The organism is Halomonas sp. MMSF_3323, from assembly GCF_030733595.1.
GTDB lineage: Bacteria > Pseudomonadota > Gammaproteobacteria > Pseudomonadales > Halomonadaceae > Halomonas > Halomonas litopenaei.
Window position 1 is genome coordinate 1 of the sequence record NZ_JASHIT010000042.1, and the last position, 50,243, is coordinate 50,243.

The 50,243-nt window shown below is 63.2% G+C and carries 60 protein-coding genes and 1 pseudogene; 15 read left to right on the forward strand and 46 right to left on the reverse strand.

The window, feature by feature from the left end; translation table 11 throughout:
• Nucleotides 1-48: 48 nt before the first annotated feature.
• Nucleotides 49-945, reverse strand: coding sequence for a DMT family transporter (locus RBB39_RS18610; RefSeq protein ID WP_287165259.1), 897 nt, complete (start codon nucleotides 943-945; stop codon nucleotides 49-51).
• A 189-nt stretch (nucleotides 946-1,134) separates the two neighbouring features.
• Between RBB39_RS18610 and RBB39_RS18615 the strand changes: the two genes are divergently transcribed.
• Complete coding sequence (locus RBB39_RS18615; RefSeq protein WP_306169262.1) at nucleotides 1,135-1,824, forward strand: aspartate/glutamate racemase family protein; 690 nt, start codon at nucleotides 1,135-1,137, stop codon at nucleotides 1,822-1,824.
• A gap of 74 nt (nucleotides 1,825-1,898) precedes the next feature.
• The gene (locus RBB39_RS18620) at nucleotides 1,899-2,786 is read left to right on the forward strand and encodes an MOSC domain-containing protein (protein WP_045992899.1); all 888 of its coding nucleotides are present in this window, start codon (nucleotides 1,899-1,901) and stop codon (nucleotides 2,784-2,786) included.
• Between the two features lie 79 nt (nucleotides 2,787-2,865).
• On the opposite strand, the gene RBB39_RS18625 is transcribed toward RBB39_RS18620, so the two are convergent.
• Complete coding sequence (locus RBB39_RS18625; protein ID WP_045992898.1) at nucleotides 2,866-3,339, reverse strand: nucleoside deaminase; 474 nt, start codon at nucleotides 3,337-3,339, stop codon at nucleotides 2,866-2,868.
• A gap of 269 nt (nucleotides 3,340-3,608) precedes the next feature.
• Here RBB39_RS18625 and RBB39_RS18630 point away from each other — a divergent pair, with 269 nt between their 5' ends.
• The gene (locus RBB39_RS18630; RefSeq protein WP_124804119.1) at nucleotides 3,609-4,166 is read left to right on the forward strand and encodes a DUF6624 domain-containing protein; all 558 of its coding nucleotides are present in this window, start codon (nucleotides 3,609-3,611) and stop codon (nucleotides 4,164-4,166) included.
• 83 nt (nucleotides 4,167-4,249) lie between these two features.
• Here RBB39_RS18630 and RBB39_RS18635 read toward each other — a convergent pair whose 3' ends face one another.
• The 4 genes from RBB39_RS18635 to RBB39_RS18650 all read right to left on the reverse strand — a co-directional run bounded on the left by RBB39_RS18635 (nucleotide 4,250) and on the right by RBB39_RS18650 (nucleotide 8,094).
• On the reverse strand, nucleotides 4,250-4,921 hold the full coding sequence (locus RBB39_RS18635) for a response regulator transcription factor (RefSeq protein ID WP_045992896.1): 672 nt from the start codon (nucleotides 4,919-4,921) through the stop codon (nucleotides 4,250-4,252).
• 193 nt (nucleotides 4,922-5,114) lie between these two features.
• On the reverse strand, nucleotides 5,115-6,749 hold the full coding sequence (locus RBB39_RS18640; protein WP_157033053.1) for a PAS domain S-box protein: 1,635 nt from the start codon (nucleotides 6,747-6,749) through the stop codon (nucleotides 5,115-5,117).
• Nucleotides 6,750-6,761: 12 nt separating this feature from the next.
• A complete protein-coding gene (locus RBB39_RS18645) occupies nucleotides 6,762-7,421 on the reverse strand; it encodes a 2OG-Fe(II) oxygenase (RefSeq protein ID WP_045992895.1) in 660 nt (219 codons plus the stop codon).
• Nucleotides 7,422-7,461: 40 nt separating this feature from the next.
• Nucleotides 7,462-8,094 (reverse strand): CoA pyrophosphatase, encoded by a 633-nt coding sequence (locus RBB39_RS18650; protein ID WP_052704359.1) that lies wholly within the window; start codon nucleotides 8,092-8,094, stop codon nucleotides 7,462-7,464.
• Nucleotides 8,095-8,195: 101 nt separating this feature from the next.
• Between RBB39_RS18650 and RBB39_RS18655 the strand changes: the two genes are divergently transcribed.
• A complete protein-coding gene (locus RBB39_RS18655; RefSeq protein WP_045992893.1) occupies nucleotides 8,196-8,753 on the forward strand; it encodes an NUDIX hydrolase in 558 nt (185 codons plus the stop codon).
• 102 nt (nucleotides 8,754-8,855) lie between these two features.
• Here RBB39_RS18655 and RBB39_RS18660 read toward each other — a convergent pair whose 3' ends face one another.
• Nucleotides 8,856-9,167 (reverse strand): YqfO family protein, encoded by a 312-nt coding sequence (locus RBB39_RS18660; protein ID WP_045992892.1) that lies wholly within the window; start codon nucleotides 9,165-9,167, stop codon nucleotides 8,856-8,858.
• Nucleotides 9,168-9,289: 122 nt separating this feature from the next.
• On the opposite strand from RBB39_RS18660, the gene RBB39_RS18665 reads away from it, so the two are divergent.
• Complete coding sequence (locus tag RBB39_RS18665) at nucleotides 9,290-10,135, forward strand: fructosamine kinase family protein (RefSeq protein ID WP_045992891.1); 846 nt, start codon at nucleotides 9,290-9,292, stop codon at nucleotides 10,133-10,135.
• 12 nt (nucleotides 10,136-10,147) lie between these two features.
• On the opposite strand, the gene RBB39_RS18670 is transcribed toward RBB39_RS18665, so the two are convergent.
• Nucleotides 10,148-11,062 (reverse strand): alpha/beta fold hydrolase, encoded by a 915-nt coding sequence (locus RBB39_RS18670; protein WP_222568540.1) that lies wholly within the window; start codon nucleotides 11,060-11,062, stop codon nucleotides 10,148-10,150.
• 348 nt (nucleotides 11,063-11,410) lie between these two features.
• Between RBB39_RS18670 and RBB39_RS18675 the strand changes: the two genes are divergently transcribed.
• The 4 genes from RBB39_RS18675 (at nucleotide 11,411) to RBB39_RS18690 (ending at nucleotide 18,601) form a co-directional block, all read left to right on the forward strand.
• Nucleotides 11,411-12,874 (forward strand): TolC family outer membrane protein, encoded by a 1,464-nt coding sequence (locus tag RBB39_RS18675; protein ID WP_045992889.1) that lies wholly within the window; start codon nucleotides 11,411-11,413, stop codon nucleotides 12,872-12,874.
• Nucleotides 12,875-12,966: 92 nt separating this feature from the next.
• The gene (locus RBB39_RS18680; RefSeq protein ID WP_071211120.1) at nucleotides 12,967-14,364 is read left to right on the forward strand and encodes an efflux RND transporter periplasmic adaptor subunit; all 1,398 of its coding nucleotides are present in this window, start codon (nucleotides 12,967-12,969) and stop codon (nucleotides 14,362-14,364) included.
• Complete coding sequence (locus tag RBB39_RS18685) at nucleotides 14,361-17,555, forward strand: efflux RND transporter permease subunit (protein WP_045992888.1); 3,195 nt, start codon at nucleotides 14,361-14,363, stop codon at nucleotides 17,553-17,555. The genes RBB39_RS18680 and RBB39_RS18685 overlap by 4 nt, the downstream gene beginning before the upstream one ends.
• A 305-nt stretch (nucleotides 17,556-17,860) precedes the next feature.
• Nucleotides 17,861-18,601, forward strand: coding sequence for a hypothetical protein (locus tag RBB39_RS18690; protein WP_052704358.1), 741 nt, complete (start codon nucleotides 17,861-17,863; stop codon nucleotides 18,599-18,601).
• A gap of 51 nt (nucleotides 18,602-18,652) precedes the next feature.
• Here RBB39_RS18690 and RBB39_RS18695 read toward each other — a convergent pair whose 3' ends face one another.
• Entirely contained in the window at nucleotides 18,653-19,267 is a 615-nt protein-coding gene (locus tag RBB39_RS18695) for a TetR family transcriptional regulator (protein ID WP_045992887.1), read from the reverse strand.
• 182 nt (nucleotides 19,268-19,449) lie between these two features.
• On the opposite strand from RBB39_RS18695, the gene RBB39_RS18700 reads away from it, so the two are divergent.
• Nucleotides 19,450-20,484 (forward strand): succinylglutamate desuccinylase/aspartoacylase family protein, encoded by a 1,035-nt coding sequence (locus tag RBB39_RS18700; RefSeq protein WP_045992886.1) that lies wholly within the window; start codon nucleotides 19,450-19,452, stop codon nucleotides 20,482-20,484.
• 270 nt (nucleotides 20,485-20,754) lie between these two features.
• Here the strand turns inward: RBB39_RS18700 and dusA are convergent, their stop codons facing one another.
• Nucleotides 20,755-21,759: a tRNA dihydrouridine(20/20a) synthase DusA gene (dusA, locus tag RBB39_RS18705; protein ID WP_045992885.1), complete on the reverse strand. Its 1,005-nt coding sequence runs from the start codon at nucleotides 21,757-21,759 to the stop codon at nucleotides 20,755-20,757.
• A gap of 137 nt (nucleotides 21,760-21,896) precedes the next feature.
• On the opposite strand from dusA, the gene RBB39_RS18710 reads away from it, so the two are divergent.
• On the forward strand, nucleotides 21,897-22,952 hold the full coding sequence (locus RBB39_RS18710; protein ID WP_306169263.1) for a site-specific integrase: 1,056 nt from the start codon (nucleotides 21,897-21,899) through the stop codon (nucleotides 22,950-22,952).
• Here RBB39_RS18710 and RBB39_RS18715 read toward each other — a convergent pair.
• From RBB39_RS18715 to RBB39_RS18775, 13 genes are all read right to left on the reverse strand, one after another.
• A complete protein-coding gene (locus RBB39_RS18715) occupies nucleotides 22,942-23,631 on the reverse strand; it encodes a hypothetical protein (protein ID WP_306169264.1) in 690 nt (229 codons plus the stop codon). The two genes, RBB39_RS18710 and RBB39_RS18715, sit on opposite strands and share 11 nt — an antisense overlap.
• 200 nt (nucleotides 23,632-23,831) lie before the next feature.
• Nucleotides 23,832-24,089, reverse strand: coding sequence for a pyocin activator PrtN family protein (locus tag RBB39_RS18720; protein ID WP_306169265.1), 258 nt, complete (start codon nucleotides 24,087-24,089; stop codon nucleotides 23,832-23,834).
• Nucleotides 24,086-24,367 (reverse strand): hypothetical protein, encoded by a 282-nt coding sequence (locus tag RBB39_RS18725; protein ID WP_306169266.1) that lies wholly within the window; start codon nucleotides 24,365-24,367, stop codon nucleotides 24,086-24,088. Before RBB39_RS18725 ends, RBB39_RS18720 begins: the two co-directional genes overlap by 4 nt.
• Complete coding sequence (locus RBB39_RS18730) at nucleotides 24,364-24,513, reverse strand: hypothetical protein (protein WP_157033052.1); 150 nt, start codon at nucleotides 24,511-24,513, stop codon at nucleotides 24,364-24,366. Before RBB39_RS18730 ends, RBB39_RS18725 begins: the two co-directional genes overlap by 4 nt.
• Nucleotides 24,503-24,718, reverse strand: a complete 216-nt coding sequence (locus RBB39_RS18735) for a TraR/DksA C4-type zinc finger protein (protein WP_108449089.1) — start codon at nucleotides 24,716-24,718, stop codon at nucleotides 24,503-24,505. Before RBB39_RS18735 ends, RBB39_RS18730 begins: the two co-directional genes overlap by 11 nt.
• 2 nt (nucleotides 24,719-24,720) lie before the next feature.
• Nucleotides 24,721-25,110 carry a hypothetical protein gene (locus RBB39_RS18740; protein WP_306169267.1) on the reverse strand — a complete coding sequence of 130 codons (390 nt, stop codon included), beginning with the start codon at nucleotides 25,108-25,110 and terminating at the stop codon, nucleotides 24,721-24,723.
• On the reverse strand, nucleotides 25,107-25,445 hold the full coding sequence (locus RBB39_RS18745) for a hypothetical protein (protein ID WP_306169268.1): 339 nt from the start codon (nucleotides 25,443-25,445) through the stop codon (nucleotides 25,107-25,109). The genes RBB39_RS18740 and RBB39_RS18745 overlap by 4 nt, the downstream gene beginning before the upstream one ends.
• Nucleotides 25,446-25,466: 21 nt before the next feature.
• A complete protein-coding gene (locus RBB39_RS18750) occupies nucleotides 25,467-28,133 on the reverse strand; it encodes a toprim domain-containing protein (protein ID WP_306169269.1) in 2,667 nt (888 codons plus the stop codon).
• A gap of 68 nt (nucleotides 28,134-28,201) precedes the next feature.
• Nucleotides 28,202-28,585: a hypothetical protein gene (locus tag RBB39_RS18755; RefSeq protein ID WP_306169270.1), complete on the reverse strand. Its 384-nt coding sequence runs from the start codon at nucleotides 28,583-28,585 to the stop codon at nucleotides 28,202-28,204.
• A gap of 13 nt (nucleotides 28,586-28,598) precedes the next feature.
• Nucleotides 28,599-28,835 (reverse strand): ogr/Delta-like zinc finger family protein, encoded by a 237-nt coding sequence (locus RBB39_RS18760; protein WP_306169271.1) that lies wholly within the window; start codon nucleotides 28,833-28,835, stop codon nucleotides 28,599-28,601.
• Nucleotides 28,832-29,005 (reverse strand): hypothetical protein, encoded by a 174-nt coding sequence (locus RBB39_RS18765; RefSeq protein ID WP_306169272.1) that lies wholly within the window; start codon nucleotides 29,003-29,005, stop codon nucleotides 28,832-28,834. The genes RBB39_RS18760 and RBB39_RS18765 overlap by 4 nt, the downstream gene beginning before the upstream one ends.
• Before the next feature lie 52 nt (nucleotides 29,006-29,057).
• On the reverse strand, nucleotides 29,058-29,264 hold the full coding sequence (locus RBB39_RS18770; RefSeq protein ID WP_045992874.1) for a hypothetical protein: 207 nt from the start codon (nucleotides 29,262-29,264) through the stop codon (nucleotides 29,058-29,060).
• A 41-nt stretch (nucleotides 29,265-29,305) separates the two neighbouring features.
• A complete protein-coding gene (locus RBB39_RS18775; RefSeq protein WP_162816471.1) occupies nucleotides 29,306-29,524 on the reverse strand; it encodes a hypothetical protein in 219 nt (72 codons plus the stop codon).
• Between the two features lie 86 nt (nucleotides 29,525-29,610).
• Between RBB39_RS18775 and RBB39_RS18780 the strand changes: the two genes are divergently transcribed.
• From RBB39_RS18780 to RBB39_RS18790, 3 genes are all read left to right on the forward strand, one after another.
• Nucleotides 29,611-30,300 carry a S24 family peptidase gene (locus RBB39_RS18780; protein WP_306169273.1) on the forward strand — a complete coding sequence of 230 codons (690 nt, stop codon included), beginning with the start codon at nucleotides 29,611-29,613 and terminating at the stop codon, nucleotides 30,298-30,300.
• A 102-nt stretch (nucleotides 30,301-30,402) separates the two neighbouring features.
• A complete protein-coding gene (locus tag RBB39_RS18785; protein WP_306169274.1) occupies nucleotides 30,403-30,966 on the forward strand; it encodes a hypothetical protein in 564 nt (187 codons plus the stop codon).
• A gap of 35 nt (nucleotides 30,967-31,001) precedes the next feature.
• Nucleotides 31,002-32,960 carry an ATP-binding protein gene (locus RBB39_RS18790; RefSeq protein ID WP_306169275.1) on the forward strand — a complete coding sequence of 653 codons (1,959 nt, stop codon included), beginning with the start codon at nucleotides 31,002-31,004 and terminating at the stop codon, nucleotides 32,958-32,960.
• Between the two features lie 112 nt (nucleotides 32,961-33,072).
• Here RBB39_RS18790 and RBB39_RS18795 read toward each other — a convergent pair whose 3' ends face one another.
• Nucleotides 33,073-34,128: a DNA cytosine methyltransferase gene (locus RBB39_RS18795; RefSeq protein WP_306169276.1), complete on the reverse strand. Its 1,056-nt coding sequence runs from the start codon at nucleotides 34,126-34,128 to the stop codon at nucleotides 33,073-33,075.
• Nucleotides 34,129-34,311: 183 nt separating this feature from the next.
• On the opposite strand from RBB39_RS18795, the gene RBB39_RS18800 reads away from it, so the two are divergent.
• Nucleotides 34,312-34,659 (forward strand): hypothetical protein, encoded by a 348-nt coding sequence (locus tag RBB39_RS18800; RefSeq protein WP_306169277.1) that lies wholly within the window; start codon nucleotides 34,312-34,314, stop codon nucleotides 34,657-34,659.
• A gap of 1 nt (nucleotide 34,660) precedes the next feature.
• Here the strand turns inward: RBB39_RS18800 and RBB39_RS18805 are convergent, their stop codons facing one another.
• The 22 genes and pseudogenes from RBB39_RS18805 to gpM all read right to left on the reverse strand — a co-directional run.
• Nucleotides 34,661-35,689 (reverse strand): phage late control D family protein, encoded by a 1,029-nt coding sequence (locus tag RBB39_RS18805; RefSeq protein WP_306169278.1) that lies wholly within the window; start codon nucleotides 35,687-35,689, stop codon nucleotides 34,661-34,663.
• A complete protein-coding gene (locus RBB39_RS18810; RefSeq protein ID WP_306169279.1) occupies nucleotides 35,686-36,135 on the reverse strand; it encodes a phage tail protein in 450 nt (149 codons plus the stop codon). The genes RBB39_RS18805 and RBB39_RS18810 overlap by 4 nt, the downstream gene beginning before the upstream one ends.
• A gap of 33 nt (nucleotides 36,136-36,168) precedes the next feature.
• On the reverse strand, nucleotides 36,169-38,910 hold the full coding sequence (locus tag RBB39_RS18815) for a phage tail tape measure protein (protein WP_306169280.1): 2,742 nt from the start codon (nucleotides 38,908-38,910) through the stop codon (nucleotides 36,169-36,171).
• A gap of 51 nt (nucleotides 38,911-38,961) precedes the next feature.
• The gene (locus RBB39_RS18820) at nucleotides 38,962-39,081 is read right to left on the reverse strand and encodes a GpE family phage tail protein (RefSeq protein ID WP_306169281.1); all 120 of its coding nucleotides are present in this window, start codon (nucleotides 39,079-39,081) and stop codon (nucleotides 38,962-38,964) included.
• A gap of 26 nt (nucleotides 39,082-39,107) precedes the next feature.
• Nucleotides 39,108-39,428 (reverse strand): phage tail assembly protein, encoded by a 321-nt coding sequence (locus RBB39_RS18825; protein ID WP_045992863.1) that lies wholly within the window; start codon nucleotides 39,426-39,428, stop codon nucleotides 39,108-39,110.
• 59 nt (nucleotides 39,429-39,487) lie between these two features.
• The gene (locus RBB39_RS18830) at nucleotides 39,488-39,997 is read right to left on the reverse strand and encodes a phage major tail tube protein (protein ID WP_108449103.1); all 510 of its coding nucleotides are present in this window, start codon (nucleotides 39,995-39,997) and stop codon (nucleotides 39,488-39,490) included.
• 38 nt (nucleotides 39,998-40,035) lie between these two features.
• A pseudogene (locus RBB39_RS18835) lies at nucleotides 40,036-41,091 on the reverse strand (phage tail sheath protein); the annotation flags it as partial.
• Nucleotides 41,092-41,726: 635 nt separating this feature from the next.
• Nucleotides 41,727-42,260, reverse strand: a complete 534-nt coding sequence (locus tag RBB39_RS18840) for a hypothetical protein (RefSeq protein ID WP_306169282.1) — start codon at nucleotides 42,258-42,260, stop codon at nucleotides 41,727-41,729.
• 119 nt (nucleotides 42,261-42,379) lie between these two features.
• On the reverse strand, nucleotides 42,380-43,630 hold the full coding sequence (locus RBB39_RS18845) for a phage tail protein (protein ID WP_306169283.1): 1,251 nt from the start codon (nucleotides 43,628-43,630) through the stop codon (nucleotides 42,380-42,382).
• A 24-nt stretch (nucleotides 43,631-43,654) separates the two neighbouring features.
• On the reverse strand, nucleotides 43,655-44,287 hold the full coding sequence (locus RBB39_RS18850) for a phage tail protein I (protein ID WP_306169284.1): 633 nt from the start codon (nucleotides 44,285-44,287) through the stop codon (nucleotides 43,655-43,657).
• Entirely contained in the window at nucleotides 44,280-45,188 is a 909-nt protein-coding gene (locus RBB39_RS18855; protein ID WP_306169285.1) for a baseplate assembly protein, read from the reverse strand. The genes RBB39_RS18850 and RBB39_RS18855 overlap by 8 nt, the downstream gene beginning before the upstream one ends.
• Nucleotides 45,185-45,517, reverse strand: a complete 333-nt coding sequence (locus RBB39_RS18860; protein WP_306169286.1) for a GPW/gp25 family protein — start codon at nucleotides 45,515-45,517, stop codon at nucleotides 45,185-45,187. The genes RBB39_RS18855 and RBB39_RS18860 overlap by 4 nt, the downstream gene beginning before the upstream one ends.
• Nucleotides 45,514-46,068, reverse strand: a complete 555-nt coding sequence (locus tag RBB39_RS18865) for a phage baseplate assembly protein V (protein ID WP_306169287.1) — start codon at nucleotides 46,066-46,068, stop codon at nucleotides 45,514-45,516. Before RBB39_RS18865 ends, RBB39_RS18860 begins: the two co-directional genes overlap by 4 nt.
• Nucleotides 46,069-46,154: 86 nt before the next feature.
• Nucleotides 46,155-46,613, reverse strand: coding sequence for a phage virion morphogenesis protein (locus tag RBB39_RS18870; protein WP_306169288.1), 459 nt, complete (start codon nucleotides 46,611-46,613; stop codon nucleotides 46,155-46,157).
• Between the two features lie 11 nt (nucleotides 46,614-46,624).
• A complete protein-coding gene (locus tag RBB39_RS18875) occupies nucleotides 46,625-47,107 on the reverse strand; it encodes a phage tail protein (RefSeq protein WP_306169289.1) in 483 nt (160 codons plus the stop codon).
• A 117-nt stretch (nucleotides 47,108-47,224) separates the two neighbouring features.
• On the reverse strand, nucleotides 47,225-47,596 hold the full coding sequence (locus RBB39_RS18880; RefSeq protein ID WP_306169290.1) for a hypothetical protein: 372 nt from the start codon (nucleotides 47,594-47,596) through the stop codon (nucleotides 47,225-47,227).
• Nucleotides 47,593-48,159 (reverse strand): N-acetylmuramoyl-L-alanine amidase, encoded by a 567-nt coding sequence (locus tag RBB39_RS18885; protein ID WP_306169291.1) that lies wholly within the window; start codon nucleotides 48,157-48,159, stop codon nucleotides 47,593-47,595. The genes RBB39_RS18880 and RBB39_RS18885 overlap by 4 nt, the downstream gene beginning before the upstream one ends.
• Nucleotides 48,159-48,431, reverse strand: a complete 273-nt coding sequence (locus RBB39_RS18890) for a phage holin family protein (protein ID WP_045992855.1) — start codon at nucleotides 48,429-48,431, stop codon at nucleotides 48,159-48,161. Before RBB39_RS18890 ends, RBB39_RS18885 begins: the two co-directional genes overlap by 1 nt.
• Nucleotides 48,428-48,772, reverse strand: a complete 345-nt coding sequence (locus RBB39_RS18895; RefSeq protein WP_306169292.1) for a putative holin — start codon at nucleotides 48,770-48,772, stop codon at nucleotides 48,428-48,430. Before RBB39_RS18895 ends, RBB39_RS18890 begins: the two co-directional genes overlap by 4 nt.
• Nucleotides 48,773-48,788: 16 nt before the next feature.
• Nucleotides 48,789-49,001 (reverse strand): tail protein X, encoded by a 213-nt coding sequence (locus tag RBB39_RS18900; protein WP_306169293.1) that lies wholly within the window; start codon nucleotides 48,999-49,001, stop codon nucleotides 48,789-48,791.
• Complete coding sequence (locus tag RBB39_RS18905) at nucleotides 49,001-49,471, reverse strand: head completion/stabilization protein (RefSeq protein WP_306169294.1); 471 nt, start codon at nucleotides 49,469-49,471, stop codon at nucleotides 49,001-49,003. Before RBB39_RS18905 ends, RBB39_RS18900 begins: the two co-directional genes overlap by 1 nt.
• A gap of 116 nt (nucleotides 49,472-49,587) precedes the next feature.
• On the reverse strand, nucleotides 49,588-50,243 hold a 656-nt coding region (gpM, locus tag RBB39_RS18910), incomplete at its 5' end, for a phage terminase small subunit (RefSeq protein WP_306169295.1).

Genomic DNA, 50,243 nt, shown 5'->3' on the forward strand with positions numbered 1-50,243 from the left:
GAATGCCATGCCCGCTTCGTCATTCAGGCGCGAGGATTCTGGGGGCGCCTAGCGGGGCAATGGTCGCGTGGCCTTGTCCCGGCCCGGCGACAGCATGCCGGTGGCCACAGCGGTGCCTGCCAGGGTGATGGCCATGCCCACCAGGGTGCGCAGCCCCAGGGTCTCGTCGAGCAGCACATAGCCCCACAGCAGGGCGCTGACCGGTACCAGAAAGGTCACGGTAGAGGCGGCGGTAGCCCCGGCGCTGGCCAGCAGGCTGAAGAACAGCAGAAAGGCGACAGTGGTGGACAGCACCGCCATGGCCAGGGCGCTGCCCCAGGCCTCGATGCTGACGGCTTGCTGCGGCCACATCAGGAGCCCAGGTACCAGCAGCATCAGCCCGGACATCGAGCAGCTGCCGGCGGCCAGCACGCGTACCGGCAGATGGCCGAGGTGGGTCTTCGAATAGTTGCCGGCGATGCCATAGCAGAAGGTGGCCCCAAGAATCGCCAGGATGTACCAGCCATCGCCGCCCAGCTGGAAGTCCAGCCGATCGGCGGACAGCACGTAGACACCGACGAAGGCCAGCGCCAGACCCAGGTACTGACGTCGGCGAATCGGCGTGGCGAACCAGACGGCGCCGATAAGCGCGGTGAAGATCGGAGTGGTGGCGTTGATCAGCGAGGTGAAGCCTGCCTCGAGCTGGGTGGTCGCCAGGGCCAGCAGCGAAAACGGCACCACGTGGTTGATAAAGCCGAGTAGCGCCAGGCGTCCGATATTGTCGCGCACCTGGCGCAGGTAGTGCAGTGATGCCAGCAGGGGCAGCAGCAACAGGGCGCCGACCCCCATGCGGATCATCACCACCGGGACGGCGCCGAACTCCGGCGAGGCCACCCGCATGAAGATGAAGGACAGTCCCCACAGGCTCGACAGCAGGACCAGCTTGAGGGTGTCTGAGGCCGTCATCGAGATTCCTTGTCGTGGGACGGTGGAGGTGGTGGTAGCACTTTTGCTAGCCCGCTAAGAGTATGCGAGATGCGCGAAACAGGAAAGCCGTTGAGGGTGAGGGTGCTGTGAGCCACCGATGACTCTTGTATGCTGAAGTAGACGGTACCGCAACACTGACTGGGCCAGGGAAGTCCTCGGGAGGGCGCTATGAAGACCATCGGGCTGTTGGGCGGCATGAGTTGGGAGTCCACGGTGAGCTACTACCAGGTCATCAATCGGGATGTGAACCGCGCACTTGGTGGACATCATTCGGCCAGGATTGCCTTGATCAGTCTGGACTTCGCCGAGGTCGAGGCCTTTCAGCATCAGGGCCGCTGGGAGGATGCCGCCGGGCTGCTCGCCGACGCCGCCTGGCGCGTTCAGGAGGCGAGCGCGGACCTTATCGTGCTGTGTACCAATACCATGCACAAGGTGGCCCGAGACATCGAAAAGGCGGTGGATATCCCCCTGTTGCACATTGCCGACGCCACCGCCGATGCCCTGATCGCCGACGGGGTCAAGCGGGTGGGGCTGCTCGGCACCTGTTTTACCATGGAGCAGGGCTTCTACAAGGACCGGCTCGAGGCCTACGGTATCGAGGTACAGGTACCCGAGAAGGCTCAGCGCGATCAGGTTCACCGGATCATCTACGATGAACTTTGCCATGGTGAAATCGAGCAGGCGTCACGCCAAGTGATGCTGTCGATCATGGAAGAGCTCAAGGCCGGTGGTGCGGAAGCGGTGATACTGGGCTGCACCGAGATCGCCTTGCTGGTCGCTCAGGCCGACACCGAGATTCCGCTGTATGATACGACGGCCATTCACGCCCGCAGGGCCGTCGAACTGGCGTTAGGCTGACGCTGGCCCGGTACTGGCACCGTGCAGTGCCCGTGCCACCAACTTGAGACGATGCCCCTCTGGCAAGGATGCCCATGAAGCTTTCCACTCTCGCCTGTTACCCCGTCAAGTCGCTGCGCGGCATCGCGCTGTCCCGGGCTGAACTCACCGAGCGCGGGCTCGCCTTCGATCGGCGCTGGATGCTGGTCGACGACGACGGGCGTTTCGTCACCCAGCGTGAGATCCTCGCCCTGGCGACCATCGGTGTCGAACTGTCGTCCGACACGCTGCGCCTGGTCCACGACAGGATGGCGCCGCTCGTGCTGTCACTGGACGAACCCCAGGCGGCCATGCGCCAGGTGCGGGTCTGGCAGAGCGAATGCCAGGCGTTGGACGAAGGCGACGGTGCGGCGAATTGGCTGGCAGAAGCGCTGGCAAAGTCCTTGCCAAAGCCCTTGCCAAAGTCCTTGCCAGAACCCCAGCGCGAAGCGGGGCGGTTGCGGCTGGTGCGCCTGCCCCACGAGCAGCGCCGTTGGGTAGAGACCGAGTTTCTGCCGGCGGCGGAGCGCGGTGTGGTGCATACCGCCTTTGCCGATGGCTACCCCCTGCTGATCGCCTCCGAGGCCTCGCTGGCAGCGCTCAACCAGCGGCTGGAAGCCAAGGGGGAGGCGCCGGTGCCGATGGAGCGCTTCCGCCCCAACCTGGTGGTGTCGGGCGGTGATCCCTTCGCCGAACGGGATTGGGCCTCGTTGGCCGGGCCCGGCTATCGCCTCGGCCTGCGCAAGCCATGCAAGCGCTGCAAGATCATCACCCTGGATCAGCGCAGCGGTGAGGCGCCCTCGGCCAAGGAGCCGTTGAAGACCCTGGTGGAAATGGATACCCAGCCCGGTTGGAAGGGCGCCTTCTTTGGCCAGAATGCCGTCGTCGAGCAGGGCGTGGGGGCCATCCTGCGTGTGGGTGACGTGCTCGATAGCCTGAGCTGACGGTTGATCACCGGCGTCGCCGGCCAACGACTCGACGCCGCTGTCCGCCTTCTCGATACCCCAGCTCCCCCTTCCTCCGTCACTTCCGATAGAGCCGCCGGTGCAGCTCGCGAATCTCGTCGGCAAACTCCTCAACCGGCCCCTCCACCTCGGCACTCGGCACGATGGTCTGGATCGGCAGCGGGGCGATCGGGGCAGGTGCCACCTGCCACTCGCCGAGCCAGCCGCCGAGCTGTTCTGAGGAGCTGGCGTAGACGATGCGTCCGAGTCCGACCCAGCCATGCGCCGCGGCGCACATGGGGCAGTGTTCGCCGGAGGTATAGACGGTCGAGTGCGCGCGCTCTTCGACGCTGAGGTGCTCGGCCGCCCAGCGGGCGATGGCGAATTCGGGGTGGCGGGTCGCGTCACCGCCGGCGACGCGGTTGCGATCCTCGAAGCGAACCTGCCCTTGCGGGTCCACCAGCAGCGAGCCGAACGGCTCGTCACCAGCCTCGAGGGCCTCCCTGGCCAGGTCAACGCAGCGGCGCAGGTGCTGACGATCGGTCGAATTCATTCAGTATTCCTCATAAAGATGATCCGCGGGCGGCCTCCTGCCTGGGGAAGGATGCCTCCGGGGAGGGATATCTGTGGCCTTGGCTTGACTCTAGCATGGACCAAAGTTGTCCGATGACGGACAGCCAGATGCGTGATTCTTCACTGAAATATGCTTCTGGCGTCGGCATTTTCCTACGCAGCGCCCGGCGGATCGACTATTGATGCCGAAGGGTAACCCTAGGACGCTGTAGGTTGTCGGCAAGCTGGCCTGCAAATGAGGTGCGTTGCATGAACACGAGGAATACCATGTTGGCCCAGCAGATGGTGGCGCTGGCCGAGCAAGATAGAGCGTTGCTGGATGAACTCGCGGCCTCGGGGGAGATCCCCTCCGCCGACTATCATCCGCGAGTGCGTGCGCTGCATCAGGCCAATGCCGAGCGTCTGTCTGCGGTCATCGATCGTCACGGCTGGCCGGGCAAGGACACCGTCGGGGAAGACGGCAGCGAAGCAGCCTGGTACATCGCGATGCACGCGGTTTTCGACGTGGATTTCATGCAACGTTGCTGTTCTGCACTGATTCAGGCGGTTGCCGCCGGCCAGGCGCCCGGGTGGCAGCTGGCCTTTCTCGAAGATCGCATAAGGGTCCTGACCGGTCGGCCCCAGCGCTATGGCACCCAATTCGAGATCGGCGACGACGGCTGGCCCGTACCCAGCGTCATCGAACGGCCGGATGACGTCGATCGGCGTCGTCAGGCGCTTGGGCTGGAGCCGCTGTCCAGTCGTCTGGCACGGCTGAGGGGACCGGGGTTAGCGGGTCCGGATGACTGGCTACGGCGTTCGGCCTGAACCGCTTTGCTTCACTTCCTGCTGCATGTCGAACTGAGCCGGCTGCCAGTTGGTGGCCTCTCACTCTGCCCTTATCACCAGACTCATGACGGCGCGCCGGCATCTCGGCCGACGTCGCTATCCTGCCCGGGCAGTGCTGCCACCAATCCCAGCGCCACGGCCAGCCTGACCAGATGCGCCAGGCTATCGGCGCCGAGTGTCTTCATGATGCGCTGACGGTAGACCTCCACGGTCTTGGCGCTCAGCGTCAGCTTCTCGGCGATCTCGCGACTGGTAAGCCCGCGGGCCACCTCGACCAGGATGGCCTGTTCGTTGGCCCTCAGCCCTTCATATCGCTGCCGCAGCTCTTCGAGATCGGCCTGGGCCCGCTGCCGGTGCTGGTGGTGGGCCAGCGCCTGCTGGATGACATCGATCAATTGCTGCTGATTGAAGGGCTTTTCGATGAAGTCGAAGGCTCCCGCCTTCAACGCGGCGACCGCCATGGGCACGTCACCGTGACCGGTCATCATGATCAGGGGAGGACAACGGTCTCGCTCGGCCAGCCGCTGCTGGACCTGCAGACCGCTGAGGCCGGGCATGCGCACGTCCAGCAACAGCACCTCATGGTGCCGCGACGAGGCGAGAAAGGCGTCGCCGCTGGCGTAGCCCTGACTGCCAAGTCCCACCGACTGCAATAGCCAGGCGAGCGACTCGCGCAGGTCATCGTCGTCGTCGATGATGGCGATGGTTGGCTGGTCAGCAGTGTCGACGGGCATGATGGTCACTTCGCTGGTTGGGCGAGTCTCGCGGGCAGGCCCCTATGCTAGCCGATCCCCCGGCCAAAGGGGACCGTGCCAGGCGATGCCTGGTCGCCGGGTTTTCGTACGAAGCCTGGTGCCTGATCTCCGCCTGGCTGGCGCTTGGCGCCTCAAGGCAGGGGGCGCGCCGAGGTATCAGCTGTTCAAGCGCTCAGGCGGAGGGCAGGGTAATGCGAAAGCGCGCACCCTGTGGCGCGTCAGGATCTTCTGGCCGCCTCGCACCGGGACCGGGGGCAAGAGCGTCTGCGCTCGGTGGGTCGCCGTCATCGATCAGCACCAGGTTGCCGCCCATGGCCTCGATCAACGACAGGCTGATCGATAGCCCCATGCCGAGACCGTCCTTGCGGCCGCTGACGAAGGGCGTAAACAGGCCCTGGCGTTGCTCTGGTGCCACGCCGGGGCCGTCGTCGACGATGTCCACGCAGCATTCACGGGAGCCAAGAGGGTAGGCTTCCAGGCGAATGCACGGAGGCCTGGGCGGAGTGGCGATGTCGCGACAGGCGTCGAGAGCGTTGCGGATCAGGTTGACCAGTACCTGTTCCAGGCCGATGGCGTCGGCCATGACGAGGTCGAGGCCAGGGGCCAGGCGTGACGCCAGATGCACGCCTTCGTGCCGACACTGGGGCTCGCACAGGTCGCAGGCCTGGCCAATGATCTCGGCGAGATCCTGGGGCGCGAGGTGAAGACTGCCGCGGCGAACGAAGCGACGGATATGCTTGAAGCGTTCGGATAGGCGCTGAATCTGATCGTTGATGCGGTTGAGGGGCAGCGCCAGTTGGTGGGCGGGTTGGTCGGGGTCGCGTTCGAGCTGCATCAGCGCGCCGCTGGCGTAGTTGCCCATGGCCGCCAGCGGCTGATTGCATTCGTGGGCGATATTGGTGGCCAGTTCACCCAGGCTCGCCAGGCGATTGGCGTGGGTGATCTGCTCCTGATGGCGGCGTGCCTGGGCCTCCGCCTCCAGGCGCAGACTGAGATCTCGATTGAGGATCGACAGTCGCGTCTGCCCTCCCTGTTCACGGTGCAGCTGGACCACGCTGAGCACCGGGATCTCGCCTGAGGGTGAGGCCAGGGCCAGCTCGCCACTCCAGCGCCCCTCCAGGGTGACGGCAGGCAGCACCTGTTCACGCCATCTTTGTGCCGACGTGGGCACCAACAGTTCGGCAATGGTCGTGCTTGCGCCTTCTTCGTCGAGCCTGAACAGGCTACGTGCGGCCTGATTGCAGTAGACCACGTGTTCGTCCTGGTCGCAGAACAGCACAAAATCGGTGGTCGATTCCACCACCCTTGCCAGACGCTCGCGGCGTGCCTCGGACTCGACCCGCCGACTGACGTCGCGGGAGACGCACAGCACGTCGGTGAGTTCGCCGGTAGCGGGGTCGCGACGGGTACGGCTGGTGGTCTCGAACCAGATGTAGTGGCCGCTGCGGGTGCGAAAACGGTAGGTCTGCTCGTAGAAGCCCTCGTGGTAGTAGATACGAGGGGACTTGGACAGCAGCGCCGCCAGATCGTCCGGGTGGAAGAGGTCGTAGGCCGATACACCGATCAAGTCGTCAGGATCATAGCCCAGCAGGGTCCTGGCGGCCTGGGAGGCGTAAAGGAAGACGCCGTTGTGGTCGTGGCGCGAGATCAGATCCGTGGTGCTCTCGGCCAGCCACTGATAGTGGCGCTTCTCCTGTTCGAGCTGCTGTACCCGTTCGCTGAGCGCCTCTACCTGCTGGCGCAAGCGTTCCTCTTCGGTTCGCGGTTCGGCGCTGGAGGCTTTAGCGTCGTTGCTGTCGTGGCGCATGGTCATCAGGCCCTAGCGAGCCGGGTCTACCACGCCACCCAGCGAGGCATTGCGTCTGAACCAGCCGGCGATGCTGGCGCGGGGCTGGCGGGTCGGCAGTACTTCATGCGGCACCTGCTCGGACAAGAAGCACACCAGGGTGCCGGCCCTGGGGGCGACCCTGGTGAGCTCCCTCTGCGGGTCCTGTTCAGCGTAGATGACCATCTCGCCACCGCCATCTTCCGGCCAGTCGGGATTGAGATAGCCTACCGTGGAGACCACGCGGTTGGCGCGGCCTCGGAAACTGTCGAGATGTCGACGGTAGAAGGCTCCGGCAGGATAGCGGGCCAGATGCGCCTCGTACTCGAACAGGCCGAGAAACAGGCTCTCGTTGAGTCTCTGCTGAAGTTCGCCCATGGCGTCGAGATAGCGGCGCTGGGCCAGGGTTTCCCGATCGAGCCAGTGGATGGCGTCGCCACGAATGTCTTCGCGGGTATCGAAGTCGGATCCGCGGCCGATGCCGGCCCGGGCCAGGGCCTGCTGGTGCGCTCGGCCCTCGACCTCGGCGTGCAACGCCTGGCACAGCTCGGCGTCGATCATCGCTTCACCAACATAGAAGCCGCGTTCCACCAGGGCGTCCACCAGCTCCTCCATCCGTTGCGGCGGCAGGGGGCAGGGATCGGGGTAGCTCATGAAATCGGTGCTCGTCTTGTCATCGCGGGGCCGTGCCTGGTCATCTTGGCGCTCTTCTCGGAGGCAGATGGCGTAGTCTACCCTCCGGGCGGCGAGAAAGGCTCATGTCCAGGTCGCATCCCTTGGCCAGCAGCTCCACCAGCATCATGGCGGACAGCCCCCAGATCACGTAGTCGTCGCCCTGATCGGCGGGGATCAGGTAGCTCGGCACATAGATGTCGTTGCCGTCCACAGGGATCACGTCGGTGTGGGTACGCTGGTCATCGATAAAGTGCGACAGCGGCACCTCGAAGATCGCGTCCAGCTCACCCTGGTCCGGGACCAGCGGCAGATCCGGCGGAATCAGCCCGACGAAAGGGGTGACCTTGAGACCATGCAGCGACAGCACATCCGAGAGCTGGCCGAGCACCTCTACCTGGCCGGGGGGCAGGCCTATCTCTTCTTCGGACTCGCGCAGGGCGGTGGCCAGCAGGTCGGCGTCATGAGGCTCCCGCTTGCCGCCCGGAAAGGCGACCTGGCCGCTGTGGGTCGACAGGTGGCTTGCGCGGCGGGTGAACAGCAGACCGGGCTCGGGCCGATCGACCAACGGGATGAGTACCGCTGCCTCGGGTAGCTTCAGCGTCAGGCGGCGGGGGGAATGCGCTTGCAGGCGTTTGCGAAGTTTCTCTAACATGGGGGATCCGCAGGGTTTCACTCCTTGTACCCAGCCCCGTGCAGTGGCGTCAAGCCCGTCCTCCATTCCCGAGCCGGGAGCGACATGAACGATTGCAGCCCATGAATTTTTGCAGCCATTGCGGGCAGACCGTCCGTTTCGTCATCCCCGAGGGGGACGACCGTCCGCGTTACCTGTGTGACGACTGCGGCACCATCCACTACCAGAACCCGCGCATCGTGGCCGGCACGCTGCCGGTTTGCGGGTCACGGGTGCTGCTGTGTCGTCGCGCCATCGCGCCGCGTGAAGGCTACTGGACGCTGCCGGCGGGATTCATGGAAAACGGCGAGACCACCCCGGACGCAGCACGGCGCGAGACCCGCGAGGAGGCCTGCGCCGAGGTAGCGCTGTCGGGGCTCTACACCATGATCGATCTGCCCCATATCAATCAGGTGTTCATGATCTTTCTCGCCGAGCTCGATGGAGGTTACGCCGCCGGTCCCGAGAGTCTCGAAGTCGCGCTGTTCGAGGAGCACGAGGTGCCCTGGGACGAACTGGCCTTTCCCACCATCGAGCGTACCCTGCGTCACTTCTTCGAGGACCGCGCAAGCGCGACCTTCCCGCTGCACATCAGCGATATCACACCGGATCAGCGCAGGCGCTTCTTCGGCAGCGCCTGACAGCACACGTCCAAGGCTTGCCGGGGGCGGGGCCAGGGTTGCCCCCGGTGGCCCACCGCAGATTCGAAAGGCCACCGGCCGGCTCGTTCGCTTTCGTTCGCGTCACAGATCTGCCAGCCGCCAGACGTCGTAGGCCACTTCCTCGTAGGGGTGGGCCAGCTTGAGCGCGGAGATGGCGGCGCCGATCAGCTCGTCCTCGCACACCAGCTCCACCTTGTATTCCTCTACCCGCTCAAGCTCACCCACCTGCCCGATGTGCGGGTCGGCGCCGTCCAGTGGGCGAAACTGGCCCTGACCGGCGGTCTGGAAGCAGCAGGCCTCGTACTCACCGATGCGTCCGGCACCGGTGGCAAACACGGCTTCCTTGACCGCCTCGGCGTCGTCTTTAGGCACGAAGAAGGCAAGCTTGTACATGGGGTCTCCTTGCGTAAGCTGGGGGATGGTCGAGCCGGGTGTACCACCCGAGGGTGGCGACGCGCAACCTGCGCCCGGTGAATCTGCCAGCAGCCAGCAGCCAGCAGCCAGCAGGAGCCAGCATGAAACTGAATGACGCCCTCGAGACGCTGGGGCTAGCCGCCACGGCACCGCCACGTGCCCTGTCGGGCGGTGATATGGCCGAGGTGTGGCGGATCGAGACAGCGCAGGGCGCGGTGGTGGCCAAGCGCGACGATCCTGAACGCCTGGCAGGAGAGGCCGAGGGCCTTGCTGCACTCGGCGATGCCGGTAGCTCGCTGGTGATACCCGCAGTGATGGGCCAGGTCGGCTCCTGGCTGGTGATGGAAGCACTGGAGCCGGGGCCCGCCGACTGGACGGCGCTGGGTCGAGGGCTGGCGGAGCTGCACGCGCCTTGCGAGGCCGCCCACGGCTGGGCGCACGACAACGCCTGCGGGGCAACGCCCCAGCCCAATGCGCCGCTTCACGACGGACGCGCCTTCCAGCGTGAGCGCCGATTGATGCCCCTGGGCGAGGCCTGCCACGGCCGCGGCTTGCTGTCGCGCAGCGAACTTGCCCGCCTCAGGCAGGTGGCCGACCAGCTCGAGGCGTGGCTGCCTGACCAGGCGCCGAGTCTGGTGCACGGGGACCTGTGGTCCGGCAACGTCATCCACAGTTCGCGCGGCCCGGCATTGATCGACCCGGCGGTCTATCGCCACTACCCGGAGGTGGATCTGGCCATGCTGACGCTGTTCGGCGCGCCGGGTGAGGCATTTTTCGAGGCCTACTGGCAGGCGCAGGGGCGGGAGCGCGCCCCCGCCGACTGGCCCCGGCGCGAAGCCGCCTTCCAGCTCTATCCGTTGCTCAATCACCTGCTGCTGTTCGGCCGTGGCTATCACGCGGCAGTGCTGCGAACGATCACGCGGCTGGAGCAGGACTCCAACGACTAGACAGAGCGGGCTTCAGGAGGCGCCGAGCCCCAGCAGGCGTCGCCACCAGGGACGCGCAACCGCCCTGGACGGCTCGTGAGGCTGCTCGGCGAGGCTTTTCTCGAGAAAGGCCTTGATCGGTGCAACCTGGCTCGGGCGATCGAGCATCGGGGCGTGGCCGCAGCCCGGGACCGCCAGCGTCTCGAGCTGTGGCTGGGCCTCGCCCATGCGGGTGACGATATCCTCGGACAGCAAAGGTGAGTCTTCGCCACGCACGACCATCAAGGGGCAGCGGATGGCCTTCCAGTCGGCCCAGGTGTCCCTGGGCGTGTCGTGGACGAATTGCTCGCCGATGCGCGGGTCGTAGTGGTAGGTCCAGCTACCGTCCGGCAGGCGGCGGGCGCTCTCCAGGGTGAGCTGGCGCCAGGCGTCCTCGTCATCGATGCCGAAGCCGGCGTAGTGGCGGCGAAGCTCCGCCTCCAGTTGGCTCAAGCGGGAAAAACGGTGGGGGACGGTGAAGTAGGTGGCCAGTTCGGCCAGGCCTTGTGGCACCAGTTCCGGACCGACATCGTTGAGCACCAGTCGTTCGATGCGGCCTGCACTGGATGGATCGGCGGCCAGCAGCATGCCGAGCAGCCCTCCCATGGAGGTACCCACCCAGGCTGCCCGGTCGAGTTCGAAGTGGTCCATGACCGCCAACGCGACTGTCATGTAGTGGGAGTACAAGTAGTCATTGGCAGGATACAGCGACCAGCTCGACAGTCCTCGCCCCGGTGTGTCGGGTGCCAGGACTCGCCATTCGGGGCCAAGTTCCCGGGCCAGGGCAGCGAAGTCACCGCCGTGGCGTGCCAGTCCGTGCCAGGCGATGACGGTTCTGGGGGCCTCGGGATGAAACACGCGTACCGCGATCTCGAGCTCTCGGAAGGTGACCAGTCTCAGAGTGTCCATGGTGGCTCCTGGTGATGGTCCTGCAGGGGAGGGCGATCTTGGCTATGTTGCAGCGCAGCATTGTGGTTTAGCCAGCAATATAGTGCGGAATTGCGAATTTTTCACCATCCTTGCATGAAGGGCGGTAGAATACGACGCCAAACATGCGACAATGTATGTATATCGAATACCCCTAGATTCGAACGCCACCCGGTGCTTTCCAGGAAGTCGAGGCGCCCAGGAAATGGCAAGGACAGTGTGTCAGGGAGGTCGTGCTCGCGTCGCGCGGCGTCCCTGGCGTGATGTCTCTGTGGCCTGGTCAAAGGGACTTGTGGACAACGCCGAGCAACAGATCCGAGGATGCTATCAATGACGCCTTCCCGACCAGTCCCCGTCACTCTGACCTCGCGGGTTCCTTCTCGCCGCCGCCTTCTGTGTGCCGCTGTCGCCGCCCTGATGATAGGCCAGGTCCAGGCCGCCGATCTGTTGACCATTACCCGCGACGCGCTGGACAACAACTCCGAGTTGGCCTCCGAGCGGTCCACCACCAGTAGTGCGGAAGAAGGCATCAACGTCGAACAGGCGGATCTCAATCCTCAGGTGACCGCCTCCGGCGAGGCGGCCTACAACCATATCTTCGAGACCCAGTCGCAGTCAGGCTTCAGCGGCACCGGCAGCGATGACGACTACCTCAGCTACGGTCTCAACCTGCAGGCGACCCAGAAGCTCTACGACGCCCTGAACAGCCGCGAAGTGAACGTGGCCGAGGCCCAGCTGGAGCAGCAGACCTACACCCTGGCAGCCACTGAACAGCAGGTGTTGATCGACACCTCGTCGGCCTACTTCGATATTCTGCGTGCCTACGAGATCCTCGAAGCACGTAGGGCCCAGGAGCGCGCCATCGGGCGTCAGCTCGAGCAGGCCCAGGAGCAGTTCGACGTCGGTTTGATCGCGATCACCGAGGTCGAGGAAGCGCGGGCGACCTTCGACCAGTCACGGGCCGACAGGATCGTCGCCGAGAGTGACCTCCAGGTGGCCTTCGAGGCGCTGGAGCGCTTGACCGGCAAGCGCTACGACAGCATCGAGATGCTCCAGGACGATCTGCCTATTGCGCTGCCCGAGCCGTCCAGTCGTGATGCCTGGATCGAGCTTGCCATCGAGCGCAATCCGGAACTGCTGGCGCAGCAGGCTGGCGTCGATGTGGCGCGTGAGCGGATCGATGTGGCCAGGGCCGCCGATCTGCCGGTGGTGGAGGCCTTTGCCAACTACGCCTACAGCGACGACGAGCGTGACAACTTCGAGGACTACAACTCCAACAGCCAGGTGGGCGTGAGCGCCAGCATGCCGCTGTACACCGGCGGTCGGACCAGCGCCTCGGTGCGCCAGACCACCTACGACCTGGAGTCCAGCCAGTACGACTTCGAGTCCCAGCGCCGCGAGACGGTGCTGCAGGTGCGCTCGCTGTACACCCAGGTCAGCAATGACGTCTCCACGGTGGCGGCGCGCAAGCAGTCCATCGTCTCCAACCAGAGTGCCCTCGATGCCACCCGCGCGGGCTACGAGGTGGGTACCCGCAACATCGTCGACGTGCTCAACGCCGAGCAGAACCTGTATAACGCCATCGCTGACTACGCCGATGCCCGTTTCAACTACGTGATCAACCTGCTCAGTCTGCACCGTCAGGCGGGGGTGCTCGACGCCCAGGATATCGCCGAGCTCAACGCCTTCCTGGTCGAGGAAGGGCAGGTGAACTTCACTCTGCCGGAGCAGGGCGAGGCCGACGAATACGACGCGGTTCTCGATATCGGCGCACCGCCGAGTCAGGACGGCTGACGCACGACTTGGCGTCCAGGCTGACCGCCTCCTCCCCCGAGGCGGTCAGCGCCCGGCATCTGACGATCCAATTACCCCGAAGGAATCAAGGGATGAAAACCACCATCTATCGCGGCCGCCTCTGGGCCGCACTGGCGGCGGCATTGCTGCTGGTCGGCTGTGGTCAGGAAGAAGACCCGTCCGCCGGTCAGGCCGGTGGTCAGCCACCCGCCAAGGCCATCGAGGTGGCCGAGCTGGCCTACCAGGACATTCCACTGGACAAGTCCTACCCCTCCAAGCTGATGAGCGAGCAGGAAGTCACCCTGGTCGCACGTGTCACCGGTGTGCTCGAGGAGCGCAAGTTCGAACCCGGCGATCAGGTCGAGCAGGGTGAGAGCCTCTACACCATCGAGCCGGACCTGTACGAGGCCACCGTGGCCCAGCGCGAGGCCGACCTGGCCAGCGCCCAGGCCGAGCTGTCGCGGGCCGAGCGTGACGCCAATCGTTTCCAGCAGCTGGCAGCCCAGAACTCGGTGAGCCGTCAGCAGGTCGACCAGGCCCTGGCCGACGCGCGCGTCGCGCGGGCCAGCGTGGCCCAGGCCGAGGCGGCGCTGAAGAGCGCCCAGCTCGATCTGGACTACGCCGAGGTCACGGCGCCGGTGTCTGGCGTGATCGGTCTCAGTGAGGTCAATGTCGGCAACCTGGTGTCACCCAATACCGAACTTGCCACCATTACTCCGCTGGACCCGCTGGAGGTCCGTTTCCAGATGCCTCAGAACGACGCCTTCGAGCTGCGTCGTCAGTTGAAGGACATGAGCATCGAGGACATCGCCGCCTCGCTCGAAGCGTTCTCTTCGCGTGGGGATGAGCCTGCCGTGCTCAGCGGTCACCTGGACTTCCTTGGCTCCCGTGTCGATCCCGAGACCAGCACCGTCCAGGCGGAGGCCACCTTTGCCAACCCGGACGGCGCGGTGCTGCCGGGTCAGTACGTGCGCGTGAAGATCGAGGGGCTGGCTCGCTTCGGCGTGCTGGCGGTGCCGGAGCTGGCGTTGACCCAGGGCCTGATGGGCCCGCAGGTCTACGTGCTCGATGACGACAACGTCGCCAGGGCGCGTCCGGTGCAGCTCGGCGAGCTGGCAGGCGCCTGGCAGATCATCCTCGACGGCGTCGAACCCGGCGAGCGTGTGGTGGTCGGTGATCCGGGCAGCCTGAAGCCGGGTACTCCGATCGATCCCCAGCCGTTTGACGGCGATGCCGAGGCGCTGATGCAAGAGGCCCAGTACGAGCAGCAGGGGCAGGGCGCCGGCCAGGCCGCGCCCGAGCAAGCTGAGCAGGAAGCGGCGGCGTCACCGGGCGAGCCTGCGGCCGATCAGAGCGGGCAGGGCACTGCCGAGAGCGATGGTCAGGGCGAGGACGCCGCGAGTGCCACCCAGGCCGCCCAGCAGGCGCCGATGAATGCGCCGCAGGGCGATCAGGAGGCCGAGGAGGCTCGAGGAGAGGGTAACGAATGAATTTCGCCAACTTCTTCATCAAGCGGCCGATCTTCGCCTCGGTCCTGGCGATCATCCTGACCATCATCGGGGCGATGAGCATGCGGGTACTGCCGATCGAGCAGTATCCCAGCGTGGTGCCGCCCACGGTGTCGGTCAGCGCCACCTTCCCGGGTGCCGATGCCGAGACCGTGGCGCAGACGGTGGCCGCGCCACTGGCGGAGGCGATCAACGGCGTCGAGAACATGCTCTATATGAACTCGACCAGCTCCGACAACGGCTCCATGAGCCTGAGCGTGGCCTTCGACATCGGGACCGACGGTGATATCAACACCATCAACGTCAACAACCGGGTCCAGGGCGCGCTGTCCCAGTTGCCCGAGGCGGTGCAGGAGCAGGGCGTCCAGGTCGAGCTGCGTTCCAGCTCGATCCTGATGCTGGTGTCGTTGATCTCGCCCCAGGACGACTACGACAACATCTACATGCAGAACTACGCCACCCTGAACATTCTCGACGAGCTGCGCCAGATTCCCGGCGTCGGTGAGGCCGAGGTGCTGGGCGGTGGCGAGTTCGCCATGCGCATCTGGATGGACCCCAACAAGCTGGCCGAGTACGACCTGACCCCCACCGAGGTGGCGGCGGCGATTCGTGCCCAGAACACCGAGGTACCGGCGGGTAGCCTGGCGTCCACGCCGATCGACAGCCCGCGAGCATTCACCTACACCATCACCGCCGGCGGACGTCTGTCCAGCGCCGACGACTTCCGCGACATCCTGCTGCGCACCAACGAGGACGGCTCTGCGCTGCGCCTGGATGATGTGGCGCGGATCGAGCTGGGCGCCTCCTTCTACGGCGTCGAGGCACGCCTCAACGGCGCCATCATGACGCCGATCATGATCCAGCAGCAGCCGGGCGCCAATGCCCTGCAGACGGCAGACATGGTCAAGGAAAAGATGAACGAGCTGGAGGTGCGCTTCCCGCCGGGCCTCGAGTACGTGGTGCCCTACGACACCACCCTGTTCATCGACGCCTCGGTGGAAACCGTCTTCCACACCTTTATCGAAGCCTTCCTGATCGTCGGCGTCATCCTGTTCATCTTCCTGCAGAACTGGCGCTTTACCGTGATCGCCATGTCGGTGGTGCCGGTATCGGTACTGGCCACCTTCGCAGGCTTCTACGTGTTCGGCTTCTCGATCAACCTTTTGACGCTGTTCGCTCTGGTGCTGTCCATCGGCATCGTGGTGGATGACGCCATCCTGGTGGTGGAGAACGTCGAAAGGGTGCTGTCGGAGGACGAGGAGATCACGGTTCGCCAGGCCACCATCCAGGCCATGAAGGAGGTCGGTGGGCCGGTCATCGCCACCTCGCTGATCATGGCGGCGGTGTTCGTGCCGGTGGCCTTCCTCGGCGGTTTTACCGGGCAGATCTATCAGCAGTTCGCCCTGACCATCGCCATCTCGGTGGCGTTCTCGGCGCTGATGGCGCTGACCTTCACCCCGGCGCTGTCGGCGATCTTCATCAAGCACGACCTGCACAAGAAGGAATCCTCCTTCATGCGGGCGGTGCGCACCCCGCTGCGCCTGTTCGACCGCTTCTTCGACGGCGTCACCAGGGTGTTCATGGTGGCGGTCAAGGCGCTGGTCAAGGCCTGGGTGCTGACCCTGCTGCTGGTGGGGCTGGTCGGGGCCGGTTCCTTCTGGCTCTACGAGAACACGCCCTCGACGCTGGTGCCGGAAACCGACCAGGGCATCGCCCTGGCGGCGGTCAGCCTGCCGGACTCGGCATCGCTCAGCCGCACCAAGGCCTACATGGCCGAGGTCAGCAAGCGCATCGAGGAAGTGCCCGGTGTGCGCTATTCCTCGGCCATCGCCGGCTACGACATGCTGACCAGCTCGGTCAACACCGCGCGCGGCATCATCTTCATCAACATGGACAACTGGGACGAGCGCGAGACCACGGTGGATGACCTGATTGGCCGGATTTTCCAGATCGGTGCCGAGGTCGATGGCGGCAACGTCATGGCCTTCAATATGCCGCCGATCATCGGCCTGTCCACCACCGGCGGCTTCACCGGCTACCTGCAGTCGTTCTCCGGTGCCACCCCAGAGGAGATCTACCAGGCCTCGCTCAAGGTGATGCAGGCGGCCAACCAGGACCCGGCGCTCAACCAGGTGTTCTCGACCTTCAGCGTCAACGTGCCGTCCTTCCGCGCCGAGATCGACCAGCAAAAGGCGCTGAGCTACGGCGTATCGCTGACCGACCTCAATGCCACCCTGTCGAACACCTTCGGCAACGGCTTCGTCAACTTCTTCAGCTACCAGAACCGCAACTTCCAGGTCTACCTGCAGAACGAGGCGGAGTACCGCGACACCCCGGACGATATCAACAATGTCTATGTGCGCGGCGGCAACGGTGAGCGCATCCCCTTGTCCGAGTTCGTGACCCTCGAGCGCACGGCCGCACCTGCAGTGGTGACGCGTTTCGGGGTCTACTCGGCGGCCCAGTTCCAGGGTGGCCCGGCGGAAGGCTACTCGTCGACCCAGGCGCTCCAGGCCATGGAGCGGATCGTCCAGGATACGCTGGGTAGCGACTGGGGCATGGGCTGGACCGGTACCGCCTACCAGGAGAGCGAAGCGGGTAACGCCGGCACCATCGCCATCATCTTCGGCATGGTCATGGTGTTCCTGATCCTGGCGGCGCAGTACGAGAGCTGGTCATTGCCGCTGGCGGTACTGACCGCCACGCCGTTCGCCTTCCTCGGGGGTATCGCCGGTATCGCCATGCGTGGCCTGGATACCAGCGTCTATGTCCAGATCGGGGTATTGGTGGTCATCGGCCTTGCGGCCAAGAACGCCATCCTGATCGTCGAGTTCGCCGAGCTCCAGCGCAAGGAGATGGGCAAGAGCATCCGCGAGGCGGCGATCACCGCGGCGGAGCTGCGTTTCCGGCCCATCGTGATGACCTCCATGGCGTTTATCTTCGGTACGCTACCGCTGGCCATGGCCACCGGCGCCAGTGACACCAGCAGCCACCACATCGGTACCACGGTGGCCATGGGCATGGCCTCGGTGGCGATACTGGGTAGCTGTTTCGTGCCGTCGTTCTACGCCATGATCGCGTCGCTCTCCCTGCGCTTGTTCGGGGAGCGTGGTTCCGACGACGATGAGGACGAGAACGCCTCAGAAGCCAAGGGCATTGCCACCGATCATTGAACGGGGTGAGCGGGTCAGCATGACCGCCCCTCATCTGTAGAATGGTTGATGCAGGTCAAAGCGCCGCCTTTCCAGGCGGCGCTTTTTTTTATGCTGCAGAGGCGGTGAGTCGCTGGTGGCAGGGGGCTTTTTATCGCCTATTACAAGCTTGTGGCGGGCCTGGGGGAAGTGTGCAGTGCAGCATATTGTGCATTGCAACATGCTGTCGCCAAAGGAAAAATTGGGATGTGCGGGTCGAGGTTTGTGGCCTATGGCGCTATGCTGCGGGTAGCAAGTACGCAAGTGGCAACGCCACGGGAGGTGGTATGGACATAACGCTGATCAGGGACATTGCCCTGAGTTTTCCGCTGATTCTGTTCACGGTGCTGCTTCCACTCGTCGCGCTCTACTGGATCCTGGTGGCATTGAAGCTGGTGCCGCTGCAGCTGTTCGAACGTGACAGCCTGCGTGACGATCATATGGCCAGCACGATGGTATCGCTGGGGTTTGCCGGGGTGCCGGTGACGGTGGCCTTGACCGCGCTGATCCTGTTCGCTGCTGTCTTCACGCTGGTGGCGGAACTGCTGATTCTGCAGTGGGTCAACTTGGCGATCGTGATCGTGCCGCTGGGCATCGTGGTGCTGTGGGGAGCCTTTGCGCTGTCGTCCCCGCTGGCATCCCGCTTCTGTCGGGTACTGTTGAAGCGCTATCGCGATCGGCCCTCGTTCAACCGCCGTTGCCTGCTGGGCGAGCGTGTTCAGGTGGTCGGCTTCATCGATGGCCAGGGGTGCTGCCGTGCGGTGCTCTGCTCGGACGGAACCCGGGAGATCTGCCTGAGGGGCAAGCCGGGGGCGATGCCGCGGGAAGGGGAAGTACGGGTGCTGGTCAAGTACCTGGAAGAGCACGACAGCTTCCGCTCGGTGGCCGAGCAGGAGTTTCTCGATGCGCGTACCCGGCTGGTAAGGCTCAAGCTGATCGAGCGCCATGAACCGGTACCACCCCATGAGGCGCCGACGCACGGGCACCACTACCACGGCCATCGTCACTCCCACGGCCATCAGCATTGAAGCGTGTCGAGCCCTTCTCGAGTCGATCGAGTAGCGGTTCGCGACGACGGGTCAGTCGCGACCGATCAGGCTGATCAGGTCATCGACCAGGGCAGGGCCTCGTTCACTGAGCGTGAAAGCCTGGGGCGCCCGCAGCCACTCCCAGAACAGCCCGCTCAGGGCATAGTGAAACAGGTCGGTGGCACGCTCCGGGCTAAGTCCGGGGCGTAGCTGCTGCTTGAGATCAGCCTGCTTGAACTGGCGCAGCAAGGCCTGGCAGGTTTCTCGGGCGATCTCGGCCTTGGCCTCCAGCGGGTCGAAATCGTCGGTACGCTCGCAGTGGTGCAGCAGGATACCGTGAACCCGGCGGTGGCGCGGAGTATCGGCCTGGCGCAGCCCGGCATGACAGCTCAAGCGAATGGCCTCAAGAGGGTGATGATCGACCGAGGAGTCGTCGAGCTCATTGAGCAGGTCCTCGAACGGCAGATGGACACGCTCCAGCATGGCCCTGAACAGATCGCCTTTGTTGCGAAAATGCCAGTAAAGGGCGCCCCGGGTAACGCCGGCCCGTCGCGAGATGACCTCGAGCGAGGCGCGCGAGACACCACGCTCGAGGAACACTTCCTCGGCGGCATCGAGCAATGCGGCTCGGGTGGCGGCGGCTTCTTGCTTGGTACGGCGGGCCATGGGGGCGGGGCGCTCCGGCGGTGGGTCAGTCCGCGTATTCTACCGGACTGGCCCCGCGAGATCAGCGGCATCGATACGCGCACTGAGGTAAATTGGACTCGTTTTGGCGACGTCACAAAGGTATAAGGACGACAGGTGCTGTCGTGTTTTCGACGGCGCGGCATGGCGACTAAGGAACTTTCATGGCAAGAGCCCCCTTCGAACTGGCCGGCATTACCGTCAAGCCGGGCACGCGTGCCCAGATCGACGTGCCGGTGGCCAAACTTTACACCCATGCACCGCTGGATATCCCGGTGGAGGTCGTTCACGGACGCCAGCCCGGCCCCACCTTGCTGGTGTGCAGCGCCATCCACGGCGACGAGATAAACGGCGTCGAGATCGTCAGGCGTCTGTTGCGTTCGCGCCAGATCAACCGTCTGCGCGGCACCCTGATCGCGGTGCCGATCGTCAATATCTTCGGCTTCGTTCAGCACTCTCGCTATCTGCCGGATCGGCGCGATCTCAATCGCTGCTTCCCCGGCAGTGAATCGGGCTCTCTCGGGGGGCGTATCGCGGCACTGTTTCGCGAGCAGATCGTCGATCACGCGACCCACATCATCGACCTTCACACCGGCGCCATCCACCGCACCAACCTGCCGCAGATCCGCGCCCAGCTGGGTGACGCCGGCGAGGAGACCCGGCGCATGGCCGACGCCTTCGGCGCCCCGGTGATTCTCAACGCCGAGCTTCGCGAAGGCAGCCTTCGCCACTACGCCCAGACGCGCGGTACGCCAGTGCTCACTTACGAGGCCGGCGAGGCGCTGCGCTTCGACGAGTGGGCGATCACCGCGGGTGTCCGAGGGGTGCTGCGGGTGATGCGCCGGCTCGACATGCTCACCGGCGAGCAACGCCGGCGCAAGCCGCCGGCGGCAGAGGTCGCCAATGGGTCGAGCTGGGCGCGTGCGCCCATCGACGGCATCCTGAGGCCCAAGGTGCGCCTGGGTGCCCGGGTCGCCAAGGGGCAGGTGCTGGGCAAGGTCGCCGATCCCTTCGGCGAGACCGAAGGCGAGATCCTGTCCATGGCCGACGGCATCGTCATCGGCATGAGCCGGCTGCCCCTGGCCAACGAAGGCGAGGCGCTGTTCCATATCGCCCGCTTCGACGCCATCGAAGAAGCCGAAAGCGCCATCGAGACCTTCCATTCGAGCCTGGAGCCGCCGCCCGATTCACTCTACTAGGCCTCAAGGCATGAAGCGGTTCACCCAGGAGCCAAGGTTGCACATGCAGGTGAGCACTCGCTTACCTTAAGGCATGAGGGTGGCGATAGGGGTAGCGGCAGAGGTAGCGGTAGCAGTAGCGGTAGGGCTAGCGAGACAGATGTCCGGAGGGCTTGATGAAGATCGAGTCCCCAACCCCGGACCCAATAAAGAACGGCCGAGCAGATCGCTCGGCCGTTGTCTTTTTTGCAGGCCGGTTTGCCCGTGCAGCGGAGTGTCGTGCAGCCGTTGTCAGGCGCTGACGGGCTCCGGCACCAGGCCCAGGGCATCGTCGAACACCGCCAGGCCCGCGCCGTCGCGATGAGCGTTCTCCGACAGATGTCGACGGAAGCGGCGCCCGCCGGGGCAGCCCTGGAACAGGCCAAGCAGATGGCGGGTGATATGGTTGAGCTTGGCGCCTTCTTCCAGGCGGCGCTGGATGTAAGGGCGTAGCGCCATAGCGGCGGCGTGGCGACTGTCAGTAGGCCCCGGCTCGCCGTAGATCGCCTGGTCCACCTGGGCCAGCAGCCAGGGATTCTGGTAGGCCTCGCGACCCACCATCACGCTGTCGACGTGATCAAGCTGCGTCTGGCACTCCTCGAGGCTCTTGATGCCGCCGTTGATGCCGATATGCAGATCGGGGCGACTGGCCTTCAAGCGATGTACCCGCGGATAATTCAGCGGCGGCACGTCGCGGTTTTCCTTGGGGGACAGCCCCTGCAGCCAGGCCTTGCGCGCGTGCACGATAAACACCTCGCAGCCGGCGTCGGCCACCTGGGTGATAAAGCGCTCGAGATCGGCGTCCTCGTCCTGATCGTCGATCCCGATACGGCACTTCACCGTCACCGGAATCGACACCGCCTCGCGCATCGTCGCCACCGCCAGCGCCACCTTGTCCGGATGCCCCATCAGGCAGGCCCCGATCAGGTTGTTCTGGACCCTGTCGCTGGGGCAACCCACGTTGAGATTGACCTCGTCATAGCCCCACTCCTCGGCGATCGCTGCGCACTCGGCGAGTTCCCCCGGATCGCTGCCACCTAACTGCAGCGCCAGCGGATGCTCCACCTCGTCGTAGCCGAGGAAGCGCTCGCGCGGACGCCCGTGAAGGATCGCACCAGTGGTCACCATCTCGGTGTACAAGAGCGTCCGGCGCGTCAGGGTGCGCGCGAAAACGCGGTAGTCGCGTGTCGTCCAGTCCATCATCGGCGCCACAGAGAAAGTTCTATCCAGCGTGGGGCGCGGGATGTCAGGCTTCATGCGGGTTGTGGGGGTTGCCTTCTCAATCATATCTGTACATATTTACAGTAGTTTTTGCCCGTTTTTCGCGACTGCTTGGTACTGATTTGGTACTCGTGGTCCTGGAGTCGCGTCGATTTGGTACCAAGGAGGGAGCGGTGGCGACGATTCGTAAGCGCCGAAAAAAGGACGGCAGTTTCTCATACATCGCCCAGATACGCATCGCACGCCAGGATCTGGATCACTCCGAGTCGCGCTCGTTCCCGCGCAAGGCCATGGCGGAGGAATGGGCGAAACGACGTGAACTGGAATTGGCGAGTCCGGCAGGTGTCGCCCAAGCCCGCTGGAAGGGAGTGACCCTGGACGACGCCATCGAGCGCTACCTACACGAGTTCGCCCAGGGCGCCGGTCGCTCCAAGCGCGCCACCATCGAGCAGTTACGCCGCTTTCCTATCTCCAGGGTAGCGATCACCGAACTCACCAGCGAGCAGGTGATCGCGCACGCGGTGATGCGCCGCGACAGCGGTATCAAGCCCTCGACGATCAATCAGGACGTGGTGTGGCTGGGGATCATCCTCAAGACCGCAGCCGCTGCCTGGAAGATGCCGGTGGAGCTCAACGAGTTCGAGTCAGCCAGGCTGCTGTTGCGCAGCAAGGGCGTGATCGGCAAGTCGAGTGCTCGGGATCGGCGGCCAACGGCCGGGGAGCTTGAGCGAATACGCGCTTACTTCCAGCGCTCGCAGCGGATTCGGCCGAGTGCCATCATTCCGATGGAAGAAATCATGGACTTTGCGGTGGCCACCTCTCGGCGCCAGGAAGAGATCACGCGGCTGCTGTGGTCGGATCTCGACGACGAGGCCATGACCTGCTGGGTGCGTGATGCCAAGCACCCACGCCAGAAGTGGGGCAACCACAAACGCTTCAAGCTGACCCACGAGGCCATGGCCATCATCAAGCGTCAGCCGCGTATCCAAGGGGAAGACCGGATCTTCCCCTACAACGGCAAGTCGATCGGCACCCGATGGCGGGCGGCGACAGCCGCCTGCGGCATCGAGGACCTGCGCTTTCACGACCTGCGTCACGAAGCGACGTCACGTTTGTTCGAGGCGGGATACGAGATCGTCGAGGTCCAGCAGTTCACGCTGCATGAAAGCTGGGATGTGTTGAAGCGCTATACACATCTGGATCCAGATAAGCTAGTGCTTAAGGGGTAGGCTTTTTGTTTCTTTTTTCTTTTAGCTTTTTGGCTTTCTCTTCTAAAGTCCAGCCCTCTGCTTTTGATATTTCTTGTTCAACTTTTGTTTTGATAGTCCAATAATCTCGTAGGTGGGCTTTGTTAGGCGAAACAATTATGTCTTCAATTATCCGATAAAGACCATCCAAAGCAATTCTTTTTCGCTCAAGCTCAACGGCATCGATACTGTTGAGTCTGTCTGTCGTATCGTGGTTGATGGCATTGCCTTTTTTATTCATTGCGAAGCGCCACTGGCCGTGAGCAATTTTGTTGCGCAAAAGACTTGGATTGATGATTCTTTCTTCAATTAGCTTTGCAATCTCTTTCTCAAGGTTTGGTTTGTGGTTCGAAGTTGAGTTAATCTTTGAAATTGAGATTTTAAGTGCCTTCTTCCAACCAGATCGGACGTTATTTTTCAGTGCATTTTTTATTTGTCCAATTTCGTCATCATTGAAACTGTTTGGTGTATAAATAAGTTTTGAAAACAAGGCTTCAGCATAAGCTGAAAACGTTAATGTCAGTAGCTTGGTGTGGACCTTTAAACTTGGCAAATCATTGTTGACTAGTGCAGTGTTTATAGAGCGACGCAGCTGCGCCCATGCGGAGCTGAGCTCTTTGACGTTGCCATTGTATGCCAAGAAGAGACTTTTATTGGTCATCCTTGAAGCCAATGCGGTGTGATTGATAAGTGTATGCGGGAATCCTCAAGCAGGCAAAAGACACTTGGTTAAATGCCCTTTGCCTGCTCGGAATCGAACCGAGATCTTCTGCTTAATAAATAAGCAGTTGCATTGCCATATTATGCTACAGGCCTTAAGAGAAGCTAACACTGTGTTTTTTGGAGGTCAAGATCCATGTGTTAAGCATTCACCCTTTGCCACATCTCGTGCGCTTCAGCCCGCCGTTTATCCAGGTATTGGGCAAGATCCACTGCACTGACCAGCCAGGGGGATTTCTGGGAGTCGCCGGCGCGATAGGTGGGGACCGGCAGGGCCTGGGCTCCCGCACGAATGCTGGCGGTGCGCGGGCTGATGCCGAAGTAGCGGGGCGCCACTTCATCGAGTGGCAGCTCGGAGCGTCCATCGAACTCCGCCAGCAGTCCAAAGTAGGTGTTCATGGTTGGCTCCTCCTTTTCCAGTGGTGATAGCGTTGCTGAATGGTCCGCAGCACCGCTGCGGACTTGGGGCGATGATCCAGCTCGGCGCGGCTGTTGACGCCGCAGGCGGCGCACAGCCAGTCGCGGGCGTCCTGTTCGTTGTGGGTGCCGTCGGGTAGCTGTTCGGCTGTCAGACCAAACTTGTGACGCCGGCGCCGGTCCAGGTAGAGCCGAAAGCCCCTGTCCTTGCAAAGCAGGGCGGCGGCCCTGGCCAGGGCGCCTCCTTTTCGCTCATTCATGGCTCGTCCTCATTCGCATGTTCATGACGCTCCGGATCGAACAAGTCCAAGGTCTCGCGGCTGAGTTTCCAGGCTTCCCAGGCCAGCAGCAGCGTCATCAGGATGGCCACCGCGGCAATAACGATGAGGATGGTGTCAGCGGACATGGCGGCGTTTCCTCTCGCTTAGTTCCTGGCACTGGATACAGGTGGTGGCCCAGGGCGCGGCCTGGCGGCGAGCGGTGGGAATCTCGTCGCCGCACTCCTCGCATTCAGTGTTGGTGGCGGTGGCTGTCGGTAGTCGGCACAGCGTGAGCGCGCCTTCCATGCGACGTTCCATCAGTTCGCTGGCGATATCGGCGTTGTCGGCCATGATCAGTCCTCCTCCTTGTGAGTCTCGGTGTCCCAGAAGCGCTGCATCAGGCGGTCACCGTCGTCCAGGTACTCGTGCAGCTCGCGGGGTGTGTAGGTGGCCCACTCGATTAGGGTCAGGGCCGCGCGCTGCAGGTCGCGATCGATGACCCGCAGGCGAGTGAGATCCAACGGCCAGGTCGGGCCGTTGTAGGCGGCGAGTAGAATGCGCCGGCAGTGCTGGCTCTGGCCGGTGTGTCCGGTGGCGACGTCGACGAGGCGGCTCAGCGCCGCCGGGCCGACCAGTTCAAGCTGCGCTCGGCGCTGTTCGGCGTCGGCCTCCTGGGCGAGGATTTTCTCCATGGCCTGGCGGCTTCGCTCGCGCAGGCGTTCGGTAACGCGGTGCATGGTCATGAGGCGCTCCTTGCGTGGTGCGGTTGTTGCGCTGCCCGGTGGGCGTGATGCGCAGGCAGATGTGCGATGGCGATGCCAAGCTTGTCGGCGATATGGTCGAGCCCGGCGTCGGTGAGTTCGGTGCGGCCGTAGTGGGTCCAGCCGCAGGCGGGGTGCCAGTAGGTGCCGGTGGTCACCAACATCAGGCGGGTGGCGCCGCGCCTCTTGTTTCGGTAAGGCCCGGTCGGCAGGTTGTCGGCGCCCAGCACGCCGGCCTCGCGCAGGCGGCGGGCCAGGGTGTTGCGGCCGAGGTTCAGCAGGCCGGCGGCCTGGTCGAGGGTGTAGGTACGCTGCATATGGGCCTCCTTCGTTGCCTGCTATGCCTGGAACACCCAGCACTTCACGCTCGCGCCGTTGAGGCGGATGCGGGAGCGCACGGTACGGTTGGCGTCGACGAACTTGCGGGTCTTGCTGGCTTTGAGGTAGCGCTTGAGCTCGCGCATTTCGGGCACGCGCAGCTTGTATTCACCGCAGTAGCGCTCGAAGTCCTTGAGGTTGATGGCGATCAGGTCGCCATCGCCGCCGTAGTGATCGAGTACCGGCTCGGCCTTAAGTCCTTCGAGGTAGTCGAAGGCCTCCCAGAACTCCGCGACCAGGGGGTGGTCGGCGCTGATTGCCTGCTGGCGTTCGCGGGCCATCTGCCAGACATGGCCGATAGCCACGTCGATGGTTGCGGCGTTGAACAGGCCGAGTCCGTCGGGACCGAGGCACTCCACCAGGGCAACGAGCTGGCCGTGGCACTTGGCGATACGCAGCACCTTGATGTCCGGGTCCTCGGCGAGGCGTTCGGCGAAGGGCCTGGCACGCTCGTTGATCAGCGTGAGCAGCTCGGCTTCGCGTTGGGCCACGTCCAGGGCGAACTGGCTGACGTGCTCGAGTTCGGCCTTTTCCAGCGCCTCGGCGAGTTCCTTGGTCTGCCGGTTCTGACCCGCACGAGTGAAGTGCAGGTGACAGATGCGTGTCTGGATTGCCTCGCCGGCCTGCACGGCGGCGTTCTGGCTGATCACGATGGAGCCGCGAAAGGGCGGCTCGTAGGTGTCGTTGCCGCTGTTCTTCACACCCCGGGCGCGGATCGAGCGGCCGTTGAAGGCGGTCTTGAGCTCGTCCCAGTCGAACTGTTTCTGTTTGGCGCCGCCGTCCTGCTCGCGATCGGACTCGATCAGCACCACCGGCAGGTTGGAGACCTGGGCGAAGTTGCGTGAGCGCGCAGGCATGGTGGCCTTGGAAGGGTCGAAGCCCTCGTAGTCGCGGCGACCGACCAGTTTCCACAGGAACTCGATCAGTGTGGACTTGCCGGCACCGGCCTCGCCGACGATCTCCAGGAAGGGAAAGCTGCCCATCTCGGCGCGGATCTGCTCGGCCAGCAGGCTGCCCAGCCAGAACGCCAGGGCGATCACGCCCTTGGCGCCGAAGGCGCCGAGCAGTTGAGTCGTCCAGTCGGTCTGGTAGGCCTCGCGATCAGGGTTGAGGTGTAGGGTCACCGACTGGCTCAGGGTCTTGAGCTGCTTGCGCGCACCGAGCTCGAAGTAGTCCTCGCTGTTGATGCGTATCAGCTTGCCACCGGCGACGGCCAGGTCGCCGAACACATAGGCGGCGTGTTCCTTGCTGTAGCCGATGAAGTCGATGGTCTCGACGGTCTTGATGCCGCCGATCTGGTCCTGGAGCAGGGTGTCGAGCTGCTGACTGGTGCCGGTCCAGACGGCGCCGGGCGCCACGCCAAGCAGGCGCTTCTTGAACTCGCTGGCACTGGCCAACTGGCCACCGCTGAAGGTGTTCTTCACCGGGGCGCTGCTGTCGGGGAATTCGACGCGGTAGTAGTACCAGCTCTCGTCGGTGACAACGTTGGCCTGGTAGTACAGCGCTGTGGGGAAACAGGTGCAGATGCGCTTAACGCTGCCGGCCTGCTCGAGGGCGGCGTCGCGGATCGCCGGGTTCAGGCTTTGCTGGTCGCCGCCATCTTCCCCCTCAGCGCGCACGGCGCGATCGAAGGCGTCGATATCGAGCTTCCACCACCACAATTGACGCTTGTACTCGAACCAGAACTCCCGCCGCTCGCTGCGCTTGTAGATGATCAGTGCCTTGGCCATGGCGGAGGGAGCCAGCAGCAGGGCACCGTGGTAGCGGTAGGTCTCGCGGTGCTGCTCGGTCAGCTCGCCGCGCTGGTGGCAGTCGTTCCAGTCATGGCGGCCGTCGCCGGGAATCTGTGCGGCGCGGCACTCCCAGCCGGCGGCCCTGGCGCGGGCAACATGCTTGACGGTGGCGTTCTGGCCTGCCCGGTTACCATCCAGCGCCCACACCAGGGTGGGGCGCGTGGTTCCGACGGCGTGGGCGGCATCGGCCAGGGCCTTGAGGGCGACGTCTGGATAGTTGGCGCAGCTCATCGCCGAGACCGCGGCAATGCCATGGTGGTACAGGGCGATGGCGTCGAAGATGCCCTCGACGATCCACACCTCGCCGGCCTCGACCAGGTCAGCGGCGGTCAAGGTCGGCGGCTGCCACCAGTTGCCCTTGTAGCGGCCGACGAAGTTGGCCTTCTGCTTGCCGAAGCGCTCGGGATTATCGAGTAGCCGCTCCCAGTAGGCCCCGCCGGGCAGAGTGAAGCGCACCGTGGCGCTGCCGCCGACGTTGGGTTTCCAGTAGCTCTCCTGGCTGTACCAGCCCTGGATGCGATCCAGATCGAAGCCCCGACCGTCGCGTAGGTAGCCGTCGGCGACGGACGTCTTGCTCTTGGCTTGAAGCGCCGGCGTGCCGTAGCGCTCGCTCCAGCTGGCGAACAGCTCGGGAAACAGCTCCTTGATATGGAACTGACTACCACAGTTGTTCTCGCGCCCACACTTCAGCATCCAGGGCGACTCACTGGAGATGTACGCTTCGCGCTTGCCGCAGGCGGGACACACCACCTTTTGCAGGTAGTGACCCCGTTCTTCGGCACGGTAGTCACGAATCAAACGCGCAAGAATGTCCTGGCGCAGCGATGGATTCACGCTGGCCTCCTTATGATGAAAGCTGGGCGATAAAACAGTGGGCGAAAGCCCGTTGCCGGTGGCGGCGACTACTGGTCGATCAGAACAGGGCGCTGTCGGTGGCGGTCGATCACGCTGGTGCGCTGTTCCTGGCGGGCCTGTTTCAGAACATGAAGCAGATCGGTCACCGTCAGGGCGACGGGGGTGCCCTCACCCAGGCGCAGTACGACAAGTTGCGACGTGGTGGCGTCCACATCGATGCGCTCGCGCCGGTTGGTGGCCTCGAGGTCGGCGTAGGCCTGGAGAGCTGTCAGCTCGGCGTGCTCGACCGTCGTATCGGTGTTGGTGAGCAGGTAGTCGACGCAGTTGGCCAAGGCGTCGCGGCGATTGAGCCAGCGATCGCGAAACAGCTGCGCGGCGGCGAGGTTGTGCGGATCCAGGTGAATACCACGCAAGGGCAGAACATTGGTCATCGGGATGTCCTCGTCAGTCGTTGATCTGTTCCAGTACCCAGCGCCGCAGACTTGGGTCGATGGGGATGCAGACGCCTGGATTGGGTTGTCGACTCGGTGCGGTGGTGGTGGCGAACTCAAGCTGCATCTTTCCGCCCCAGCCGCAGTCCAGGTTGGTGCACTGGGCGTACACCAGCACCAGGGCGGGAATCGGCCGCTTGCTTGTTCGTGTCGCTAGCCGAGAGCGGCAGTGCGGGCAGGTGATCCTCACCGGCTATCTCCTTTCACTTCGTATATCGCTCTGCCCCGACCAGTGAGCCCCTGAGCGCCCCGGCGGATGCGCCGACGCAGCAGCCACTCGGCGGCCTGTTCTCGGGTCTGCAGGTTCTGCTGGGCACAGACGGCATCGAGCACGGCTTTCATGTGTTGATCGAGCTCCATGGCTTGGTCCGGCATGGCGTACCTCGAATGCACGGTGGATGTAGCGCTTCATTCAGCCAGCGCGAGCGGCGACAGTGTCAGTGACGGTGGCAAGGTCGACGCCGAGGACTTCTCGGGCTTCCTTCATCATCATCTGGCGCATCACCTCGGCTTTGGGCAGACCCAGGTAGTTGGCCAGCGCCGTGATGACATCGGCCTCGTATTGATCGAGGTAGACCGTGGCCTTGTTGGTGCGAACGCGTTTCGGGTCCTGGTACATGGCGGAGTTCCTTTATGCGGCAAGTCAGGACAAGAGCAGGATCAGCAACGAGCCGCCTGCTCGGTGTCGGCTTCGTAGCGCTCGATACCGAGCAGAAGCAGCATGCGAGCGGTGGAGGAGAGCGAGCGCATTTCCAGCTCCGCGATGCCCTCGAGCTTGTGGCGCTCCCGATCGGTGACCATGGTCATCACCGAACGGTTGCATCCTCGGGGCGAACGGGCCGCAACAGGGACCTGTTGCATGGTGTCAGTGCTGTTCATGGGTTAGGCTTCCTAAAGGTTGTCTAATACTGTAATGCGATCATGGTTCACAAAAGTGTACCTGTCAATAATCGGGGTTCAAAAAAATGACCATTGGTGAGCGCCTGAAGGAAGAGCGCGAGCGTTTGGCGTTGAGCCAGACGGCCTTGGCGGCGATCGGCGGTGTAGGAAAAACCACGCAGATCAACTACGAGAAAGGGCTTCGTAACCCCGATTCTGCCTACCTGACAGCCGTTGCTGAGCAGGGGGTGGATCTTCTGTATGTACTGAAAGGGTCGCGTTCCGTGGACTCGTCATCTGGTGGCGAGGTGAACGGGCTTGATGGTGGTTCACATAACGATACCTTGTTGATGGGTGGAGACTTGTGTCCCATCCACCTCTACGACATCGAGGCGGCAGCCGGTGACGGACGCTCCTTGGAGGCGGAGGAGGTCGAGACCACCATCTACTTCCCGGGTGAACAGCTCGCTGCCCAGGGCCTGGATCCCGCCCATGTGGTGGGCGTCAAGGTTCGCGGTGACTCGATGGATGGCACCCTGGCCGATGGTGACTGGGTGTTGGTGGACCGTAGCCAGCGAGAGCCAAAGCCCGAGGGCGTCTTCCTGTTGCTGGTCCATGGCGAGCGACGGATCAAGCGCGTGCAGCGCGTCGCTGGCGGAGCCTGGTTGTTGATCAGTGACAACGACCACTACCAGCCAGAGTTGATCAAGCCCGAGGATATGAAGGACGTGGCGATTCTGGGGCGGTGTGAGATTAGGATTGGTAGAATCACGTAGATGGCATTATTGCAATAATGCATTAATGCCATGAAGGCGGCGAGAAGATCGCCTTGTGAAGCAGAGACAATAAAAACGGCAAACAACGCAAGGGAACCAACGATGAAGCAGTTGCTTACGGCTCTAGCACTTATGGGGCTTTCCACGGCCTCATTTGCTGAGGCTCTTGAACAGTATGACTCTGTCACCGAGATGATCCACGCACGTGGTGACTTCGACGAGAGCAACCACTCCTTCGAAATGCTTTCAGATGACCCGGTAGCTTTCCGGCTATCCAAGCCCTCCTTTGCCAGTGACTCTGATGAGGTCGTCTATTATGAGAACTGGCGTGCCGCCATCTACGGCGTTTACAACACCTTCGCACACACTTCCCTCAACTCTGTCACAGTGACAGCAGAACCCCTCCAGTATGAGAGCTTCCAGAACATGGAAAACTTCAAGTTTCTGGAAGACAAGGCGGTCACCCTTTCCCTGACCCGCGAGGAAGCGTTAGAGGCTCTGCAGTCTTTGATCGATGTTGATAGCTTCGATGACATCAAGACGAAAACCAGCTACGGATACAGCTGGTCGCCTGAATTTGAGAACGTCTACTACGAAGATCGGGATCCGGGGATTGATAGCTTCACCAGCAGTATGCTGGGATTTTGTACTGGTTTTTGTCGCTAATATATTTTTTTATCATGATTTGAGAGTTCTGTATGATGAGTGATGATAATAGGCTGAAGTTGAAGGTTGATCTTAATATTCTAAAGCATTTGGGGATTAATTTGTATAGCAGTGTGCCTGCAGTGCTCACAGAGGTGGTCGCTAACGCGTGGGATGCAGATGCTGTGAATGTCTCGATAGATATAAAGAATAACTTGGAGAGTATCGAGATATTAGATGATGGCTTTGGAATGTCATGGATGGATCTTAAGGATAAGTATCTCATCGTTGGGCATCAGAAAAGAAAAGATTCAGACACCACTCCTAGTGGACGATTGGTGATGGGGCGAAAAGGAGTTGGTAAACTTGCTCCTTTTGCAATTGCAAAAAATATTGAGATTCACACAACCAAGGGTGAAGAAAAGACGGCTATAAGCTTGAGATATTCTGATATTGAGCAGGCTGCGGAGAAGGGGGAGGAATATATTCCAGAAGCACTGGATGATCGTCTTTGTCCAGAAAATCATGGTACCCGAATTGTCCTTCGAGAGCTTAATAGAAAAAGAATATTTGTAGAAAACCTTGCCCAACGTTTAGCGCGAAGATTTTCTGTTATAGGGTCGGGTGATTTTAAGGTTTCAATAAATAAAGCTGATGGTAACCTGAGAGAAGTTGGCTTTCGTGACCGCGGTGACCTCGAGAAGCTGCAATATATATGGTCAATCGGAGAGTGGAATAAACCCGATTGGTTGGAGCCTCAGCGTGAGGATGTTTTGCCATCTCGACTTGACCATTGGTGTGAAGATTGGCATGTAAAGGGGTGGATAGGTACTGCTCGGAAACCTAAAGACCTGAGCTCATCTGCGGGAAATCTCAATGGGATTGTGGTTCTTTCGCGAGGCCGGTTATTCCAAGAAAATATACTTTCTGAAGTAAATGATGGTCGTCATTATATGAAGTATATAGTTGGTTGGATTGAGGCCGACTTCCTGGATCTTACCGATTATGACGACATTGCGACTAGTGATAGGCAGAGAGTCCAGGAAGATGATGAGCGTTATAGGGCTATTAGCGCCTTTTTGGATATGGCACTTAGAAAGATTGTGAAGGATTGGGGGCGATGGCGTGTCGAGGACCAAGGGGAAGCTCTCTTGGTCCAGAACCCAGTGCTTGATGAGTGGGTTGGTAGCATGCCTGATGGAGCGAAGAAGCATGCTAGAACTATGATCGGGAAGATTGCGGACCTTGATATAGAAGATAAAAGTGGAGAAAACACGCTGCTTCGTCATGCTATTATGGGGTTCGAGAGATTTCGGTTAGCGGAGAAAGCCTCCGACTTTGTTGAGGCGCTTTCTGTGAGGTCCGTAGATTTGATTCCTTATCTTCATGATGTAGATGATATTGAAGCCTCATTGTATAGCGATATCGTTAAAGGGCGGTTGAAGGTGATTGAAGCCTTTCAAGGAAAGATCGATGGTGATGAATTGGAGGGGGTTCTTCAGTCATATATCTTTGATCACCTATGGCTGCTTGACCCTTCATGGGAGCGTGCTCAGGGTAGTGAAATTATTGAAAAACCCGTGAATGATGAATTTGAGAAGATGAAGGCAGGTCTTTCCCAAGAAGAGCAGTTGGGGAGGATGGATATTAAATATAGAAAGTCAAGTGGAGAGCATGTAATCATTGAGTTGAAGAGGGCTGGTCGCTCCGTTGGTGTTCAGGAACTTGTTAATCAAGCTAGAAAGTATGTCAGGACTCTGAAAAAATGCTTGAAAGATCGGGGAAGAGAGCACGAAAGCTATCAAACTATATTTGTCGTTGGAAAACCGCTTAAAGATGAGGTGGACCCCGATGGAATGGAGTATATTAGAGATAGCCTGAAGACTGTTAATGGTATCTGTCTGACATATAAACAATTAGTTGATTCTGCATACCATGGCTATTCTGAATATATTGAGGCCAGAAGCAAGAAAATGGGGAAGATTGATCGAGTGGTGAAGAGTCTGGAGTCTTAGCTCTTGCTTACTGTAGGAATTATTCCTGAATAAAGAGAAGCGCCCATTATACTGCCTGTATGAGGGCGCTTAAAAAATAGTTGTTTACGGAAGCCGGGCGATATGATGGGAGCTAGGTATTTGTTTTCTCTCTTGATAGCATTCGGATATGCTCTTGAAAACTAAGTCCAATCACTTCCCCTAACCGTACTGGTACAGCATTACCGATCATCCTTCCTACTGTCTTGAAGTGGACTGGTTTTTCAGGTTCCACGAACAGATAATCTCTGGGAAATGACTGCAGCATTGCTGCTTCACGTAGTGTGATGGCTCGGTCTTGCTCTGGATGACCGAAGCGCCCATTTCCATATCCGTAGCAAAGGGTTGTCATCGTAGGGCTTGGGTCATCCCACGTCATTCGGCCATAGACACTTGGATAGGTTTTTCCGCTGGTGCGCCGGTGGCATTCTGTGACGAGCTCTTTGGGCCATTCCCTCCAGCTCCCACCTGGCTTGGATTCGCGAATACGTCTCAGGTTGAGCTCATTCAGCCCCGCAGCCTTGTGCATCGGATCGCCAGGGGCGCATTTACCTGCTGCGACTTTGGGGAGATTTTCGATAGCATCTCGCACTGTTACTGGCTTGTCTCGATGAGTTGGTGGAATCAGCGCGATTGGTCCCAGCTTTGATGCGAGGAGTACGTGACGACGGCGTTGCTGAGGAAGGCCGTAATCTTTGCAGGTGACTGTCACGTCAGGTGAAACAAAGTAGCCTTCTGACTTAAGTGTTTTAACGAAGTCGTGATAGATCTGGTGCTTGGTGACATCGGGCACGTTCTCCATCGTTACAAGCTCAGGCTGGACTTCCTTGATCAGGCGCGCAAAGGCTCCCATCAGGGGCCACTTGGCATCGTTGGTGGTGTCTTTGCCTTGGTTGTAGATGGAAAATGGCTGACAGGGGGCACATCCTGCCAACAGACGCACTGCGCCGGGTGACTGGTACCAGCTCTGGACCTCTGTCCCAGAGACCTTGGATACGTCTTTATCAACGAAAGTGGCTTCATTGTTGTGTTCGTAGGCAAATCGGCACGAGGCCTCGATGTCGTAGCCAGCGCGCACTTGGATCTGTGCCTTGCGCAGGCCTGCGGTCAGGCCCCCGGCTCCGCAGAAGAGATCAACGGCTTCGATCATGTTTGCAGGTCTCCATTCTCGCTGGGCATTCTATACGTTTTTTCGCAAGACATCGAGGACTGATTGTTTGCTGTTTTTATATACAGTATGTTCGTTTCTGGCGGATGAAGCAATGCATGCGAGGGCCACCGCTAAGCACAGAACAACCGTTACGAAAACGGGAGGCGTAGGGAAGCGATGCGAGTGAATTACGTAGGGCCGCTGATCCAAGGGATGAAACACCCGGTACTGAAGGGGTACGACCTGTCGCGCTTCGGATCGACCTGCTATCTGGTCGAGGTCAGTGAGGAAGCGGGAGTTGATGGCCCGCTGATTGAGGGAGATCTGCTGGTTGTTGATGAGAAAGCCATTGCGCAGCATGGCGACATGGTGATTCTGGAGCGGCGAGGAGGGCATGTGTTGTACAACACCCATCGTATGGGGGGACGGCTGCGCTTGATCCCGCCGTTCGGCCCAGAACGGAGCTTCTTTGGCAAGCCGGAAGATATCTGTGGAGTGGTCGTCAGTCAGGCCCGCCGCTACGCCTTCTGATTCAGCCCTTCCGAAGCACTTCCATCGACAGCGCCACCGTGTAGGCGCTGTCGTTGAGGTCGTGCCGTACCTCGGTGATCAGCCAGGCGGTCTCTTCTATTTCTCGTTTCCAGCCAATCAGCTGTACCGGGCTCTCCGGGTAGAGGTCGGGGCGGCCTTCGGCCAGGTCAAGCGTGAACTCGGCGCCGCCGCGCTCGAGCCGCTGCATCTCGCTCTGGGCGGCGGCGAGGGCGTCGTCTTCGCTGGCGTAGGTGGGTCGCAGGCGCTTCAGGTTGTCGGTGTCGCCGGCGATGACTTCCTTTCGCTCGGCGTGGGCGGTGTCGTTCCAGTAGGCCAGCACGCCGGTGAAGGCGTCCCGGTCGGTGACCACGTAGCGGTGGCGGTCGCCAACCTGGCGGTACAGGTCGATGGGAGGAATCTCTGTGCCGCTGGCGGTGGTGGCCTGGCCGGCGGGGATGAACAGCAGGTTGCCGGCTTTCACGGTGGCGATGGCGTCGTAGCGTTCGGCGAGGCGGGTAAGGAAGTGCAGGTCGCTTTCCTCGGTCTGGTCGATGTGACCGACGCGGATCCCGCCGAGGACCTTACTGATCTTCGGCTCCAGGTCGTGTCGCTTGGCGATGGTAGTGATGATGTCGCGTAGCACCAGGTTATCCCAGCTCTGGGTGCGTTTGCCCGGCAGGCCCTGGCGCATGTCGGCGGAGCGGGCGCGGATGGTCATCAGGTCCGGGGCGCCGCTGTGCTCTACCTCGTCGACGATGTAGGTGCCCCGGTCGATCAGCGGCTCGCCTTTCCAGCCCATGGCCAGGTGCAGCTCCGCGCCACGCGGCGGCAGGGCGAGGCGCCCGTCGTGGTCGTTGAGGGTGATATCGAGCTGATCGGCCTCGAGCCCGCGGCGATCGGTGAGCGACAAGCGCTGAAGGCGGGCGTCCAGCTCCGGGCTGATCACCAGGCCCAGGAGCGTCAGACGGTAGTCAGGTGTCCGTGCCGGGCGCCCGGGCTGTAGCAGCGAAGAGCCGAGCAGTTGGATCATGCCAGGACCCCGTTGAGTCCGGTCACCAGCGCTCGGGAGAGTGCGTTGCTGGCAAGTTGGTCAGTTGCGTCTTCGTCGATACGTTGTAAGGTCAATTCGAAGTCGATCTTCTGGGCGGCGCCATCGCGGAAAAACGCGCTCTTCCGCTCGTTGAGGCTCTCGATCACGAACAGGCCGTAGACACTGCCACTACCTTCGATCAGCGGCCAGGCGCCGCCGGCATTGGCCATCTGGCGTAGCTGGTCGAGGTTCTGCTGGCCACCTGTGAACTCGGGTAGCAGGGTGCCGGTGAGGGTGATGGTGTCACCGTCTGGCCCCAGAAACTGCCTTGAGGGACGGCGTCCCACCCGTCCCTGAGGCGCATGGCGCCAGGCTGTCTGGCGTTGCAGCTCCTGGTAGGCGGCGGTGGATAGGCCGAAGACGAAGAGACCGTAGGCCATCATCATGCTGGTGTTCCTCCCTGGTGGGCTGACTGGGCGTCAGTCGATGTCGTGGAAGGCGGAGCGCTGGCGGGCGCCGGCGTCGCGGCTGGCCTCGTCCAGGGCGCGGCGGACTTCGCTTGCCACGTAGCGGGCCAGGGCTTGCTCGTCCATGCCAGGTGCCGGCTGCAGGTTGATATTGATGCCTCCCTGGATGATCACGCCGTTGCCAGCGCTGGTAGCTGACAGCGGAGGCCGGGTGTCGATCGGGATATCGGCGGTGGCCACGGTTGGCAGGGTGGCCGCACCCAGGGCCAGGCCGGCGCCGGCCTGACGCAGTCGCTGGCTGAAGGCGGTGACCTGAGACAACGGCGCCTGCTCGCTGCCCTGGATACCCTGGGCGAGCCCCGCCATCACATCGCCGCCGATGCTCTTGAACACTCGTGATGGTGAGTGGGTGTCGAGTTCATAGCGGGCGCGGTGCTCGGTGCCCCTGGCGGCGTCGCTGACGGCCTCCCAGGCGGATACGGCGCCGTTCTTGATGCCTTCCCCGAGTCCTCGGGCAACATCCATCCCAGCGTCTCGCATGCGCCCCGGTAGGCTCTTCAAGTAGTCCATGGCGGCGGTCCATTTCTCCTCGAGCAGACCTTTCAGGTCCCAGTCGCTGAGCATGGTGGCCACCGCCTCAATGGCGTTGCCGGGGGCGTCCTGAAACCACTGCCACAGTTCGGCGCCGCTGGCCCTGATGGCGTCCCAGTGCTGGAGGATCAGGCCAGGCAGTGTCCAGTTGGTGAAGCCGGCGATGATCAGGTCACGTGCGGAGGCAGCCGTCGCTTTCAGCCACTCCCAGAAGTCGCCGGCGGTGGCCTTGATGCCTTCCCAAAGTGCGGCGAACTTGGGGCCAAGGGTGTCCCAGTTCTGCCAGATCAGCAGCGCGCCTGCGGCAATCAAGCCGATGGTGGCCAGGATCGGGTTGGCCATGGCGGCGGCACCGAGCATGCGCAGGGCGCCGATCAGGGTGGGAATGGCGCGGGCCGCAAGGGCGCCCAGCACACGGGTGAAGGCGCCGCCTTTCAGTCCCAGCATCTGCAGGCCGTAGCGGGTCAGTACCATGGGGCCGAGCAGGGCGCCCAGGGCAAGGGTCAGGGCACCACCCACGGCGACCAGGCCGGCGACAGCGGCAGCTGCGGTGGCGAGCTGAGCGGTCAGCTCGGGGTTGGCCTTCATCCAGTCGCCCACGGCCCGGGTGATACTGGTGACGTTCTGGATCAGATCTCGCAGGGGCCCCTCGTTGGTGTCGGTGAGGGTGATACCGACCTCTTCCCAGGCGCTATTAAGGCCCTTCAAGTCACCCTGAATGTTGTCAGCCATAACCTTGGCGACACGGGCATTCTCACCGGCAGCCTGGTCCAGGGTGGCCACGAATGCCTCGATGCCGGCGGCGCCTTGCTGGTTGATCAGCTCCGCCATGCCGGCGGCGGGTTCCTCGCCGAAGATGTCCTTGAGGTAGGCCAGCCGGTCAGCGCTGCCGAGTGTCTCTGTCGCCTTGGCCACGTCGGCGAGGATCTCGGGCACGTTGCGCAGATTTCCCTCTACGTCCTTGGCGTTGATGCCGAGTGTCGCTAAGGCGTCGGAGGCTGCTCCGGTGGGGGCCGACAGGCGCAGCATCATGGCGCGAAGCGTGGTGCCGGCCTGGCTGCCCTGGATGCCGACGTTGCCGAGCAGGCCGGCCATGGCGGCAGACTCTTCCAGCGACAGCCCCATCTCCCGCGCCACCGGCGCCACGTATTTCATCGACTCGCCCAGCATCTCCAGGTCGACGTTGGCCCGGGTGGTGGTGGCGGTGATGACATCTGCCAGGCGCGTCATCTCGGCGGGATCAAGCCCGAAGCCGGATAACAGGTTGGAACTGATATCTGCGGTGCGCCCAAGGTCCGCGCCCTGGGCCTTGGCGAGATCCAGCATCGAGGGCATGGCGGCGATGATGGCGTCAGGATCGAAGCCCGCCATGCCAAGAAAGCCCTGGGCCTCGGCGGCCTGGGTGGCGCTGAAGGAGGTCGATGAACCGAGCATGCGAGCCTGGTCCTGGAGCGCCTGAAAGCGCGGGTCGTCCTTGTCCAGGCGCGTCAGGGCCTGGACGCGGGACATGGCGGCGCCGTAGTCGACACCAGGTGCCAACAGTCGGGCGCCACCGTAGAGTGAAGCGCCGCCAGTGGCCAGGCCGCCGGCACCGGTGCCCATCAGGCGTCCGGCCCGGCCCATGCCCCGGTGGAACTGACGGGCCGCGTCGGCGGCCTGGCGTTGCTTGCGGGCGACCTCGCCCAGTTCCTGCTGTTGTCGCTGGAGTTGCTCGTTGGCGTCGCGAATCTTGCGGCTCAGTGCCTGCTGCTGGTCGCCCAGCTTGCCGGTCACGCCGTCGACGCGGGTCATGTGGGTGCGCAGGTACTGAAGCTGCTGTTGCTCTGCCTGATATTGCTCCTTGAGGCGCTGGGCCTGGCGGATGGCCTGGGCACGGCGGCGGGTGAGGTCGCCGGTGGCACCATCGGCCTGCTCGAGCTGGCGGGTCAGCTCCTGGACTTCACGCTGCTGGTCGGTGAGGGCGCGGGCGCTGTCTTCGCTCTGGCGCTTGAGGTCACGAAAGCCGCGCAGCTCGCGTTGGGCGCGTTCCAACGTCTTGAGCTGATCGCGGCTGGCCTTGAGGGCCTCTGCGGTGGCGCCGCTGCCCTGGGTGATCTTCTTCAGCGGGCCGGTGGCCCGATCCACTGCGTCGAGGATGACTTGCAGCTTGAGGTCTCGGGCCATCGGTGTTCCTTGCAGTGTGGCGGTGCGGGTGGGTCAGGTGTTGGGGCTGGCTCAACCTTTCCCTGGCTCGACGCGGCGGCGGGCCTGTTCGCGCCAGGACATGAGCTCTGCCAGGCTCATGGTGTCCATCTCCGGCGGGCCCCAGTGGAACACCATGGCGAGGTCCGCCATGGCGTCGTCCACACGTTCGGGGATGGCTAGGCGCTCGCCTCGCGCGTCTTCCTCGGCACCAAAAAACCGGCCACGGTGCCCCCGAGCTGGACCAGGTCGGCGGGATCGAGGTCACGCACCTCGGCCTCGGTCAGCGCCGGCTCGGTGATGCGGGGCAGCACGGTGGTCAGGGCGGCGACCTGCATCTGCAGCAGGTCGGTGAGCGAGACGCCGCGCAGGGCGCCGGACTTGGGCTTGCGCACTTGGATCTCGGTGACGGTGGTCTTGCCGCGCGTGATCGGGGTGTCGAGCTCGACGGTCTCGGTGATCGGCTTGGGCAGCTCGGCGACGTTGGTGGTGTCGGTCATGGTGGGTCCTGTGGGTCTGAGTCAGGTGAATGCCAGCGCCGCCCGGGGGCGGCGCTGGGTTACAGGTTGAGGTTGGCGCGGCGCTGGGCGAGGCGGTCCTCGCCGCGCACGGTGAAGACGTAGCCCGGCACGTCGCGCTCGATGACGGTCTCGCCATCAATGACGAGCTTGTAGTAGGTGAGGGTGGTGGTGATCTCCCAGTCGGACTTGTCGCCTTTCTGGGCCTCGCCCATGGCGATGGTCTTGTGGCGGCCCCGGGCGACGATCTCGACCGGCACGGTTTCGCCGGTCTCGTCGCTTTCGTAGCTGCCGGTGAAGCGCAGCAGGGCGGCGTCATGCACCGGGGAGCCGAAGCTGTCGAACAGGCCATCGACGACCAGGCCACCGGTGGTCCAGGTCATCGTCATGAGTTCCTGGCCCATGTCGACCTCGACCGGGCCATCCATCCCGCCGCCCTCGTACTCGATCATGCGGCGGGCGAGCTCGGGGATGGTGACGGTGGGCACTTGGCCCTGCCAGTTGTGGCCGTCGCCGAACAGGTTGTAGTCCTTGAGGATCTTGGGAAGCATGGGGTTCTCCTAACTGGGCATTTCGCTGAGCCCGGCGATCAGGCGGCGGCGACGCGGTCGGCGAAGTCGATCAGGTAGCGGTCGGTGATGCGCTGCTGGAACATCAGGTTCTCCAGCGGCGGCACCGGGGTGTAGTCGTAGTCGATGTAAAGCTTGCCGGCCTTGAGCACCTCGGGGGTGTTGATCTCCGGGTCGAACCAGGCGACGCCGTCGATCAGGTAGCCCAGGCGCTTCCACTCGCGGAACTTGGCGTTGATGCCCTCGATGATGTCCTTCACCAGGCTTGGGTGCATCGGCAGGTCCACCGCCCAGAGATGGGCCTCGGCGATGGTGTCGGCGATGATCTGGGCGGTACGGGTGTAGTTCTCGAAGGCGAACAGCGGATCCACCGAGCAGGTGCGCGAGCCCCAGAAGCGGTAGCCGCCGCGATTGATCAGGGTGGTGACCTCGTGGCTGTTCAGATAGCCGGCGTCGGTGGCCGGGTCCTGCAGGTCCCAGAACACATCGCGGCTGATGCCGGTGACACCAGTGACCGGGATGTTCGAGAGCGTCTTGTGCCAGCCGAATTCGTTGTCGAGGCGCGCGCGCATGCCCAGCGCCCGGGCCACGGCGGGGTGGTTGCGGGTGCTCTGGGTAGCGGTGTCCCAGCCGGTGAAGTCTGGCCAGATCACCATCACCTCGCGGGCACCGAAGTTCTCCCGGTACATGGCCGCCTCTTCCTTGGTGGTGCAGCCGAAGGCGGAGGCGTAGACGAAGGCACGTAGTTTCTGGGCGACACCGATCAGCTCGCTGACGACGTCGGCGTCGTCCAGCTCCGGTACGCCAAGCACGCGGGGCTTGACACCAAAGCGTTGTTCGGCGGCGAGCAGGGCCTGCAGGCCGAGCTTCTTACCGCTGGCGTCCACTCCGCCGATGACGTTGCTCTTGGTCTCGGCGGCATCACTGCCTTCTGCCACCCGCACGACCACCACCAGGGTCTTGGCCTGGCCCGCGATGGCGGCCAGGGAGCGGGCGAGGGTGCCTTCGGCGCCGGCCTTGCCCTGGGCCGCGAGGATGTCGGTGATCAGCACCGGAGTGTTGAGCGGGAAGGGCTCATCCTGGCCGCCGGTCAGGCTGGTGAAGGGCGTGGCGGATACGATGCCCGCGCCACTGGAGCCCTCGGCCTCGGCGGCGGTGACCAGGGCGCTGGCGGTGGCCTCGCCGTTGACTGCGGTAACGATCTCGCTAGCGGTGCTGACCAGGTCGCCCTCGGTGTCGGTGGCGAGGCTGACGGTGATGTCGCTACCGGAGACGCTGACGGCCAGGGTGGCGGAGGCGGTGCCCGGGTCGAGGTAGCGCACACGGATGGCGTTGCCGTCGGTACCGGCACCGGCGGCGGTGTAGGTGATGCCGGTATTGGCAGCGGCAAAGTTGACGGTGGTGCTGGCGGCGACGCCGGGGGCGGCATCCGGCGCGGTGGCCACCAGGCCGATCACCGCTGTTGCAACGGTGCGAATCGGTCGGGTGCCCTCGTTGATCTCGACGACACGAATGCCGTGATGGTAGTCCTGGGCCATGGGTGAGGCTCCTGCGCAGGGAATATCGGGTCGATGCATGACGTGGTGTCATGCTGCGCGGGAGGGTGGAGGGGGCTCAACGAGCGGGCGTTGTGACAGGGGGAGGTCACAACGCCCGGTAGGGTTACAGTGGCAGGGCGCCCGTGGCAGAAGCGATAGCGATCGGGATATTGCTACCAGTCGATGGCTTCCAAGGCGTCGCGGTCCTCGGCTTCCAGGGCAGCCTTTACCTCCTCCTCGAGTCGTTGGCGTTTGCCGGTGGCCATGCCGCTGGCCTGAGTAAACGCATCCGCCTTGGCCAGGATTCGCCCCACCAACTCGGCCTTGTCCAGGGGTCGTTCGACCAGCATGGCGTCGATGTAGGGTGTGGCCACGCTGTTGTCTGCCTGCCATTGGCGAGCCTCTCGCTCCTGCTTGTCGAAGGTCAGCGTCTCGGCCTGGGGGTAGTCGTCGAGAATCTGACCCATCTCAGCCTGGTAGCCCGAGTTGATGCGGGAGAGGGCTTGGGTGGCGAGCTGCTCTATTGGCGCAGGTGGTGCTTTGTCCAGCGCTTCGGCCGGCGGCTCTACGCCCAGTTCGTTGATCTCGTGGTGAGTTCCATCCGCCAGCCAGTATTCGTGGCCGCGCCAGTCCGGTACGACCTGCCAGGAACCGTCGATAACCTTCGCCGCCTCGTGTGCCCCTACCGAAGGTGGGGCTTCAGTCATCGCACTACCTGGCACCTTCGGTTGCCCACTCATTGGATCAATAGGGCAGTCACGGCCGGCTGGATCGATGGCAGTTCCGTCGACGGGGTGGATATCCCAAATACGCATTGGTGGGCTCCTTATATCTTGGTCAGGTAGACGACGGCGTTGTTGCGTGGCCGGGTTTCCTGGGGGCTTCCGGTATAGCCAGTCCAAGCAGTTTCACCAACGTCAGGACTTGTGTTAAACGATGTTGTTTGCTGCCAGTAAGGATCCGCAACTCCCCAAATACCACTGCTCTCTGATAGCTCGCCTTGTCCTGTTGGCAGGGTATGCCGGTGGCTACCGAGAGCGTCGGTTTGATGTGCTGCCAGGTTTCGACTTGTGTCCACGCCACGACCATGGTCCCAGCCTCTTTTAAACTCGCCACGGTCGTCTGGAAGGTTAAATGTGGTAGTTCCATTTCCGGAACCATGGGTAGTGCCAAAGGCACTGAATATACGCCGATAGTGGTTTCGGCTAATTGCCGCACCATCGTTCTCGATATAACCCTCCGGGAGCGTCGTCGATCGCCATTCGATGACGCTACCTGGGCGCACACCATGCCATTCCATCCAAATATGTGGCCGGTTTGCGCTTTTGGTTGGATCGACACCCTGAACAGTGCCGGCTTGGTCACGGTCGTAGAACTCATAGAACGTGCCATCGCTACCGCGTGCGATCTCGCCGGTTGTATAGGTACGAGAAGCGTCATAGTTGGCAAACTGATCATCCGCTCGGGAGTTAGCGATAGCCGCCTTGACGCCCGCTGCATCTGGGAATTTGTCATCAGCCCCTGCCTTGGCCTCGGCTATCGTCGCCTTTTCCACGAAACCCAGGGCGGTCGTTGTCGCCGCCGGGTGATTCCGGCTTTGCTCATGGTCCAGTCGCTGCTGATCCACATACTCCCGCGTCGCCAGCACCACACTGGGGTCGACTTTCAGTGTCACCGCTGCGGTGTCGCTGACTTCCATCACCACGCGGATGGTCTGGGTGCGGCTGGAGCCCTCGGCCAGCACCGGCTTGTAGGTCTCCGGCAGGTTGCCGATGGCGATCAGGTCGCCTGCGGCGTCGAACACCCCAACCTCGCGGATGGTCCAGCCGCCGACGTCGGGCGGCAGCACCTGCTCGATGACGATCCAGGTGGGGTTGTCGTCATCGGTCTGCACGGCGTTGATCGGAGCGCGGCGGACTTCATTGACCAGGGCGGTGGCGCTCGAATCCGGGGTAACCGGGTTGCCGCCACCGTCGCCCACGGCCATCTGGGTGATCTCGATCTGGGTGCCGAGGGCCACGGCGTTGGCGATCTTTGCCTGACCGGTATCGGTGAGCAGGGTGTAGAACTGGGGCATGGGTCGGGCTCCTGATGTTCGGCCTTAGAGAGGAAAGACGGTGGCGCTGTCGATGGTGTGGACGGCGGCGCCGACGAAGAAGGGGCTGGTGGTTTCGATGTCGCCGGGGGCGAAGGGATAGACCTCGGTCACGTCGCCGTCGTAGATGGCCGCACCGACGTGGGTGAGGCCACGGCTCTCGCCGGCGATATCCAGCCCGATGACGTGACGCGTCAGCGGCTTGGCGTCGTCGATCAGACGCTCGAGCTCCTGGTACATGCCATCGGTGATGCCGGTGTCGAGCACGCCAATACGTAGGGCGAAGGTGCCGGGGATTCCCTCGGGGCTGGTCTCCCACCACTCCACGACCTCGAGCAGGTAGCCCAGCGGTTCGACGACACGGCGAAGGGCCGAGATGGTGCCCTTCTTGCGGTGGACGTAGAACGCCTGGGCGATGACGCCGCGCTTGGTGGCCACCGTCCAGGTTGGGTCCCAGCGGTCGACGCTGAAGGCCCAGGCCAGGTAGGGCAGCAGGTGGGCGGGGCAGGTCTCGGGACGCCACAGGTCGCGCAGCGGTACCGGTACGCGCTGGATCTCGGCCAGCGCCTCGGCTGCGGCACGCTCCAGGGCGGTGCCGTTGGCGGGCAGCAGGTGGCGGATACGCTCGGCGCTACTCATCGCTGCCCCCGATGATCACGCTGGTCCCGGTGCAGTGGGCGGCCTCGGTGACGTCGAGCACCACGTCAGTTGCCGGGGCGGTCAGCTCCACCCGCTGCACGCCTTCAACGTGAAGTGCCGCATGTAGCGCGGAGCGGCGGATGTCGCGGCCAAGGCGACGCTGTTCACCGATATAGCTGGCCAGGGCAGCCTCGGCGGCGGCCAGGATGGGCTCCTGCTCGGGGCCGGGATAGACGTAGAGGGTGGCGTCGACGTTGTAGTCGACGATGGTGGCGGATTGCACCGTGAGGCGATCACCCACCGGGCGGATGTCCTCGGCGGAGAGAGCCGCGTCGACCAGGTCGATCAGTTCCTGACTGGCGATGCCATTACCTTCGGACGACAGCAGAGTGACGATGGCCACCGCCGGGCTCGGGCTGGTGGCCCTGGCATCCATCACCCGGCCATCGGCGGACAGAGCATGGAACTCGTAGGCGCCACGGGGCCCGGCGACGCTGAGCCCTTCATAGGCCCGCTGGGCGCGCAGGCGCAGTTGATCGTCGCTTTCCAGTACGGCGGCAACCGGTGGCGTGGCGTTCGGATCACCAGGGCTGACCACCAGGCGCTCCACCTCGAAGTTGGCGGCAATCTGGTCGAGATCAGCGTCTCTTGCGTAGGCAAGCATCACCGCCTTGGCCGCTTCATTGACCCGCTGTCGCCAGATCATCTCGCGGTAGGCGTTTTCCTCGAGCAACTTGGTCAGAGGCTCACTCTCGAGTGCCAGGGTGGCCTCTACCTCGGCGCGGCGCTCGTCACCGACCAGCGCGAGCAGGGCGGCGGTGCGCTCGGCCAGGATGGCCTCGAAGTCCAGCGACTCGACGACCTGGGGAGCGGGTAGCTGGGACAGATCGATGGTGCTCATGCCAGCGGCACCTCCAGATTCACGGGCTCGCCTTCACGGGTCTGGGCCTCAAGGTCGAGCACGACCCGCCCGGGGCTGGTGGTACTGACGTTGGTGCGTACAGCTGTGACGCGCAGGCGCGGTTCCCAGCGCATCAGCGCCATCACCGTGGCGGCGTAGACCTGGAGCAGGGTGGCATCGGTCAGCGGGCGATCGATCATCTCGGGCAGCAGTGAGCCGTAGTCGCGCCGCATGACCCTGGAGCCCAGCGGGGTGGTCAGGATATCGGTGACGCTCTGGCGCAGATGGTCGAGATAGTCGAGCCGGCGCCCGGTGGCGGCGTCCATCATGTCGGCACTCCCGTGTTGCTGGGCCCAGACTCCACGCCACCATGGCGATGGCTGTCGCCGATGTCCTTGCCGTTGTGGGTCACGCCGTCCCCCGCGATGGTCACGCGTCCGTTGAGCGTTACGTTGGCGTTGATGGTCACGCCACCGGGGGCGGTGATGGTGGCACTGCCGGGCAGGTCAGCGTTCAGGTGGCTGTTGGCGTGGTCGTACTCCAGCACGGCGCCGTCCGGCATCTCGCGCCGCCACAGGCCGGCGTTGTCTGACGGCGCTGCGTGCTGTTGCGAGAAGACGCCGGTCAGCACCACGCCGGCGGACGGATCACCGCCGGGGGAAAACAGCACCACCTGCTCGCCGGTGGTGGGCGGGTCCCAGTCTCGGGTGGTGCCGGCGCGGCTTTCGATCCAGGGCAGCCAGGCGGTGAGCAGCTCGCCGCTCTTCACCCGGACACGGGCACGGGAATGATCCACCTCGGCGATGGTGCCGAAGCGGATCAGGTTGTGGATCAGGCGCAGCAGCTCGGCGGCACCATGGAGAGGGCGAGAGGGTGTCATGCGGGCATCGTTGCGCGCTGTGGTGGTGACTGCCATACCGGGGCGTTGTGAGCCGGACGAGTCACAACCTCGCTATGACCAAGCGGTCAGTGAGCACCGGTCAGATGGCGCAGCACGGTGTCCTGGATCAGCTCCCGATCGGCGTCGCTGAAGCCGATCAGGCGCCGCTGGGTGTAGGTCACGCGGGGGCCGTCGCGGTCCACGTTGGCGCGAAGCCCGTCCTGGTGGACTCGAGCGATACGGACCACGCGGCCGACAAAGCCCACCTCTGCGGTGTCACCCTGGGCGCGGGCCTTGAGGTACTTGGCGGTGCGGATCTTGGCGAACATGGGGCGACGACGGATGGCACCCTTCTGGGCGCGTCGCTGTGGCTTGCGCGGTGCGTAGGGGGAGCCGTCGGGATTCTGCTGGGCCTTGATGCGCTCGCGCTGGGAGCGCCTCAGCGCCTGGGCCACTCGGCGTGCCAGGGCGCGGCGCTCCTTCGAGCTGAGGTTGTCGAGCAGTGGAGTGACCCAGTCTTCCAGCGCCTGGAGGTCGTTGGTCATGCCGTTCGCCCTCAGTCCGATGACCACTCGGCGGCCAGCTGGTAGTCCTGGTCGCTTGGTCCCTTGATGTTCATCTGCCAGGCGTCTGTCGGGCAGGGATCAATCGGGTATTCGGGCATGCGGTGCTCGACGTTGATATGACCCGCGTCGCAGTCCACCAGGGCCACTACCCGCTCGGTGAGCTGGACGGTCAAGGCCAGATCCCAGCGCTTGTTGTCGAGAATCTCGGCCTCGATGGTGACGGCCTCGTCAGGGTCGAGGTCCGGCTGGTAGCGGGACAACCACTGGAGCAGGGGAATCATGACCGTATCGAGGGTGCCGCTGTAGTCGGTGATGACGAGCTGGGCGGGGACCCGGTACTCGTGGCTTAGGTGCTGGCCACGGTGAAAGGCGACCCTGCCATCCTGGATAAAGGTCAGCAGCTTATCGGGATTGTGCTTGAGCTCAGCGACGGCACCGAGCAGGTGGTCGCGTAGCGATATCAGTTTCTCCACTCTGGCCTCCCATTGGTTTCACTCAACACATCAATCAGGCCGTTATGACGGGTGGCACAGCCGTGGTACTGATTGGCCCAGTCGCGCAGCGTTAACGCCACATCCCGGGCGGTGCCGTCAGTCAGCGGTGGCAGTGTCGTTGGGCATGGCGTCAGCAACGTCTGCTGCAGCGGGGGCGCGCCCGGCGGCGGCGGCGTTGAGCAGCCGGACAAGGCGAGGCTCAAGGCAAACGCGCTGATAGATGGGCTTCTCGATTTCACGGATGATCCCTCGATCGATGATTCGCTCGTTGGCCTTGAGTTCGGCCAGCCTGGCCTCGACGGCACTGGCGATCTCGGACTCGCGCGCCATGGCGGCGGCGATGGACTGTTCGATGACGCGCTGGGCAGTGAGGCGCTGGCTGTCTTCAAACCAACCCCGGGCCAGCCAGCCGCTGGTGGCGGTGGTGGCCAGCATCAGGACAGCTGCGAGCAGACGGATCCGGGTCATGCCGAATATTCCAGGGCAGGAGCGCAGATCTCATTGATCAGAACGTCACCCACTGCCTCGACACAGCGACGGCGGTTGGCGATGTACTTGGCCAGGTCGCGCTTGTTGCTCAGGAAGAACAGCTCGACGATGACGCCACCCCCCTGACTGATGAAGGCCAGCCTGCTGTGCTGCCCGCTGGCTTCACCCTTGGCGCCGCGGTTGGCGATGCCCAGGGCATCAGCGATGGCGTGGCAGAGGGCATTGCCCAGCGGGTAGTGGTGGCCGGCACTGAGCGTCTCGACGCCGGTGGCGGCCTGGCTTGCGGCGGCATTGCAGTGAAATTCGACGGCCAGGTCGTGTGCCTTGGCGGCGCCTACCGCATCGCGAAGCGGCAGGTTCTTACCATCGGTGCCGTCCTTGTCGACAATGACTCGCTCGCCGAGGTATTCGGCCAGTAGGTCGCGGAACTCGAGGACGATGTTGGCCTCGGTATGACCATTGCCTACTGCGCCAGGGTCGCTGTCGCTATGGCCGGCGGAGATGAATAGGCTCTTTTCCTGTAGGGCGGCGAACTGGCGCATCAGGACCTCCACGGAACACGAAACAGATGAGCGAGGTTGCCGCCAGTCATCAGCAGATGGGTGGCAGCGAGTGGTAGCAGGCACACAAGCCAGGCGCTGCCCGGCGATCCGGTGGCCAGAATTCGGGCGATGACGACGGTGCAGCCGGCGATGCAGGCCCAAGCGGCGACGCCGACGCCAGGGCGATAGCGGCGGCCACGCCGGCGATAGGTCAATAGGCGCAGGATGATCAACAAGGCGGCGATCAGCGTGATGATCCCGGTGATGGTCATTTCCTCCCTCCCAGCCAGGCTTTGAGATCAAGGGTCTTGACTCCCTCGATAGCTCGCAGTCCGGCAGTCACTGTGACGGCGGCGGCGATGAAGGCTGAGACAGCGCTGTGCTCAAGCATGTCGCCGAGCAAGGCCGGCCCGCTCAGGTAGCCGATGGCGAAAGAGATCAACAGATAGACGAAGCGCTCGAACAGCCCTAGCTCCTTGGCGCTGATCACGAATAGCGTGGCGCCACAGAAGGCACCGATGACGGCATTGGCGTCGACGCCGGGTAACCAGCCGATCAGGGCGGCAAGTCCTGTAGCGGTGGCGACGGCGGTGGCAGTGCTTGGTTCGGCCATGGGTTCCTCGTGATGGTCAGCGCCAGAGTTGCAGGGTGTCGGCGTGAAGGGGGGCGGTCTGTCGTTCATCGGGCAGGGTGACCAGCAGGCCCTGGGGCAGCAGGGGGCCGAGATCCGCCAGACTAGGGTTGAGCTCCAGGGCCTGCTCGGTAACGCTGCCGGTGCGTCCGAATACGCGATAGCACAGGCCGTCCAGCGTCTCGTCCTGTTGGGTGCGGACCTTGGGCATCAGATCAGCTCCACCGTGGTATGCGCCTTGCCGAGGATCTCGCTGACCGCCCAGCGCGCATCGCGGCGGTAGTCGTCGGCGGCCAGGTCCTTGCCCTCGCCGCGCTCGTCGCCATCTCCGGTGGCGCTGTGGTCGCGGTAGCGCTCCATCAGTGAGGCCGTGGCGGTGGCGTAGACCGCCCGGCGGTAGAGCAGGGCGTAGCTGTTCGGTGGCATCCAGTCGGGTGCTTCGACGTCATCAATGGTGGTGCTGCCACTGGCCTGGCGATCCTGCTGCCAGTTCGCCAACTGGCGATTGATGTCGGCCATAGCCACGCGCAGCGCCATGCCCACCCGGGCATCGGTGATGCTGCCGTCGACCCGCTCGGCCGCGCGGTAGTCCTGGGGTTCGAGCGCTGGCCAGAAGCCGTTGTTCTCGATGGACTTCGCCGGTGCTTCGTTGGTCGGGGCGTTGTAGGCAATCAGTGACATGGCGAGTGTTCTCAAATGCCGTCGAAGAAGGGGGTGGGCCGGGCTGCGAGCGGGTCTGCTTTCGGCCTGCTCTCACTCGGCGCCCCCTGACGTCGGCGTGCGACTCGGTAGCGGCGTCAGGCCCCGTTCTGGGGGGCGCCCTGACCGCCTGCGTTCTGTTGCTTGGTGTTTTCTTGCTGAATCTGGCGCTCAATGCGTTCGAGGTCCTTCTTCACCCCGACCTTGTCGTTCAGTGCCAGGCCGCGCTCCAGGCTGGACTGAGCCTCGACCAGCTGGCCGGCGGCGCGCTGGGTGTAGCCCAGTGCCTTGAACAGCTTGGCGCGTACCTGGTCGTGCATGTCTGCCTGGCGGGTCAGGATCTCGACGTCGATCAGCTGCTTGAGCAGGTTCAGGGTGTCGATGCCTTCCTCGTCGAGGCGCTTGAGAGCCTGGTCGGCGACTTCCTCGGCGATGATGGCGGCGGTGGAGCGCTCAAACTGATCGGGCGGATTGAGGTCGTGGGCCAGGGCGTAGCGGGCGATGGCCACGGCGCCGGCGATGTCTCCGGCGTCGATGCGCCACAGCATGACGCGCATCAGCACGTCGTCCTGGGCGCCCTGGCCTGCCTCGAGTACGCCGGTGACGTAGTCGGCGTACTTGGGCAGGATCTCGCGCTTGATCTCGGCCTTGCGCTCCATCGACTGGGTCGACTTGAGCCGGCGGTAGTCCTCGAACAGGGCGGCCTGCATCAGCTCGTAGGCGTCACCTTGCATCGGTGTCTCGCCGGCGGTCT

Excerpts from the sequence above, each read along its gene's own strand:
- RBB39_RS18900 (WP_306169293.1), bottom strand. The coding sequence starts at position 49,001 with ATGCCCAAGGTCCGCACCCAACAGGACGAGACGCTGGACGGCCTGTGC.
- RBB39_RS18840 (WP_306169282.1), bottom strand. The coding sequence starts at position 42,260 with ATGACTGAAGCCCCACCTTCGGTAGGGGCACACGAGGCGGCGAAGGTT.
- RBB39_RS18735 (WP_108449089.1), bottom strand. The coding sequence starts at position 24,718 with ATGGCCGACAACGCCGATATCGCCAGCGAACTGATGGAACGTCGCATG.
- RBB39_RS18695 (WP_045992887.1), bottom strand. The coding sequence starts at position 19,267 with ATGGCCCGCCGTACCAAGCAAGAAGCCGCCGCCACCCGAGCCGCATTG.
- RBB39_RS18780 (WP_306169273.1), top strand. The coding sequence starts at position 29,611 with ATGACCATTGGTGAGCGCCTGAAGGAAGAGCGCGAGCGTTTGGCGTTG.
- RBB39_RS18725 (WP_306169266.1), bottom strand. The coding sequence starts at position 24,367 with ATGAATGAGCGAAAAGGAGGCGCCCTGGCCAGGGCCGCCGCCCTGCTT.
- RBB39_RS18635 (WP_045992896.1), bottom strand. The coding sequence starts at position 4,921 with ATGCCCGTCGACACTGCTGACCAGCCAACCATCGCCATCATCGACGAC.
- RBB39_RS18830 (WP_108449103.1), bottom strand. The coding sequence starts at position 39,997 with ATGCTTCCCAAGATCCTCAAGGACTACAACCTGTTCGGCGACGGCCAC.
- RBB39_RS18730 (WP_157033052.1), bottom strand. The coding sequence starts at position 24,513 with ATGTCCGCTGACACCATCCTCATCGTTATTGCCGCGGTGGCCATCCTG.
- RBB39_RS18615 (WP_306169262.1), top strand. The coding sequence starts at position 1,135 with ATGAAGACCATCGGGCTGTTGGGCGGCATGAGTTGGGAGTCCACGGTG.
- RBB39_RS18860 (WP_306169286.1), bottom strand. The coding sequence starts at position 45,517 with ATGATGGACGCCGCCACCGGGCGCCGGCTCGACTATCTCGACCATCTG.
- RBB39_RS18690 (WP_052704358.1), top strand. The coding sequence starts at position 17,861 with ATGGACATAACGCTGATCAGGGACATTGCCCTGAGTTTTCCGCTGATT.
- RBB39_RS18825 (WP_045992863.1), bottom strand. The coding sequence starts at position 39,428 with ATGACCGACACCACCAACGTCGCCGAGCTGCCCAAGCCGATCACCGAG.
- RBB39_RS18645 (WP_045992895.1), bottom strand. The coding sequence starts at position 7,421 with ATGAGCTACCCCGATCCCTGCCCCCTGCCGCCGCAACGGATGGAGGAG.
- RBB39_RS18630 (WP_124804119.1), top strand. The coding sequence starts at position 3,609 with ATGAACACGAGGAATACCATGTTGGCCCAGCAGATGGTGGCGCTGGCC.
- RBB39_RS18790 (WP_306169275.1), top strand. The coding sequence starts at position 31,002 with ATGAGTGATGATAATAGGCTGAAGTTGAAGGTTGATCTTAATATTCTA.
- RBB39_RS18660 (WP_045992892.1), bottom strand. The coding sequence starts at position 9,167 with ATGTACAAGCTTGCCTTCTTCGTGCCTAAAGACGACGCCGAGGCGGTC.
- RBB39_RS18820 (WP_306169281.1), bottom strand. The coding sequence starts at position 39,081 with ATGGCGGACCTCGCCATGGTGTTCCACTGGGGCCCGCCGGAGATGGAC.
- RBB39_RS18640 (WP_157033053.1), bottom strand. The coding sequence starts at position 6,749 with ATGCGCCACGACAGCAACGACGCTAAAGCCTCCAGCGCCGAACCGCGA.
- RBB39_RS18700 (WP_045992886.1), top strand. The coding sequence starts at position 19,450 with ATGGCAAGAGCCCCCTTCGAACTGGCCGGCATTACCGTCAAGCCGGGC.
- RBB39_RS18655 (WP_045992893.1), top strand. The coding sequence starts at position 8,196 with ATGAATTTTTGCAGCCATTGCGGGCAGACCGTCCGTTTCGTCATCCCC.
- RBB39_RS18745 (WP_306169268.1), bottom strand. The coding sequence starts at position 25,445 with ATGCAGCGTACCTACACCCTCGACCAGGCCGCCGGCCTGCTGAACCTC.
- RBB39_RS18850 (WP_306169284.1), bottom strand. The coding sequence starts at position 44,287 with ATGAGTAGCGCCGAGCGTATCCGCCACCTGCTGCCCGCCAACGGCACC.
- RBB39_RS18625 (WP_045992898.1), bottom strand. The coding sequence starts at position 3,339 with ATGAATTCGACCGATCGTCAGCACCTGCGCCGCTGCGTTGACCTGGCC.
- RBB39_RS18720 (WP_306169265.1), bottom strand. The coding sequence starts at position 24,089 with ATGAACACCTACTTTGGACTGCTGGCGGAGTTCGATGGACGCTCCGAG.
- RBB39_RS18775 (WP_162816471.1), bottom strand. The coding sequence starts at position 29,524 with ATGAACAGCACTGACACCATGCAACAGGTCCCTGTTGCGGCCCGTTCG.
- RBB39_RS18675 (WP_045992889.1), top strand. The coding sequence starts at position 11,411 with ATGACGCCTTCCCGACCAGTCCCCGTCACTCTGACCTCGCGGGTTCCT.
- RBB39_RS18870 (WP_306169288.1), bottom strand. The coding sequence starts at position 46,613 with ATGACCAACGACCTCCAGGCGCTGGAAGACTGGGTCACTCCACTGCTC.
- RBB39_RS18665 (WP_045992891.1), top strand. The coding sequence starts at position 9,290 with ATGAAACTGAATGACGCCCTCGAGACGCTGGGGCTAGCCGCCACGGCA.
- RBB39_RS18670 (WP_222568540.1), bottom strand. The coding sequence starts at position 11,062 with ATGGACACTCTGAGACTGGTCACCTTCCGAGAGCTCGAGATCGCGGTA.
- RBB39_RS18845 (WP_306169283.1), bottom strand. The coding sequence starts at position 43,630 with ATGCCCCAGTTCTACACCCTGCTCACCGATACCGGTCAGGCAAAGATC.
- dusA (WP_045992885.1), bottom strand. The coding sequence starts at position 21,759 with ATGAAGCCTGACATCCCGCGCCCCACGCTGGATAGAACTTTCTCTGTG.
- RBB39_RS18885 (WP_306169291.1), bottom strand. The coding sequence starts at position 48,159 with ATGCGCCAGTTCGCCGCCCTACAGGAAAAGAGCCTATTCATCTCCGCC.
- RBB39_RS18905 (WP_306169294.1), bottom strand. The coding sequence starts at position 49,471 with ATGTCACTGATTGCCTACAACGCCCCGACCAACGAAGCACCGGCGAAG.
- RBB39_RS18650 (WP_052704359.1), bottom strand. The coding sequence starts at position 8,094 with ATGTTAGAGAAACTTCGCAAACGCCTGCAAGCGCATTCCCCCCGCCGC.
- RBB39_RS18865 (WP_306169287.1), bottom strand. The coding sequence starts at position 46,068 with ATGACACCCTCTCGCCCTCTCCATGGTGCCGCCGAGCTGCTGCGCCTG.
- RBB39_RS18795 (WP_306169276.1), bottom strand. The coding sequence starts at position 34,128 with ATGATCGAAGCCGTTGATCTCTTCTGCGGAGCCGGGGGCCTGACCGCA.
- RBB39_RS18880 (WP_306169290.1), bottom strand. The coding sequence starts at position 47,596 with ATGACCCGGATCCGTCTGCTCGCAGCTGTCCTGATGCTGGCCACCACC.
- RBB39_RS18765 (WP_306169272.1), bottom strand. The coding sequence starts at position 29,005 with ATGGAGCTCGATCAACACATGAAAGCCGTGCTCGATGCCGTCTGTGCC.
- RBB39_RS18785 (WP_306169274.1), top strand. The coding sequence starts at position 30,403 with ATGAAGCAGTTGCTTACGGCTCTAGCACTTATGGGGCTTTCCACGGCC.
- RBB39_RS18815 (WP_306169280.1), bottom strand. The coding sequence starts at position 38,910 with ATGGCCCGAGACCTCAAGCTGCAAGTCATCCTCGACGCAGTGGATCGG.
- RBB39_RS18770 (WP_045992874.1), bottom strand. The coding sequence starts at position 29,264 with ATGTACCAGGACCCGAAACGCGTTCGCACCAACAAGGCCACGGTCTAC.
- RBB39_RS18620 (WP_045992899.1), top strand. The coding sequence starts at position 1,899 with ATGAAGCTTTCCACTCTCGCCTGTTACCCCGTCAAGTCGCTGCGCGGC.
- RBB39_RS18890 (WP_045992855.1), bottom strand. The coding sequence starts at position 48,431 with ATGACCATCACCGGGATCATCACGCTGATCGCCGCCTTGTTGATCATC.
- RBB39_RS18740 (WP_306169267.1), bottom strand. The coding sequence starts at position 25,110 with ATGACCATGCACCGCGTTACCGAACGCCTGCGCGAGCGAAGCCGCCAG.
- RBB39_RS18810 (WP_306169279.1), bottom strand. The coding sequence starts at position 36,135 with ATGATGATGGCCTACGGTCTCTTCGTCTTCGGCCTATCCACCGCCGCC.
- RBB39_RS18805 (WP_306169278.1), bottom strand. The coding sequence starts at position 35,689 with ATGATCCAACTGCTCGGCTCTTCGCTGCTACAGCCCGGGCGCCCGGCA.
- RBB39_RS18610 (WP_287165259.1), bottom strand. The coding sequence starts at position 945 with ATGACGGCCTCAGACACCCTCAAGCTGGTCCTGCTGTCGAGCCTGTGG.
- RBB39_RS18680 (WP_071211120.1), top strand. The coding sequence starts at position 12,967 with ATGAAAACCACCATCTATCGCGGCCGCCTCTGGGCCGCACTGGCGGCG.
- RBB39_RS18755 (WP_306169270.1), bottom strand. The coding sequence starts at position 28,585 with ATGACCAATGTTCTGCCCTTGCGTGGTATTCACCTGGATCCGCACAAC.
- RBB39_RS18685 (WP_045992888.1), top strand. The coding sequence starts at position 14,361 with ATGAATTTCGCCAACTTCTTCATCAAGCGGCCGATCTTCGCCTCGGTC.
- RBB39_RS18895 (WP_306169292.1), bottom strand. The coding sequence starts at position 48,772 with ATGGCCGAACCAAGCACTGCCACCGCCGTCGCCACCGCTACAGGACTT.
- RBB39_RS18715 (WP_306169264.1), bottom strand. The coding sequence starts at position 23,631 with ATGACCAATAAAAGTCTCTTCTTGGCATACAATGGCAACGTCAAAGAG.
- RBB39_RS18855 (WP_306169285.1), bottom strand. The coding sequence starts at position 45,188 with ATGAGCACCATCGATCTGTCCCAGCTACCCGCTCCCCAGGTCGTCGAG.